The organism is Streptomyces platensis (genome assembly GCF_008704855.1).
Lineage (GTDB): Bacteria > Actinomycetota > Actinomycetes > Streptomycetales > Streptomycetaceae > Streptomyces > Streptomyces platensis.
Genome location: NZ_CP023691.1, coordinates 575,937 through 632,496, shown reverse-complemented (window position 1 = coordinate 632,496; position 56,560 = coordinate 575,937). Strand labels below are relative to the sequence as shown.

General features: G+C 70.3%; 54 protein-coding genes and 4 pseudogenes (2 of these 58 only partly in view). 37 read left to right on the top strand and 21 right to left on the bottom strand.

The window, feature by feature from the left end; genetic code table 11:
* A protein-coding gene (locus tag CP981_RS02750; protein WP_085925848.1) for an FAD-dependent monooxygenase crosses the window boundary here: on the top strand, positions 1-535 show its final stretch. Its footprint begins 989 nt before the window's first position; 535 of the gene's 1,524 nt are visible here — the last part of the coding sequence; its start codon lies off the left edge, out of view; it ends in the stop codon at positions 533-535.
* 92 nt (positions 536-627) lie between these two features.
* Here CP981_RS02750 and CP981_RS02745 read toward each other — a convergent pair whose 3' ends face one another.
* Positions 628-2,718 carry a SpoIIE family protein phosphatase gene (locus CP981_RS02745; protein ID WP_085925847.1) on the bottom strand — a complete coding sequence of 697 codons (2,091 nt, stop codon included), beginning with the start codon at positions 2,716-2,718 and terminating at the stop codon, positions 628-630.
* A 223-nt stretch (positions 2,719-2,941) separates the two neighbouring features.
* On the opposite strand from CP981_RS02745, the gene CP981_RS02740 reads away from it, so the two are divergent.
* The 11 genes from CP981_RS02740 to CP981_RS38425 all read left to right on the top strand — a co-directional run bounded on the left by CP981_RS02740 (position 2,942) and on the right by CP981_RS38425 (position 9,800).
* Positions 2,942-3,442, top strand: a complete 501-nt coding sequence (locus tag CP981_RS02740; RefSeq protein ID WP_085925846.1) for a MarR family winged helix-turn-helix transcriptional regulator — start codon at positions 2,942-2,944, stop codon at positions 3,440-3,442.
* The gene (locus CP981_RS02735) at positions 3,433-4,683 is read left to right on the top strand and encodes an MFS transporter (RefSeq protein ID WP_085925845.1); all 1,251 of its coding nucleotides are present in this window, start codon (positions 3,433-3,435) and stop codon (positions 4,681-4,683) included. Before CP981_RS02740 ends, CP981_RS02735 begins: the two co-directional genes overlap by 10 nt.
* A gap of 346 nt (positions 4,684-5,029) precedes the next feature.
* Positions 5,030-6,130 (top strand): PP2C family protein-serine/threonine phosphatase, encoded by a 1,101-nt coding sequence (locus CP981_RS02730; RefSeq protein ID WP_425282107.1) that lies wholly within the window; start codon positions 5,030-5,032, stop codon positions 6,128-6,130.
* Between the two features lie 54 nt (positions 6,131-6,184).
* A complete protein-coding gene (locus tag CP981_RS02725; protein ID WP_085925844.1) occupies positions 6,185-6,505 on the top strand; it encodes a gas vesicle protein GvpO in 321 nt (106 codons plus the stop codon).
* Between the two features lie 39 nt (positions 6,506-6,544).
* On the top strand, positions 6,545-7,009 hold the full coding sequence (gene gvpJ / locus CP981_RS02720) for a gas vesicle protein GvpJ (RefSeq protein WP_425282202.1): 465 nt from the start codon (positions 6,545-6,547) through the stop codon (positions 7,007-7,009).
* A 3-nt stretch (positions 7,010-7,012) separates the two neighbouring features.
* Entirely contained in the window at positions 7,013-7,759 is a 747-nt protein-coding gene (locus tag CP981_RS02715) for a GvpL/GvpF family gas vesicle protein (protein WP_085925842.1), read from the top strand.
* A 1-nt stretch (position 7,760) separates the two neighbouring features.
* On the top strand, positions 7,761-7,985 hold the full coding sequence (locus CP981_RS02710) for a gas vesicle protein GvpG (RefSeq protein ID WP_085925841.1): 225 nt from the start codon (positions 7,761-7,763) through the stop codon (positions 7,983-7,985).
* A gap of 57 nt (positions 7,986-8,042) precedes the next feature.
* On the top strand, positions 8,043-8,411 hold the full coding sequence (locus CP981_RS02705) for a gas vesicle protein (protein ID WP_085925840.1): 369 nt from the start codon (positions 8,043-8,045) through the stop codon (positions 8,409-8,411).
* Complete coding sequence (locus CP981_RS02700) at positions 8,408-9,253, top strand: GvpL/GvpF family gas vesicle protein (protein WP_085925839.1); 846 nt, start codon at positions 8,408-8,410, stop codon at positions 9,251-9,253. Before CP981_RS02705 ends, CP981_RS02700 begins: the two co-directional genes overlap by 4 nt.
* Positions 9,254-9,256: 3 nt before the next feature.
* Positions 9,257-9,487 (top strand): gas vesicle protein, encoded by a 231-nt coding sequence (locus CP981_RS02695; protein ID WP_085925838.1) that lies wholly within the window; start codon positions 9,257-9,259, stop codon positions 9,485-9,487.
* A 13-nt stretch (positions 9,488-9,500) separates the two neighbouring features.
* Entirely contained in the window at positions 9,501-9,800 is a 300-nt protein-coding gene (locus tag CP981_RS38425) for a gas vesicle protein K (RefSeq protein ID WP_280116688.1), read from the top strand.
* A 33-nt stretch (positions 9,801-9,833) separates the two neighbouring features.
* Here the strand turns inward: CP981_RS38425 and CP981_RS02685 are convergent, their stop codons facing one another.
* The gene (locus tag CP981_RS02685; protein ID WP_208852884.1) at positions 9,834-11,156 is read right to left on the bottom strand and encodes a DUF1254 domain-containing protein; all 1,323 of its coding nucleotides are present in this window, start codon (positions 11,154-11,156) and stop codon (positions 9,834-9,836) included.
* 275 nt (positions 11,157-11,431) lie between these two features.
* Between CP981_RS02685 and CP981_RS39460 the strand changes: the two are divergent.
* Positions 11,432-11,776: pseudogene (locus tag CP981_RS39460) on the top strand (AraC family transcriptional regulator ligand-binding domain-containing protein); the annotation flags it as partial.
* A gap of 7 nt (positions 11,777-11,783) precedes the next feature.
* The gene (locus tag CP981_RS02675; protein WP_085925835.1) at positions 11,784-12,383 is read left to right on the top strand and encodes a helix-turn-helix transcriptional regulator; all 600 of its coding nucleotides are present in this window, start codon (positions 11,784-11,786) and stop codon (positions 12,381-12,383) included.
* 51 nt (positions 12,384-12,434) lie between these two features.
* Here the strand turns inward: CP981_RS02675 and CP981_RS02670 are convergent, their stop codons facing one another.
* The gene (locus CP981_RS02670) at positions 12,435-12,980 is read right to left on the bottom strand and encodes a DUF4232 domain-containing protein (RefSeq protein ID WP_085925834.1); all 546 of its coding nucleotides are present in this window, start codon (positions 12,978-12,980) and stop codon (positions 12,435-12,437) included.
* Between the two features lie 195 nt (positions 12,981-13,175).
* Between CP981_RS02670 and CP981_RS02665 the strand changes: the two genes are divergently transcribed.
* Entirely contained in the window at positions 13,176-14,696 is a 1,521-nt protein-coding gene (locus CP981_RS02665) for a helix-turn-helix domain-containing protein (RefSeq protein ID WP_085925833.1), read from the top strand.
* A 139-nt stretch (positions 14,697-14,835) separates the two neighbouring features.
* On the opposite strand, the gene CP981_RS02660 is transcribed toward CP981_RS02665, so the two are convergent.
* Positions 14,836-15,186 (bottom strand): beta/gamma crystallin domain-containing protein, encoded by a 351-nt coding sequence (locus CP981_RS02660; RefSeq protein WP_190141193.1) that lies wholly within the window; start codon positions 15,184-15,186, stop codon positions 14,836-14,838.
* Between the two features lie 387 nt (positions 15,187-15,573).
* On the opposite strand from CP981_RS02660, the gene CP981_RS02655 reads away from it, so the two are divergent.
* On the top strand, positions 15,574-16,308 hold the full coding sequence (locus CP981_RS02655; RefSeq protein ID WP_085925831.1) for a S1 family peptidase: 735 nt from the start codon (positions 15,574-15,576) through the stop codon (positions 16,306-16,308).
* Positions 16,309-16,325: 17 nt separating this feature from the next.
* Here CP981_RS02655 and CP981_RS02650 read toward each other — a convergent pair whose 3' ends face one another.
* The 7 genes from CP981_RS02650 to CP981_RS02620 all read right to left on the bottom strand — a co-directional run bounded on the left by CP981_RS02650 (position 16,326) and on the right by CP981_RS02620 (position 26,638).
* Entirely contained in the window at positions 16,326-17,477 is a 1,152-nt protein-coding gene (locus tag CP981_RS02650) for a substrate-binding domain-containing protein (RefSeq protein WP_244329517.1), read from the bottom strand.
* A 38-nt stretch (positions 17,478-17,515) separates the two neighbouring features.
* Positions 17,516-18,556, bottom strand: coding sequence for an ABC transporter permease (locus CP981_RS02645; RefSeq protein ID WP_085925829.1), 1,041 nt, complete (start codon positions 18,554-18,556; stop codon positions 17,516-17,518).
* A 4-nt stretch (positions 18,557-18,560) separates the two neighbouring features.
* A complete protein-coding gene (locus CP981_RS02640) occupies positions 18,561-20,093 on the bottom strand; it encodes a sugar ABC transporter ATP-binding protein (protein ID WP_085925828.1) in 1,533 nt (510 codons plus the stop codon).
* Positions 20,094-20,265: 172 nt separating this feature from the next.
* Positions 20,266-23,148: a SpoIIE family protein phosphatase gene (locus tag CP981_RS02635; protein WP_244329515.1), complete on the bottom strand. Its 2,883-nt coding sequence runs from the start codon at positions 23,146-23,148 to the stop codon at positions 20,266-20,268.
* A 166-nt stretch (positions 23,149-23,314) separates the two neighbouring features.
* Positions 23,315-24,280, bottom strand: a complete 966-nt coding sequence (locus CP981_RS02630) for a cyclase family protein (RefSeq protein WP_085925826.1) — start codon at positions 24,278-24,280, stop codon at positions 23,315-23,317.
* Entirely contained in the window at positions 24,277-25,707 is a 1,431-nt protein-coding gene (locus tag CP981_RS02625; RefSeq protein ID WP_244329514.1) for an FAD-binding oxidoreductase, read from the bottom strand. Before CP981_RS02625 ends, CP981_RS02630 begins: the two co-directional genes overlap by 4 nt.
* Positions 25,708-25,882: 175 nt before the next feature.
* On the bottom strand, positions 25,883-26,638 hold the full coding sequence (locus CP981_RS02620; RefSeq protein WP_085925824.1) for a dienelactone hydrolase family protein: 756 nt from the start codon (positions 26,636-26,638) through the stop codon (positions 25,883-25,885).
* A gap of 322 nt (positions 26,639-26,960) precedes the next feature.
* On the opposite strand from CP981_RS02620, the gene CP981_RS02615 reads away from it, so the two are divergent.
* Positions 26,961-27,341, top strand: coding sequence for a hypothetical protein (locus tag CP981_RS02615; protein ID WP_244329512.1), 381 nt, complete (start codon positions 26,961-26,963; stop codon positions 27,339-27,341).
* A 151-nt stretch (positions 27,342-27,492) separates the two neighbouring features.
* On the opposite strand, the gene CP981_RS37540 is transcribed toward CP981_RS02615, so the two are convergent.
* Complete coding sequence (locus CP981_RS37540) at positions 27,493-27,663, bottom strand: hypothetical protein (protein WP_167536044.1); 171 nt, start codon at positions 27,661-27,663, stop codon at positions 27,493-27,495.
* 362 nt (positions 27,664-28,025) lie between these two features.
* Between CP981_RS37540 and CP981_RS02610 the strand changes: the two genes are divergently transcribed.
* From CP981_RS02610 to CP981_RS02575, 7 genes and pseudogenes are all read left to right on the top strand, one after another.
* Positions 28,026-29,951 (top strand): M20/M25/M40 family metallo-hydrolase, encoded by a 1,926-nt coding sequence (locus CP981_RS02610; RefSeq protein ID WP_085925822.1) that lies wholly within the window; start codon positions 28,026-28,028, stop codon positions 29,949-29,951.
* Positions 29,952-29,971: 20 nt separating this feature from the next.
* A complete protein-coding gene (locus CP981_RS02605) occupies positions 29,972-32,011 on the top strand; it encodes a M36 family metallopeptidase (protein WP_085925821.1) in 2,040 nt (679 codons plus the stop codon).
* Between the two features lie 208 nt (positions 32,012-32,219).
* Positions 32,220-33,049, top strand: a pseudogene (locus tag CP981_RS02600) (IS5 family transposase).
* A gap of 296 nt (positions 33,050-33,345) precedes the next feature.
* Complete coding sequence (locus CP981_RS02595; RefSeq protein ID WP_085928531.1) at positions 33,346-34,203, top strand: calcium-binding protein; 858 nt, start codon at positions 33,346-33,348, stop codon at positions 34,201-34,203.
* 183 nt (positions 34,204-34,386) lie between these two features.
* Positions 34,387-34,716: a DUF6479 family protein gene (locus CP981_RS02590; RefSeq protein ID WP_244329511.1), complete on the top strand. Its 330-nt coding sequence runs from the start codon at positions 34,387-34,389 to the stop codon at positions 34,714-34,716.
* Positions 34,704-34,964 (top strand): annotated as a pseudogene (locus CP981_RS38415) (FAD-dependent oxidoreductase); the annotation flags it as partial. The gene CP981_RS02590 and the pseudogene CP981_RS38415, both read left to right, overlap by 13 nt.
* Positions 34,965-35,425: 461 nt before the next feature.
* A pseudogene (locus tag CP981_RS02575) lies at positions 35,426-36,145 on the top strand (UdgX family uracil-DNA binding protein); the annotation flags it as partial.
* 123 nt (positions 36,146-36,268) lie between these two features.
* On the opposite strand, the gene CP981_RS02570 reads toward CP981_RS02575, so the two are convergent.
* Positions 36,269-37,402 carry a glutathione-independent formaldehyde dehydrogenase gene (locus CP981_RS02570; RefSeq protein ID WP_085928533.1) on the bottom strand — a complete coding sequence of 378 codons (1,134 nt, stop codon included), beginning with the start codon at positions 37,400-37,402 and terminating at the stop codon, positions 36,269-36,271.
* Between the two features lie 173 nt (positions 37,403-37,575).
* Here CP981_RS02570 and CP981_RS02565 point away from each other — a divergent pair, with 173 nt between their 5' ends.
* A complete protein-coding gene (locus tag CP981_RS02565) occupies positions 37,576-37,767 on the top strand; it encodes a hypothetical protein (RefSeq protein WP_030931808.1) in 192 nt (63 codons plus the stop codon).
* Positions 37,768-37,841: 74 nt separating this feature from the next.
* On the opposite strand, the gene CP981_RS02560 is transcribed toward CP981_RS02565, so the two are convergent.
* Positions 37,842-39,080 (bottom strand): PP2C family protein-serine/threonine phosphatase, encoded by a 1,239-nt coding sequence (locus CP981_RS02560; RefSeq protein WP_085928534.1) that lies wholly within the window; start codon positions 39,078-39,080, stop codon positions 37,842-37,844.
* 342 nt (positions 39,081-39,422) lie between these two features.
* Here CP981_RS02560 and CP981_RS02555 point away from each other — a divergent pair, with 342 nt between their 5' ends.
* On the top strand, positions 39,423-39,749 hold the full coding sequence (locus CP981_RS02555) for a plasmid stabilization protein (protein ID WP_085928535.1): 327 nt from the start codon (positions 39,423-39,425) through the stop codon (positions 39,747-39,749).
* 284 nt (positions 39,750-40,033) lie between these two features.
* Positions 40,034-40,339 (top strand): hypothetical protein, encoded by a 306-nt coding sequence (locus tag CP981_RS02550; protein ID WP_085928536.1) that lies wholly within the window; start codon positions 40,034-40,036, stop codon positions 40,337-40,339.
* 29 nt (positions 40,340-40,368) lie between these two features.
* Here the strand turns inward: CP981_RS02550 and CP981_RS02545 are convergent, their stop codons facing one another.
* Together CP981_RS02545 and CP981_RS02540 are read right to left on the bottom strand one after the other, a co-directional pair.
* The gene (locus CP981_RS02545) at positions 40,369-40,704 is read right to left on the bottom strand and encodes a hypothetical protein (protein ID WP_085928537.1); all 336 of its coding nucleotides are present in this window, start codon (positions 40,702-40,704) and stop codon (positions 40,369-40,371) included.
* A 313-nt stretch (positions 40,705-41,017) separates the two neighbouring features.
* Positions 41,018-41,437: a hypothetical protein gene (locus CP981_RS02540; protein ID WP_143659091.1), complete on the bottom strand. Its 420-nt coding sequence runs from the start codon at positions 41,435-41,437 to the stop codon at positions 41,018-41,020.
* A gap of 199 nt (positions 41,438-41,636) precedes the next feature.
* Between CP981_RS02540 and CP981_RS02535 the strand changes: the two genes are divergently transcribed.
* Together CP981_RS02535 and CP981_RS02530 are read left to right on the top strand one after the other, a co-directional pair.
* Positions 41,637-42,056: a MarR family winged helix-turn-helix transcriptional regulator gene (locus tag CP981_RS02535; RefSeq protein ID WP_244329510.1), complete on the top strand. Its 420-nt coding sequence runs from the start codon at positions 41,637-41,639 to the stop codon at positions 42,054-42,056.
* Positions 42,053-43,456, top strand: a complete 1,404-nt coding sequence (locus CP981_RS02530) for an MFS transporter (protein ID WP_208852883.1) — start codon at positions 42,053-42,055, stop codon at positions 43,454-43,456. The genes CP981_RS02535 and CP981_RS02530 overlap by 4 nt, the downstream gene beginning before the upstream one ends.
* A gap of 109 nt (positions 43,457-43,565) precedes the next feature.
* Here the strand turns inward: CP981_RS02530 and CP981_RS02525 are convergent, their stop codons facing one another.
* On the bottom strand, positions 43,566-44,609 hold the full coding sequence (locus CP981_RS02525; protein WP_085928540.1) for a bifunctional class I SAM-dependent methyltransferase/NUDIX hydrolase: 1,044 nt from the start codon (positions 44,607-44,609) through the stop codon (positions 43,566-43,568).
* A gap of 159 nt (positions 44,610-44,768) precedes the next feature.
* On the opposite strand from CP981_RS02525, the gene CP981_RS02520 reads away from it, so the two are divergent.
* The 6 genes from CP981_RS02520 (at position 44,769) to CP981_RS02495 (ending at position 49,861) form a co-directional block, all read left to right on the top strand.
* Positions 44,769-46,289, top strand: a complete 1,521-nt coding sequence (locus tag CP981_RS02520; protein WP_085928541.1) for a hypothetical protein — start codon at positions 44,769-44,771, stop codon at positions 46,287-46,289.
* 108 nt (positions 46,290-46,397) lie between these two features.
* Positions 46,398-47,123 (top strand): nucleotidyltransferase domain-containing protein, encoded by a 726-nt coding sequence (locus CP981_RS02515; RefSeq protein WP_085928542.1) that lies wholly within the window; start codon positions 46,398-46,400, stop codon positions 47,121-47,123.
* Between the two features lie 319 nt (positions 47,124-47,442).
* Positions 47,443-47,892 carry a hypothetical protein gene (locus CP981_RS02510; RefSeq protein ID WP_085928543.1) on the top strand — a complete coding sequence of 150 codons (450 nt, stop codon included), beginning with the start codon at positions 47,443-47,445 and terminating at the stop codon, positions 47,890-47,892.
* Between the two features lie 82 nt (positions 47,893-47,974).
* A complete protein-coding gene (locus CP981_RS02505) occupies positions 47,975-48,853 on the top strand; it encodes a hypothetical protein (RefSeq protein ID WP_085928544.1) in 879 nt (292 codons plus the stop codon).
* A gap of 129 nt (positions 48,854-48,982) precedes the next feature.
* Complete coding sequence (locus tag CP981_RS02500; protein WP_085928545.1) at positions 48,983-49,381, top strand: hypothetical protein; 399 nt, start codon at positions 48,983-48,985, stop codon at positions 49,379-49,381.
* A gap of 243 nt (positions 49,382-49,624) precedes the next feature.
* On the top strand, positions 49,625-49,861 hold the full coding sequence (locus CP981_RS02495; RefSeq protein WP_085928546.1) for a hypothetical protein: 237 nt from the start codon (positions 49,625-49,627) through the stop codon (positions 49,859-49,861).
* Positions 49,862-49,888: 27 nt separating this feature from the next.
* Here the strand turns inward: CP981_RS02495 and CP981_RS02490 are convergent, their stop codons facing one another.
* From CP981_RS02490 to CP981_RS02480, 3 genes are all read right to left on the bottom strand, one after another.
* Entirely contained in the window at positions 49,889-50,776 is an 888-nt protein-coding gene (locus CP981_RS02490; RefSeq protein ID WP_244329508.1) for a serine hydrolase, read from the bottom strand.
* 209 nt (positions 50,777-50,985) lie between these two features.
* Positions 50,986-52,191 carry a polysaccharide deacetylase family protein gene (locus CP981_RS02485; RefSeq protein ID WP_208852882.1) on the bottom strand — a complete coding sequence of 402 codons (1,206 nt, stop codon included), beginning with the start codon at positions 52,189-52,191 and terminating at the stop codon, positions 50,986-50,988.
* Between the two features lie 288 nt (positions 52,192-52,479).
* Positions 52,480-53,820 carry a diacylglycerol/lipid kinase family protein gene (locus CP981_RS02480; RefSeq protein WP_085923034.1) on the bottom strand — a complete coding sequence of 447 codons (1,341 nt, stop codon included), beginning with the start codon at positions 53,818-53,820 and terminating at the stop codon, positions 52,480-52,482.
* A 201-nt stretch (positions 53,821-54,021) separates the two neighbouring features.
* Here CP981_RS02480 and CP981_RS02475 point away from each other — a divergent pair, with 201 nt between their 5' ends.
* Entirely contained in the window at positions 54,022-54,651 is a 630-nt protein-coding gene (locus CP981_RS02475) for a hypothetical protein (protein ID WP_244329507.1), read from the top strand.
* 159 nt (positions 54,652-54,810) lie between these two features.
* Here CP981_RS02475 and CP981_RS02470 read toward each other — a convergent pair whose 3' ends face one another.
* Positions 54,811-56,163, bottom strand: a complete 1,353-nt coding sequence (locus CP981_RS02470; RefSeq protein WP_085923194.1) for an erythromycin esterase family protein — start codon at positions 56,161-56,163, stop codon at positions 54,811-54,813.
* A gap of 83 nt (positions 56,164-56,246) precedes the next feature.
* Here CP981_RS02470 and CP981_RS02465 point away from each other — a divergent pair, with 83 nt between their 5' ends.
* Positions 56,247-56,560, top strand: partial view of a hypothetical protein gene (locus tag CP981_RS02465; RefSeq protein WP_085923036.1) — the 5' portion only. Its footprint extends 13 nt past the window's final position; the window shows 314 of its 327 coding nt (coding positions 1-314); the start codon lies at positions 56,247-56,249; the stop codon falls past the right edge of the window.

Below are 56,560 nucleotides of genomic sequence, written 5' to 3'. Positions count from 1 at the left end.
CGTGCGCGGCTGGGCACCCGAGGGCCTGCTCGACACCTACACCACCGAGCGGCACCCCGTCGGCGCCGCCGTGCTCGACTGGTCCCGCGCCCAGGTCGCGACCATGAAGCCGGGCCCCAACACCCCCGCGCTGCGTCAGCTCGTCCACGACCTGATGCGCACCGCCGACGGATCCACGCACGTGTACCAAAAGACGTCGGGGCTGTTCAACCGCTACGACCTGGGCAGCGAAAAACCCTTCATCGGCTGCAGCGCCCCGGACTTCCGCTTCGAGGACGGCACCCGCCTCGGCGAGCTGCTGCGCCATGGGCGGGGAGTCGTGCTCGACTTCAGCACCGACCGTGCGCTGCAGGTCGCGGCCAAGGGGTGGGAAAGCCGGATCCACTACGCGGCCGGCCCGGCGCGCAACGACCTCGGGCTGGGCGCCGCGCTGATTCGGCCCGACGGCGTCGTTGCCTGGACGAGCGAGCCCGCCCCGGATCGCGACGCGTTCGAGCAGGCGGCCGCCCAGTGGTTCGGCGCGCCGCAGAACTAGAACGAACGGCTGCTACCCGGCCCGGTCCGGACGTGGTGCAGCCCTCACCCGCGCAGTTCTGCTGATGTGGGCGTGACATGTGACGACGGAGCCTAGGGCGTCTCCGGGAAGAACCGCTCGGTCCCCGCGATCAGCAGGGCGACATCGTCCGGGTCGTCGGGGCGCCGTAGTTCGCGGAGGAGGCGGTCGCAGGTTTCTTCCAGGGAGCGGTCGGGGGCGTCCAGCAGGCGGAGCAGGGTGTCGAGGCGTTCGTCGAGGGAGTGGTGGCGGGTTTCCACCAAGCCGTCGGTGTAGAGGACCAGTTGGTCGCCGGGGTCGAGGGCGAAGGTGATCGTCTCGAAGGGCACACCGCCGACCCCTAGGGGTACGCCGATGGGCAGGTCGAGGAGCTCGGGGTGCTGGCCGCGGCGTACGAGGGCGGGCGGCAGATGGCCGGCGGTGGCGATGTGGAACACCGAGCGGTGGGGGTCGTAAGTGGCATAGACGCAGGTGGCGATGTAGTGCTCCAGCCCCGAGGTGATCTTGTCGAGGTGCTGGAGGACCTGGGCGGGGTCGAGGTCGAGATCGGCGAACGCGCAGGTCGCGGTGCGCAGACGGCCCATGGTGGCGGCGGCGTCGATACCGCTGCCCATGACGTCGCCCACGACGAGGCCGGTCTTGTCGCCGTCGAGCGGGAGGACGTCGTACCAGTCGCCGCCGATCTCGTAGGTGGCCTGCGCGGGCCGGTACCGGGAGGCGAGCTGTAGACCGGGACGGTGCGGCGGGTGGTCGGGGAGCAGGCTGCGCTGAAGGGTCTCGGCGGCGTTGCGCACGCTCTGGTGCGAGCGGGCGTTGTCGATGCATACGGCGGCACGGGAGGCCAGTTCGGAGGCGAGGGCGAGGTCGTCCCCGTCGAAGGGGGGCGAGTTGCGTGCGCGAATGAGGCCCAGGACGCCGAGGATCTGGCCGCGGGCGGTGAGCGGGGCCAGCAGGTAGGAGTGCACCCCGGCGCGGGCCAGCAAGGTGGCGGCGTGGTCGTCGCGGGCGATGCGTGCCAGGTCGTCGGCATCGGCGTGCGGGACGAGGATCGGGCGGCCGGTGCGCACGCACTGGGTGGCCAGGCGGTCGGTGTCGTATGCGGCGATATGGCCGGGCGGATCGGCGGCTTGGACGGCTTCGGTGGGGTAGGCGGCCTTCACCGCGAGGGCGCGGAAGAGCGCCGTGCCGTCGTCGGGGGTGGGGCGGTGCTCGTCCAGCACGGAGTCGAGGACATCGACCGTCACCACGTCGGCGAGCTCGGGCACGGTGACCTCGGCCAGCTCCCGGGCGGTCTGGCCCACCTCCAGCGTCGTGCCGATCCGGGCGGTGCCGTCGGCGATCAGGGCCAGCCGACGCCGGGTCTCGGCGGCCTCCCTGGCCGCCTGGTGCCGGTCGGTGACATCCACGACCAGGTCGGCCACCCCCAGTATCCGCCCGTGCGGGTCCTCCAGCCGGTACAGCGAGATCGACCAGGCGTGCTCGTGGCCCGGGTCGGAGGGGGTACGGCCGACGACGGTGGTCTGGTCGACCATGGGCGTCCCGGTCTTCAGGACCTGCCGCATCGCGGCCTCGGGCACCTCGAACTTCGTGGCGGTCATGATCTCGCGGTAGTGCCGCCCGAGGTGATCTTTCGCGGGTATGCCGTGCATCCGCTCCAGGGCGGGGTTGACGGCCACATACCGCAGTTCGGTGTCGAGCATCGCCAGCCCGATGGGGGACTGGGAGATCAGCCGGGTGGACAGGGCGACATCCCGCTCCACCTCGCGGAGCGTCGAGGAGTCGGTGGCCAGCCCGAGGGCGTAGAAATCGCCGTGGTCGTCCGTCAGCCGCATATTGCGCAGTTCCACCAGCCGTACGGTGCCGTCCTTGTGCCGTACGGGGAAGGTGCCGCTCCAGCTGTGGCCGGTCTCCATCACCCCGGTGAACCTGCCGATCACCAGGTCCCAGTGCTCCTGGTGGATGAGCAGGGGTGCCGCGTACCGCCCGAGCGCCTCCTCGGCGGTGTAGCCGTACAGGTTCTCGGCCTGCGGGCTCCACAGGACGATCCGCCCATCGGCGTCCAGCAGGACCGCGGCCACGCCGAGGAGGTCCATCAGCCCGCTCGGCTGTGGCAGTACTCCCTCCGGCTGCCCGGCTCCGGCCGGACGCCTGTCGGCTGCGCTCACCCGGGCACTCCTTCCACCCGACGGACCGCGTGGCCGGCCCCTCGCTCCGGCCCGTGGCCTGTCCACCTCGCTGGTTGTGGGCCCTCCCCTTCGCTGGCGAGTGCTGTGGCTTCCATGGTCCACCAGGACCGGCCGGCCGCACACTCCGTCCCGCAGGGGCCCGGGCGCCACTTGGCCAGAAGCAATCTGACAGCACTTACATAAGCACTGTTACGATCCGTGGATGGCCGACAACCCCACCTTCGATCCCACCGAGCAGACCCTGTGGCGGCCGCTGCGACTGCTACAGGCAGCGATGGACGCGGACATCGCCCGGCTCTACACCGAGGAACGGATCACCGGGCTCAAGCCGAGCTTCGTCCTGGAGCTGCTCCGGCTCCACGCCCGCGGACCGATGACCATCACCGCACTGGCCGAGTCGGTCGGCCGGACGCACTCCGCACTCAGCCAGAAGGTGGCCGCGATGCGCGCGGCCGGCTGGGTGGAGACCGTGCCGGGCGACGATGCGCGCAGCAAGAAGGTGGCGCTCACGGACCGGGCCCGCGGCATCGTCGGACGGCTGGCCGCGGAGTGGCGCGCCACCGAGGCGGCCGTCGCCGAGATCGAGGCCGAGCTCCCCTATCCGCTGACCCGGGTCGTCGCCGACATCGAGCAGCTGCTCGCGCACAAGAGCTTCCACGACCGGATCGCCGAGAAGCTGACCGCGGACCCCGCATGGGAGTGAAGCACGCCCTGCTCGATGTGACGCCGCTGCGGCGGTCGGCACCGTTCCGGCGGCTGTGGTTCGGCCAGGCGCTCTCCCGGCTCGGCGGGCAGATGACCCTGGTCGCCGTGATGTACCAGGTCTGGCAGACGACCCACAGCACCGTCTGGACCGGGGCCGTCGGCCTGGCCCAGGCCGTCCCCCTCATCGTGCTCGGCCTCTTCATCGGGTCGCTCGTCGACCGCGTGGACCGGCGGAAGTTCTACCTGATCATGACCGCCGGCCAGGCCGGGTGTGTGTCCCTGCTCGCCCTGCAAGGGCTCGTCGGGCAGTTTCCGACCGCGGCGGTGCTGTTACTGGTCGCGGTGCAGTCCTGCTTCACGGCCGGCAGCGCTCCGGCTTCCCGTACCTTCATTCCGCGTCTGCTGCCGGAGGAACAGCGCGCAGCCGGGGTGGCGTTGAACCGGATCTCCTTTCAGGGCGCCATGCTGGCGGGCCCGGCACTGGGCGGGCTGATCCTGGGCCTGCTGGGCGTCGGCGGCTGCTATCTGATCGACGCCCTCACCTTCGCCGCCGCGTTCTATGGGGCGTTCGGCCTGCCCCGGATGAGCCCCGGCGACGAGCCCGCCCGGCCCGGTCTGCGCGGCGTGGCGGACGGCCTCGCCTTCCTGGTCCGCGCTCCCGTCATCCGCGGCGCGCTCCTCACGGACCTGGCCACCACCGTGCTGTCGATGCCGGTCAGCCTGTTCCCCCAGGTCAACGCGGAACGCTTCGGCGACGACCCCCGCACCCTCGGACTCTTCCTGACCGCCGTGGCCGTCGGCGGGGTCGCCGCATCCCTCTTCGCCGGGAGCTTCACCCGCCTCTCCCGCCCCGGTCTCGTCATGCTCGCCGGCTCGGCCACCTGGGGCGCGGCCCTCGCCCTGTTCGGCCTGTCGGCCGACCCCTGGGCCGGCCTCGCCTTCCTGGCTCTGGCGGGTGCCGCCGACACCGTTTCCGTCGTCTCCCGCAGCACCCTCGTGCAACTGCACACCCCCGACGAACTGCTCGGCCGGGTCAGCGCCGCAGAACAGATCGTCGGGCAGGCCGGACCGGACCTCGGCAACCTGCGCGGCGGCCTCGTCGCGGACGCCACGTCAGGCACGACGGCCCTGGTCAGCGGCGGTCTGCTGTGCATCGGAGCGGTCGCCCTGGTCGGTACGACCACACCGGGCCTGCGCTGGTTCTCCGCGCCCTCGCCGCGCGGGGCGGCGGCCGGCTAGAGGCACCAGGCATCACGAGCCGGACGGGGCGAGCCGTCCCGGTCAGCGGTTCTCCTCCGCCGGCCCTGGCCCTGGCCCTGGCCCCGGGCCTGGCTCCGGCGCCTTGCCCGGCCAGGTGGTGGTCACCACGGGCAAGAGCGTTCGGGCCCCCGCGACCCGCCGTCCGGATCCAGCCAGTCCGAAGCCCCCGGCCCCGCCCCGGCCCCCGGCCAGGAGCCGCTCGTAACGAGCACATCCGGCTCACAAGGCGTATATGTGAAGCCATCGGAATGACTCACCTGGCGGTGTGGCACACCGTCCGCCGGTTTCCGCGTCGCGGGCGCGGTCCGGCAGCAGGAGATGCGCTGTGAATGGCCTGCAACCCACGCTGGCGAAGGTGCCCTGGATACTCGCGGCGCTGGCCCTCCTGGCCGGCGTGCTGCTGAACCTTTTCGCGCCCGAGCCGTATATGGGGCTCCCGCTGCTGGCCGCGGCACCGCTCGTCGCCGGGGCCACGCTCACCTTCCGTTCCGCGCTCGCCGTCGTGTGTGTCACCTGTGTGGTCTCGGTGGCTCTGGACATCGAGCGGGGGCGTCCGGCGACGCCGCTGTTGGTGGATCTGGCGGTGGTCGGCCTGATCGGGGTGCTGGCGCTCGGGGTGAACCGGCTCATCGTGCGGCAGGGCCGGGATCTGGCGTTGGCCAGGGATGTCGCGGAGGCGGTCCAGCGGGCGGTGCTTCCGGACCCGCCGAAGGAGGCCGGGCCGCTGGCCGTGGCAGCCGGGTACACCGCGGCGCAGGCCGAGGCGCGGATCGGCGGTGATTTCTACGCGGTGCAGGAGACGCCGTTCGGGGTACGGATGATCATCGGCGATGTGCGGGGCAAAGGCATCAAGGCCGTCGCCGCGGTGTCGGTGGCGCTCGGTGCGTTCCGTCAGGAGGCCCAATACGCCGCCACCCTGAACTCGCTGGGGCAGCGGTTGGACGAGGCGCTGGCCAGGGCCGCGGCCCGGAGCGGGCCGGTGATCTCCAGTGAGGGCTTCACCACCGCCGTGCTGGCCGAGGTCTCCGCCGACGGCGAGATGCTGAGCCTGGTGAACCGTGGGCATCCGCCCCCGTATCTGGTGCACGGCGGACAGCTCGTACGGCTGGACCCGACCATCCCTCAGCTGCCCCTCGGGGTGGGACTGGGCGACCTCGCGCCGGCGGCCTCCGTACCGGTCGACGGGGTGCGACTGCCCCCGGGAGCCTCGCTGCTGCTGATCACGGACGGGGTCACCGAGGCGCGGGACAAGCGGGGCGCCTTCTACGACCCGGTGTGCTCGGGGCGCCTGGGCCGGCGGTTCACGGACCCCGAGGCGCTGGTGGAGGCCGTGACCAAGGATGTCGGCCGCTGGACCGAGGGCGACCACGAGGACGACATGGCCATCCTGGCCGTCACCCGGCGCCACCCTCACCACGGTGCCTGATCAGATTGGGCCCGCTCAGGATGCGCGGGGCAGGCAGACGATGAGACTTGGGGTATGGCAGAGCAATCCCGCACGCGGGTGCGGTCGTCCACGGCTGCCCGTAAACGGAAATCGACGCCGGAGAACACTCCGGCGGAGGTGGCGCAGCGCGCCGCCGAATTGCTGCAGAGCGTGATCAGCCACCGGACCGAAGGGGTTTCGGCGGTCCGGCGGACCGATGACGGCTGGTGTGTCGTGGTGGATGTGCTGGAGCTGGCGCGGATCCCGGACACCACGAGCCTTCTCGCGACGTACGAGGTAAGGCTCGACAACGAGGGCGAACTGCGCGAGTACTACCGGACCCACCGCTATCGACGAGGTGCGGCCGACCAGTGAGCGCCGCCCCGACCAGCTGAAAGGGCACCCCAGATGAGCATGTCGACCTATACCGGCCTGTCCGGAGAGGTAATTCCCTGCCCGCCCAGGGCCGGCACGTTGTACGACGTGATGGAGCTCATCCTGGACCGCGGGATGGTCATCGATGTGTTCATACGGGTGTCCCTGGTCGGGATCGAGATTCTGAAGATTGATGCCCGCATCGTGGTCGCCAGCGTGGATACCTACCTGCGTTTCGCGGAGGCGTGCAATCGGCTGGATCTGGAGCGGGATTCGGGAAGTGTCACCGTTCCCGAACTCTTCAGCGGCCAGGCCGCCAAAAGCATCGGAAAGCGCAAGGTGAAAGACGCCGCCAAATCCGTGGGCGAAACCGTCCGTTCGGCGGTGGGCAAGGGCGATGACGGGGATGACGATGCGGACGAGGAAGCGCAGCCGCAGCGGCGGCGGCGCAGTTCCGCCCGGTCCGGAGCCGCTTCCCGGCGGCGGCGCGCAGAGGAGGAATGACCCGTGACGGACGACGGTATCTACGTTTACGGCATCATCCGGACCGATCGCCCGCTGCCCTCGCATGTGGGCGGAGTCGGGGATCCGCCCGGCGTCGTGGAGAAGATCGAGGAGGGGCGGGTCGCCGCGGTCGTGAGCCAGGCGCCGCCGAAGCTGCGGGCCCGCCGTCGCGACCTGCTGGCGCATCAGGAGCTGCTGCTGGCCCTGTCCGAACGCGGGCCGGTCCTGCCGATGCGATTCGGCATGGTGGCGCCCGACGAGACGGTGATCCGCCGTCAGCTGGCCGACGACGAGGAACGCCATCTGGCGGCGCTGGAGAGCCTCGCGGGCCGGGTCGAGATCAACGTCAAGGCGATGCCGGCCGACGACTCGCTCGCCGCGCTCGTCAAAGGCGACGCCACCATCCGCGGGCTGCGCGAAGAGGTGCACCGGCGGCCGAGCTACGAGGCCAATATGCGGCTGGGAGAAGCGGTGGCGACCGCGCTGTCCCGCCGGGCCGCCGAAGCGGGCCAGGAAATCGTGCGCGAGCTGAAGCCCTGGGCTCATGCGGTCCGCCCCGGGCCGGAGGTATCCGGGTGCCAGCTCAATATGTCGTTCCTGGTGGACCGGAGTGACAGTGCCGAATTCGCCGCGGAGGCGGAGCGGCTCGCCGAGGACCGGCGCGAGCGCGTCGCCCTGCGGGTGGCGGGGCCGCTGCCCTGCTACAGCTTCCTGGAGCCGCAGGTGCTCGCGGGAAGAGCGGGCGGCTGACATGGGGCTGATCAGCGGAGTGCTCACCCTGCCGCTCGCCCCGGTGCGGGGAGTGGTCTGGGTGGCCGACCAACTCGCCCAGGCCGCCGACCGCGAGCTGCACGACCCGGCCGTCATCCGCGCCCGGCTCGCCGCGCTGAACCAGGAGTACGAAGCCGGGCACCTCGGCAATGCGGCGTTCGAGCGAGAAGAGGACCAACTGCTCGACCTGCTGTACGAGAGCTGACCGGCGCTCCGGAGCCACCGCCCGCCCGGTACGCGACGAAGAGGAAGGAGTGCCCACGTGACCGATGTCGACTACCGACCGGCCGCTCCTCCCGCCAACGGTCCCAGCACCGCGAACCTCGCCGACATCCTTGAACGTGTCCTCGACAAGGGCATCGTCATCGCCGGGGACATCAAAATCGATCTGCTGGACATCGAGCTGCTCACCATCAGGCTGCGGCTGTTCGTCGCGTCGGTGGACACCGCCAGGAAGGCCGGGATCGACTGGTGGGAGACCGACCCCGCGCTCAGTTCCAAGGCGGCGCGGAGTGAACTGCGCGAGGAGAACGACCGGTTGCGCGAGCGGCTGGAAGCGCTGGAGTCGGCCGACGACGGCGACGCGTCGTCGTCGTCCTCCTCCCGGACGAAGGACAAGGCGGGGTCATGACGAGGGAGCAGCCCGGCGCCCCGGAGAGCGCGACCGAGACCGAGACCGAGACCGCGACCGAGACCGCGACCTATGTCTATGCGGTGTGCCGCCGGCTGGACCCGGCCGCCCTCAGCGGGCTCGCGGGACTCGCCGCCGGCTTCCCCGTACGCACGCTGCCGCTCGGCCCCCTCACCGCGGTCGTCCAGCACGTACCGGCCGACGGGTTCACCGAGGACGCCTGGCAGCAGCGGCTGTCGGACCGTGCGGAACTGGAGCGCTGCGCCCGCGCGCACCACGAGGTGGTGACCGCGGCCGCCGCCTGCGGGCCGACGGTGCCGCTGGCGCTCGCCACCCTCTACCGCGGGGACGAGCGGGCACAACAGGCCCTCGGCGCGGACCGGGACCGCTTTGCCGCAGCGCTGGCCCGTATCGAAGGCCACGCCGAATGGGGAGTGAAGGTCAGTCTCCCGGCGACCGTGTCCGAGGCTCCGCAGAGCGCGTCACCAACAACTGCCCGGAACGGCGGCGGACCGTCCGGCGGGGCGGGCCGGGCCTACCTGGAACGGAAACGCGGGCTGCACCAGGCACGCGAGCAGCACCACGACCGGGCCCTGCGGACCGCCGAAGACATCGATGCCGCGCTGAGCCGCCTGGCCACCGCCACCCGCCGGCTCCGCCCGCACAGCCCGGAGATGACGGGGGAGCGGCACCGGCTGCAAGTGCTCAACGCCGCCTACCTGGTGAGGACGGTACGCGAGAAGGAACTGCTCGACGCGGTGGAGCTCTTGCGGCGCCGTACTGGCGCGGAGGTCGAGGTCTCCGGCCCCTGGGCGCCGTACTCCTTCGCCGGGGAGGTGTGAGCGGTGTCCGCTCATGAGCCCGTCCCCTGGGACACCCCGGGCCCGCTCGCCGGGCCCATCGGGGTACCGCTGGTCGACCTCCTGGACCGTGTCCTGTCCACCGGGGTCGTGGTCAGCGGCGACCTGGTCATCGCCATCGCCGATGTGCCGCTGGTCCGGCTCTCCCTGCACGCACTGCTGTCCTCGGTCAACGAACGCGTCCCCGCGCCGTGGTCGGACGGAGGCCCGCTGTGACCGGAGGCCCGTTGTGACCGGAGGAAGGCCGGGTACGCCCGAGAGCAGAGTCGACCTCGATCGTGAGCAAATGGGCCGTGATCTGGTCTCCCTGGTGCTCACCGTGGTGGAGCTGCTCCGGCAGTTGATGGAGCGTCAGGCAATCCGCCGAGTGGAGCAGGGCGATCTGAGCGATGAGCAGGTGGAACACATCGGGGAGACCCTGATGCATCTCGAAGCACGGATGACAGAACTGTGCGAGCAGCACGACCTGAGCCTTGCGGACCTCAACCTGGATCTGGGACCGCTGGGCTCCCTCCTGCCGCGCGACTGAGGACGCCGACCGTCTTCGTCAACACCCGCCTGTTCACCCGGTGCGGCAGAGGGCCGGCGTGTGCCAGGTGCGCTCCAGGACTTCGGGCCGGGGCCAGAACATGCGCAGCATGACGTTGAAGGAGCCCTCCGGTGCCGGAAGCCAGTTGGACTCCAGGCGCGCGCCCGGTGAGGCGTGCTGGATCAGCAGCGTCAGTGACCCGTCGGAGCCGAACTCCAGCGCGTCACGGTCGCCGATGGCGTAGCGGTTGATCGCGTTGTCGACGAAGAACTGCCGGTCGTTGTACATGGTCAGCGACCAGAAGGCGTTCACCGGCGGCAGGTTGCCGGCCTCGAAACGCAGCTGGTAGCGGTTGCTGCCGTGCAGGGGCTGTTGGCCGGCGTCGGCCCGGCACAGCGAGTAGACGGCGTCCTGCGGGAGGTTCGCGCCCAGACCCACCGCGGTGATCGCGGCCCGCTGAAGGTAGTCCGTGCCATAGCTGCCGATGTCATACGGGGTCATCCAGCCGTCAACCACCTCTGCACGCGGTGTGCGGCCCGCGGACCGCACCCGGGCCAGGCCCTCGGCGGCGCCTTCGGCGATGGCCCGCTGCGCCTCGGGGCTCAGTGCGTCCCAGTCGTATGGCCGACCAGGGACAACGCCGAGCAGCGCGATCCGCTCGACGACCGGGGCGTCCTCCGGCTTGGCCGGGTTGTCCGCCATGAGGTGGGCGGTCATGGCGAAGAACGTGGCGGCATCGAGCGCGGCGGCCTGGTCGACCGGAGCGGTCACCAGATCCACCGGGCCCGGGCCTGCGGCCGTGGAGACGGGGGCGTCCGTCAGTGGCGTCAGCCGGTAACCGGCCTGGACGGCGTGCACGGCAGGATGGTCCCGCACACCGTTGACCTGGGTACGGCCGACGATCGCCGTCAGGGAGGTCGGGGCGTCGATCCGCTCCATCCCCTCGGGCAGTTCGCCCTGCCAGCCGGGGCCGACCAGCGCGAACTCGCGGGCGCCGCTGCCCGTGGTCCGGGTGCCCGGGCAGGCGAAGACGTTGGTCCAGGCGTCGTAGAGCGGCAGCAGGAAGTACCGCCCCGGCGTCGCGGCCACGGACAGCCGCACCGGCCCGGCCGAGAGATCCAGCCAGGCCATCGAGTACAGGGTGTCCACGTTCGGGCTGACCACACCCTCGAACGAGGCGTCCGGGGTGAACGGCATGTGCGCGAAGCTGTTCAGCGGTGCGCTGCCGAGGACGGACGAGCCCGGAGTGGTCATCTGACGCCTGGTCAGCTCCATGGTGACCAGAGGGTAGGCGAAGACGTACGCCTCGGCAGCCAGTGCGGTCAACTCGGTGGCCTGGGTCTCGGTCGTGGTCACGCGATGCCTCCTCGATGCGCGGATACGGAACGCCCGGTCGCACCACCGGGGAACGAGAAAGGGCTCCTGCCCCGGCGGGCACCGGACGCTCGGACGAGGACGCTATCTCCCCGCCGGGGAACGCGCTTTTCGGATCACGACAGCTGGCTTAGCCTTTGACGACAATTCGGCCGGCGTTCGGGAGGTCGCTTGCTGTGCACCCGCTCGCCCGCACCACGATTCTGGCCAACTACGCCGATCTGGTGCGTTCCTTGGGAGGGGATCCGGCGGCCCTGATGCGAGCTGTCGGGCTCGACCCGGCCGCGGTGGCGGACCCTGACCAGTGGCTCCCGGTGGCCGCAGGCGTCGAGCTTCTGGAACACACCGCTGCCGCCACCGGCTGCGCCGACCTCGGCCTCCGGCTCGCGGAGCTCAGCCGGTTCTCCAACCTCGGCCCGATCGGCCTCGTCGCCCGCGAGGAACTGACCGTACGGAGCGTCCTCGACCTGCTGATTCAACAGGTCTGCCGCTACAACGAGGCGCTTCGGGCACAGATCGTCGTCAGCAACGGGCTGGCCGGCCTCTGGGTGGACCTGGCACTGGACTCGCCGGCCGACCGTCGCCGCCAGGGAACGGACATGCTGGTCGGTGTCTGCCACCGACTCGTCGGCAGACTCCTCGGGCCCGGGCCGGCAGCCGGTCGGCGTCACCCTCACCCGGAGCGCCCCGGACGATCCCGCTCCCTACCACCGCGTGCTGGGCCCCGCTGTCACCTTCCGTCAGCCGCGTTCCGGTGTGCTCCTCCACGACGCGGACCTCGCGGCACCCAATACCCTCGCCGACCCACGGCTGCGGCCCTATACCCGGCAGTTCCTCAAGAACATCGACGCGGCGCCCGGTGGCGTCCTCATTGACCGCGCACGCCGGCTCGTCGAGGAGCTGCTGCCCACCGGGCGCTGCTCACTCGAACGGCTGGCACGCGCCGTCGACCTCGACGCCAGGACGCTCCAACGTCGCCTCGCCGAACGCGGAGAGGGCTACTCCTCGCTGCTCGACTCGGTCCGTACCCACCTGCCGCGCCGGTACGTCGCGGACTCCGAGCGCCCGCTCACGGAGATCGCCGGTCTGCTCGGATTCTCCTGCCCGGGAACCTTCTCGCGCTGGTTCCGCGACCACCTCGGCACCAGTCCGAGCGCCTGGCGCACACAGCATGTGCAACCCGGGTCCGGTGCCCGGTCAGGGCACTGACAGCCGCCTCCTTGAGGGAGCGGGCAGGAGAACGCCGTAGCGGCGGAGGTGTCACCACTGGATGGCGTCGTCCAGCGACTGCTGCCAGTAGGTGACCTTGAGGGAGTCGTCGATGTACACGCCCTTGGCGGGCAGCGCGGGGTGGGCAGCCGTGCCGACGCTCTCGTTGCCGGAGGGGCCGAGGAAGTAGACGGCCAGGGACTTCTCCGTGCGGCCGTGGGATCCGCTGCCGTCGGTCGCGGACAGATTCACCGAGGCGTAGCCGGACTCGCCCGGCTTGAGGGTGACGACGGCCTGCGGGCGGGACTCCTCGATGGCCGGCGGCACCGACTGGGCCTCGCCGAAGCGGACGGCCGGGTAGGTGTAGAGGGAGCAGGTGCGGCTGCCGGTGTTGGTGACCGTGAGCAGCATGTGGTTCACGGGGCGGTTCAGGGGGGCCGCGACCGTCTTGGTGTTGGAGCCCTGGCAGGTGACGGCCTTGCTGCCCTCGCTGTGGGCGTCCGGGCCGTTGGTGAACGCCGTCAGGGAAAGGACGGCGAGCGCGCTGGTCGCCGCTGCGGTCAGCAGGCGGGTGCGGGATTTCCGGGCGGTGGACATCGGGTGAGCCCCTTCGGTGCTGTGGTGGGTGTGGTGCTTGGATGAACGGAGATTGCGGGGTGATTCGTCCCAGCCGCCATGAATATTGGGCAGTTGGGGATGCCGGAACACAGAACGGACTTCGACCGGGGGACATCTAAGGGCCTGGAACGCGGGAATGGGACGCGCCGGGTCAGGCGGGGAAGGGGAACAACGATGTCTGGGGCGATGGGGGAGGCCGGGGACGCGGACGCGTTCGCGGAGCTGTTACGCGGGTTGAAGGAACGCTCGGGCCTGAGCTACGGGACGCTCGCCAAGCGGCTGCACATGAGCACCTCGACGCTGCACCGCTACTGCCGCGGCAGCGCGGTGCCGACCGAATACGCGCCGGCCGAGCGGCTCGCGCGGGTGTGCCGGGCAACCCCCGAGGAACTGATCGAGCTGCACCGGCGGTGGATTCTGGCCGATGCGGCACGGGGGCGCAAGCGGCCGGGGCCGGGTGGGGCGGTGGTGCGCGGTGCGGGGGCCGACGAGCCCGAGGGGGCACCGAATCCGGATGCGTCGGCGCCCGCTGCCGCGAACCGCCTTCGAGATGTGGCCGGTTCGGGTGGTGGGATGCCGGCGGTGCGGGTGGGGACGGAGCCGGTGTCCCTGGGCCCGGAACGCGGCGAGGCAAGCGAGGCCGGTGAGACCCGTGAAGCCCGGAACTCCGGTGAGGCCGGCGAGGCCCGGAACTCCGGTGAGGCCCGCGAGGCCCGGAACTCCGGTGAGGCCGGCGATCCCGGTGAGTCCGGCGGAAGTGCGGGACCGGCTGTCGGCGGCCCCGTCCGGTTCGATCCCGTGCGGCCCCATCGGCGCCGCTTCACGCTCATCGCCTCCGCCGCCGCGGCAGCCGCGCTGGGAGCCGTCGTGCTGGCCGTGAATCTGCCGCCCTCCGGAGGCGGCGGCAGCGGGCGGAAGCCCGCCGATACCGTCAGAACCGGTACCGGCACTCCCAGCAGCGCCGGTACCGCCCGTGCGCCCGACAAGGGACGGTCCCCGTCGGCCACTCCTTCTCCGTCTCGGAGCGCGAAGACCGGCAGACCCTCCGCCTCGCCGTCAGAGTCCTCCGCCCGCAACGACGGGGACGACGGCGAACGCACCGACGGCGTACGGCTCAACGTCGCCACCCGCCCGTACGTCTACGAAAACCCGTGCAGTCAGCACTTCCTGGTCGACAGGGAGCCCGAACGGGTCGGCCCGCCCGCTTCCGAGCGGGACGCGCCCCGCTGGGCCGCCGCGAACGGAGCGGCCTCCTCGGGGGAGCAGCGAGTCGCGCTCACCGTGCAGGGAACCGGAAAGGAAACCGTCGTCCTGGAAGCCCTGCACGTGCGCGTCGTCGCGAAGGGCGCCCCGCTCGCCTGGAACGACTACTCGATGGGTGTCGGATGCGGCGGCAACGTCGAGACCAAGTCCTTCGACATCGACCTCGACAACGGCAGCCCCGCCGTCGCCGTGAAGAACGGCCAGCGCGACTTCCCGTACAAGATCAGCGAGTCCGACCCGGAGGTCTTCTATGTCACCGCCCACACCAAGGCGCACGACGTCCGCTGGGACCTCGCCCTGGAGTGGTCCAGCGGGAACCGCCACGGCACCGTGCACATCGACAACCGCGGCACCCCGTTCCGTACCAGTGCCGACACCGGCCGGCCCGGCTACGACTACCCGTTGGGCGGCAGCGAGTGGGTCGAGCGGTAGGTGAAGTCGGCCGGCCACGGGCCGCCCTGTGGGCCGCCGCTCATGCCGATGCCGGCCACGCCCTAATGGACGTGGCCGGCATCAGTGAGCTGGGTGCGGGCAGATTCACGCTGCGCCGCGTTGACTCATCGTCAACTCGTCACAGGATTTCGATGTCGTTGACCTTCGGCGGGCGGTTCGGGAAGGTGATCTCGTGCCACCGCTCGATCTTCACCGAGTCGCCGTTGGCGTCGTAATAGATTAAGTCGTTGTTCCCGGTGGAGATCTTGTCGACCCACCACCCGCCGAAGGACATCCGCCCCGCGTTCGCGTAGCAGTCCACGCTCTGCTGCCCGCCGCTGTGCGACCAGATCTTCAGGAAGTTCTCCCCGCCGCGGCAGGGGACCTTGTCCATGGCGAATGCGTTGCCGGTCGGGACGGTCACGGTGAAAGCGGCGGCTGCGGCGAAGGCCACGGCCGCGGACCGCACTACCTTCTTCGTTCTTGACATCACTATTTCTCCTTGCTTCGGATGCGGAACCGGGAGCTCAATTCGCACCACCGGCGGTGGCGTCGATGTGGTGCTCCGGTGATCCGAGCGTGTGGGGTGATCCGTCCCAGCGGCAACGAAAGCCGGGCAGTTCGGGATAGTCGAACGCAGAAGTGGGCCACGACCAGGGGATACGCAAGCCGCCTGGGACGCGGGAACGGGACGCACCAGGCCGGGGAGGAGAGGACCGGCGGCGACGGAGACCGGCGCGGACGCGGGTGCCGGTGGTGCGTTGCTGAAAAAGGGAATAACCGGGCCGATTTCGTCCAGATCATTCGGAACCTTCTGGCGCGGTGGGGTGTCTCACCACGTGGTACGGCCCTGCCCCAAGGAGAGGAACCGGTCCGGATGTTGCATCGAGTTCGTGTGTTGCTGCTGACTGCCTTACTGCTGGTGACGGGCTCGGTGATGTCGGCCGCGCCGGCCTCCGCCGTCATCGGCGGATCGAAGAGCACCTATGGCCCGTGGGCGGTGCGCATGCTCGTCGACGGTGAACCGGTGTGCACCGGGACGGCGGTGACACAGCAGTGGATCATCAGCGCCTCACACTGTTTCTACGAGCAGGCGCTGCCGGTCGCCGACAAGCGGATATCGTTCCGGGTCGGCAACCTCGACATGCGGAAGGGCACCACGGTCCGCCCGCTCCCCGGCAAGCGCGTGGGAAGCGCGCACGCCGACATGATGCTCATCAAGGTCGCGCCGATGAAGATCCGCACGGCGCCGTTGGCCACGGCCGGAGTCCACCCCGGCCAGGTCGTGCGGCAGTACGGATGGGGCGCCACCTGCACCGAGGACGAAAATACCTGCCAGTCTCCCGTGCTCAAGCAGTCGGACCTGCGGGTCGTCCGGCCGGACGACGCCCGTTGCAAGGGCTACACCGCCCCGGGCGGCCCGGACTTCTGCATGGAAAAGGTGTCCGGAATACCAGCCGGCGGCGACTCCGGAGGCCCGGTGATGAGCATTGCGCCACGCGGCACCGAAACCCTCCTCGGTGTCTTCAACGGCTCTGACCGGGAGCAGGTCGCCCAGGCCGGGGAGATCTCCCAGCAACTCGCCTGGATCCGCTCAGTCACCCGGAAATAAAACAGACCGAGCCGGGCTCACCTGTCCCAGATACTCAGGTACGCCGCACGGTAGCCGGGCGGGTCCCAAGTCGTGGCCCCGCCGCTGTTGGCGGCCGTGGAGATATGGACCGGGGCGACATATCCACTGGGGGGCTCGCCCGAGAATGCGCGGTTGAATTCGTCGAGGATCTGCCAGCCCTGCTGGGAGAGCGGCTCGGGAACGGTGGCTGCCTGGAATTCCCGGCTGTTGATGCGCTGGAAGGCAGAGGGATCGCCGTCGCCCGCGCCGATGTTGAAAGGGGCACCGGCGCCCTTCTTGCCCGCTGCCCGCAGAGCCGGTGCGGCGTCGGCGAAGTACACATCGTTGATGGCCACGGAGTACGTCCACCGGTCCCGGAAGCGGGAGAGCAGCGAGGAGACCTGCTGGGGCGTCCGGCTGCTGGTGTCCGGGATCGGGATGTTCTCCTCCGCCAGCAGCCGCACACCGTCGCAGGTCGCCAGCCCTTTCTTGATCAGCTCGGATTTGTTTCTGGCGAACGGGATCGAGGCGTCCGTGAACACGACGGCTCTGGCGTGTCCGTGGGAGTGCGCGATGACCCAGTCCGCGCTGATCTCCGCCACCTCCTGGACCCTGGTGGTGATGTTGCTGAACAGCTCGGGGTCCTTGCTCGGGCCGGGGGAGTCGACCGCATGCCAGCCGACGAGCGGAATACGCCGGGCGTTGGCCTTGGCCACCTGCTGCGAGGTCAGCTCGGGGTCGAAGCCGCCGATCACGATGCCCGAGGGCCGCAGGGCCAGGGCCTGGCTGAAGGCCGCCTGGATCCCGGCGGGGGTGCCCTGACCGTCGATCACCCGGACGTTCCAGCCGAGGGCCTTCGCCGCCTCCCGCACCCCGTTGGCGGCACCCGCGACACCGGGGTTGGTCATGGTCTGGGCGACATAGACGATGCTTTTGCCGGGCACCGCCCGGGGACCACGGGTGGGACCGTGCCATGCGGGGTTCGTCTTCATGGCCCGTTGCACGGCCGCCTGGGCACCGGCCAGTACGGCGGGGCAGCCGGCCCTCGTCGGACCTGGGGCGGAGGGCCCGCCACCGGTCGAGGTGCCGCGCTCACAGCCGACGAGGGCGGCGGCCGCCACCGCCACGGCGACGGTGATGCCCAGGGCGGTCCGGCGGTTCGGGTGCACGGGCGCTCCTCGCGGAGGGACGACACAATGATGGCCTGTCATGAGGTGACTTTGCGCAGGTCCTTGTGGGCTTGTGGCGGTTCCGCCCGCCGGTGGCGCAGCTGTCGGCGCGCGGCGTAGCCGGCCATGCCGACGGCGAGGAGCAGGGTGGCGCCGTTGAACAGCGGGGTGACCCAGAACTGGGCGCCGAACTGGCCGATGCCGGCCAGGCCGATGGCGAGGATGACGACCGCGACCAGCGTGCCCAGCGCGTTCGGGCGGCCGGGTTTGATCGCGGTGGAGCCGAGCAGCGCACCGACGAACGCGGGCAGCAGATAGTCCAGGCCGACACTGGGGTTGCCGATGCGCTGCTGCGCGGCGAGCAGGACCCCGGCGATGCCGACGACCAGGCCCGATCCGGCGAACGCGTAGATGACGTAGCGCCGGGAGGGGATGCCCAGCAGATCGGCGGCGCGGGGGTTGGAGCCGATGACGTACAGGTACCGGCCGAGGGGCAGGCGTTCCAGGAGCAGCCACAGCACGGCGGTGAGGGCGAGGACGTAGAAGGCGGAGACCGGCAGGCCGAGGAACCTGGAGTCGTAGAGGTCGGTGAAGGCGGGCGGCAGTCCTTGTGGGCCGGGGATGATGCGGGCCCCGTTGGTGATCCAGCCGGTGAGGGCGTACAGGATGCTGCCGGTGCCGAGGGTGGCGATAAAAGAGTTGATCTTCGCGAATTCGACCACGATGCCGTTGAACGTGCCGACGACCGCCCCGCCGGCGACCACCACGAGACAGGTGAGCGGCCAGGGCCACGCCGCATGCGCGAGGAGCTGCATCGTCATCACATGCGCGAGGCCGAGGCCGTAGCCGATGGACAGGTCGAAATTGCCGGTGACGATGGGGATCATCGCGCCGAGCGCGAGGAGCGCGGGGATCGACTGGTTGGACAGGATCTCGGAGATGTTGTCCAGGGTGGGAAAGGTGTCCGGCAGGGCGAGGGAGAAGGCCAGGAACAGCAGGGCGGTGAGGGCCAGGAGGCCGTAGGCGCCGACGAGGTGCCCCAGTCGGCGGCCCAGCGGGGAATGCGCGGAGGGCGTCATGGAGTCACCTCGTTTCCCCCGTGAGCGCGGGCATGGCCGACGCGGCGCGGGCGAGCTCGGCCACCGTGAGGGCCGTGCCGCTCAGCTCCTCCGTCACCGCCCCGCGGACGAATACCAGGGCGCGATGGCACACGTCGGCGACCTCCTCGAAGTCGGTGGAGAGGAGCAGCACGGCGAGCCCGTCGGCCAGCGCGTCCTGGAGCAGCCGGTAGACCGCCGTTTTCGCGCCGATGTCCACCCCGGCGGTCGGCTCTTCGAGGATCAGCAGACTGCGCGGCGTCCGGAGCCACCGTCCGACCATGACCTTCTGCTGGTTGCCCCCGGACAGGGTGGCGATCGGCACCTCGCTGTCCCGGGGGTGCACCGAGAAGCGCTCGGCAAGGGCGGTGGCCTCGGCCCGCTCGCGCCGGGGACTGATCCAGTGCAAGGCCGTCAGCCCGCCGGCCCGGGGGTTGGCCAGGAAGTTCTCCCGTACGGTCAGTTCCGCCGCACAGCCCTCTTCCTGACGGTTGCTGGTCACGAAGCCGACTCCGGCGGCGACGGCGTCGGTGACCGAGCCCGGCGCGTACGGCCGGCCGTTGAGCCGGGCCCGTCCGTCGACGACCGGCCGGGCGCCGGCCAGGGCGCGGCCCAGTTCCATGTGGCCGGCGCCGGTGAGGCCCACCATGCCGAGGATCTCCCCGCCGCGCAGTTCCAGGCTGACCGGTGCGGTGTTCTCGGTCCGTACGCCGTCGAGGCTCAGGACGGCCGGCCCCGTGGCGGGGGCGATGTCGTAGCCGACCGGTTCCTCGCCCACGATGTCGTGCACCAGCCGGGCGGGGCTGTGGCCGGCGAGCGGGCCCTGGCTGATGAGGCGGCCGTCGCGGAGGACGGCGAACACATCGGCGGCCTGGTACACCTCGTCGAGCCGGTGGGTGACGAAAACGAGGGCGCGGCCCTGGTCGCGCAGGGTGTGCAGCACCTCGAAGAGCCGGGCACAGTCCGCTGCCGGGAGGCTGGCGGTCGGCTCGTCGAGGACGATCAGCTCCGCCCGGGTGGCCAGTGCGCGGGCGATGGCCACCAAGGAGCGTTCGGCGCGCGGGAGGTCGGCGAGCACGGTGCCGGGGTCGAGGTGCGCGGCGACGATGTTCAGGGCCTCGGCGCACCGTGCGCGGGTCTGCCGCCAGGACAGCAGCCCGGCGCGGCGTGGGTAGCCGGTGCCCAGGGCGATGTTCTCGGCGACCGTCATCCACTCGACCAGCCCCAGGTCCTGGTGGATGAAGGACATGGTGCGGGAGGCGGCTTCGGTGCCCAGCGGGTGCCCGGCCACGGTCACCTCGCCCTCGTCCGCGTGGTGGACGCCCGCGAGCACCTTGATGAGGGTGGACTTCCCGGCACCGTTGGGGCCGAGCAGGGCGAGGATGCTGCCGGAACGGATGTCGAGGTCGACGGCGTCCAGCGCGAGGGTGCCGCCGAACCGCTTGCACAGGCCGCGTATGCGGACGAGAGGCTCCGGGCCGTGGCGCGGGGGCGGGGTGCGGTCAGGAGCGTCGTGCACGGACTTCTCCGGGGTCGGCCTCGTGGTTCTTCCCGGCGGAAAGGACCCTGCTGCGGGGCGCTTCGCGGTGGTGCGGGTGCCTGGGCGCGCGGACCTGACGGTGCATTACCGGCCTGGTCACCACATTTCCGTCATGCTACGGCCCGCTTCGGCCCCGACGCCGGATGGGCCGTCAGATGGCGGGAATGTCGTCGAAGTACGCCTCGACGGTGCCGGGCTTGCCGCCGGGAGTCTCCAGGGCGCACTCGGCCCAGATGATTTTGCCGGCGGCCGTGTAGCGGGTGCCCCAGGCCTGGGTGAGCTGCGCGACGAGGAACAGACCGCGGCCGCCCTCGTCGGTGGTGGTCGCACGGCGCAGATGCGGGGCGGTGCTGCTGGCGTCGGAGACCTCGCAGATCAGCGTGCGGTCGTGGATCAGGCGCACCTGAATAGGCTCGGTGCCGTAGCGGATGGCGTTGGTGACCAGCTCGCTGAGCAGGAGTTCGGTGGCGAAGACGACCTCGTCCAGCCCCCATTCGGCCAGCCGGCGGGTCACGGCCGTGCGGATGCCGGAGACGCGCGCGGGGTCGGCGGGCACGTCCCAGGTGGCGATCCGCCGCGGGTCCAGGGCGTGGGTGCGGGCGACGAGCAGGGCGATGTCGTCGGTGGGGTGAGCAGGCACCACGGTCCGGAGTACGGCCTCGCAGGTGTCCTCGGGCGAGCGGTCCGGGTGCGCCACGGCTTGGTGCAGCCGGTCGAGCGCCGCATCGAAGTCACGGTGGCGGTCCTGGAGGAGCCCGTCGGTGTAGAGGACGAGCTGGCTGCCCTCGGGGAGGTGGAAGGTGGCGGTCTCGAACGGGAGCCCGCCCAGGCCCAGTGGCGGGCCCGCGGGGAGATCGGGGAAGGTCACCGTGCCGTCGGGGTGGACGATCGCGGGCGGGGGATGGCCGGACCGGGCCATCACACACTGCTGGGAGGTGGGGTCGTAGATGACGTACAGGCAGGTGGCGCCGATGATGCCGGGGCCGGCGGCGGAGGCCTCCGCGGTGTCCTCGTCCCGGTCGAGGCGGCCCACGAGATTGTCGAGGTGGGTGAGGACCTCGTCCGGGCTCAGGTCCAGTTCGGCGAAGTTGCGCGCGGCGATCCGCAGCCGGCCCATGGTGGCGGCGGCATGCATCCCATGACCGACGACATCCCCGACGATCAGGGCGATACGGGTGCCGGAGAGCGGAATGACATCGAACCAGTCGCCGCCGACCCCGGACGCCGCAGGCATATAGCGGTGGGCGACCTCGACGGCGTTCTGCTCGGGGAAGCTGTGCGGCAGCAGGCTGCGCTGCAACGCCAGGACCATGGTGTGTTCGCGGGTGTAACGGCGGGCGTTGTCAATGCAGATGGCCGCGCGGGTGGCGAGCTCCTGGGCCAGCGAACGGTCGTCGTCGCCGAACGGGGCCGGATCGGTCGAACGGTAGAAGCTCGCCACGCCCAGGGCGATGCCACGAGCGAGGAGGGGGACCGCGATGAGCGAGTGGACCCGGTGGTCCAGGAGCCGCTGGGCGTGCCCGGGATCCTGCCCGATCCACCCCGAGGCGGCCCGCAGATCGGGCTCCAGGACCGGCTCACCTGCCGCCAGACAGCGGAGCTGGGGCGTGCTCGGGCGAAGCGCGACCGGCTCGCCGGCGGGGTAGAAGGGGCAGTCGTCGCGAATGCCGTGGACGACCGTGCGGTGGAGGCCGGAGCGCGGGTCGGTCGGCTCCTCGCCGCGCAGCACCGCCTCGGGCAGGTCGATGGTGACGAAGTCGGCCAGCCGCGGTACGGCCATCTCCGCGAGCTCCCGGGCGGTCCGGGTCACGTCCAGGGTGGTGCCGATGCGGGTGCTGGCCTCCGACAGCAGCTCCAGCCGGCGCCGGGCCGCCACGGCGTACTTGCCCACCTCCGGCTCGCCCAGCAGCACCAGCCCACTGGCCGCGGTGTCGGATGCGGGGTGACCGGCGGCCTCGGGGGTGCGGTGCGTGCCGGGCCTGCGAGAGATCGCCACCGCCGGGGCGGATCCGACGTCGGGAAGCTGCTCGGGATGCGGGGTGGCGGGTGTGAGGATCTGCTCCGCCGGGGTGGCGGGGGGTGTTCCGGCGCCGGCGGGTACGGCAAGGCGCTGATGGGTCGAGGGGAGGACCGCTTCGATGGCGAGCCCCTCCACCCCGGAGGCGCTCGTCACGGGGCGGCTCAGCAAGGTGACCCGACGGCCGCCGGGCAGCGACACCTCGACGGCGGCCCGCTGGGCCGAGGTGATCAGTTCGGTGGCCTTCTCCTTGAGGATCATCTGGTCCCGCCAGTCCAGACCGCTCTCGGCGAGCTCGCCCGGCTGCCCGTTGCCGCTCGTATCGCCGCTCGGGGCACGGCGCCTGGCTTCGAGGTACGCCTCCAGCAAGTCCCGCTCCCGCGTCGAACTCTGCTCCAGCAGCCGCCGTTCGATGGCGCCGGCGGCCTTGCGGAGCACGGTGTTCAGCGCGGCGTCCGCGTCGGTGACCGGGTAGCCGAGGCAGAGCACGCCTTCAATACGCCCACTGAGCAGATCCCGGACGGGAATTGCCGCGCAGGCGTTGGACTGGGAGCGTTCGGCGAAGTGCTCGGCCCCGGAGACATTGACCAGCTGCCGTTCCGCGAGCGCCAGCCCGATCCCGTTCGTCCCGCCGAACCGCTCGGCGAACACGAAGCCCGGGACGCTCTGGATCGCGGCCAGATGCCGCACCAGGGACGGTTCGCCGAAGCGGCGTTGCAACACCGCGCCGCGCCCGTCGGCGAGCGACACATTCATGTTCCGGCCCGCGAACCGACTCTCCAGCCGGTCCAGCACGGGCACCGCGGCACGGATGAGCCGGCCGTCCAGATCGAGATCCTGGCTGAAGGGAAGTTCGCAGCCGTCCGGGGCGAGCCCCAGTGACCGGGAGCGCTGCCATGAATCCAGGATCGGACTCCGAACCGCTCCCTCGACCGGCCCACCACGGAGGAACTGCTCACGGGCGCGTGCGGGACCGTGGTCCTCTCCCGCCAGCCCCATCCCAATCACTTCCCACATGGGTGCATGCCACGATGGCCACCCGTACGCCGGAGCGGCTGTCCCATTTGATCTCATTGTAGAGCTTTGCGTATCTGCCGGTACCGATCCCGGGCAGCGCGGTGATCATGGCTGTGACCTGCACTCCAGCCGCTCGCCCGGGACGCCGCCCGGCACCCGCCGGTCGTCACAGGACCGCGACCGGGCTGACGGGCGAGCCGGTACCGCCGGGGATGTTCAGGGGAGCTACCAGGAGTAGGAACTCGTAACGGCCCGTCTCGGCGCACGCGACGGAGAGCGCCTCCAGGTCGAGGTTGTCCAGGAGCGGCACCCCCATCGCGGCGACCGCGAGCGCATGCACCGGGGAATGCAGACCGTCGACCGGCGAGGGCCGTACATCACTGTCGCCGTCCCCGCCGAGCAGCGCGATGCCGCGCTCGGCCAGCAGGGGCATCGCGTCCACATGCAGGCCCGCGCTCGCCGCGCCGGTGTTCCAGGCACCCCGTTCCTGACGGCGGCGGAGCGCGCCGGACCTGAGCAGCACCGCGTCGCCCTCGCCGATCGTCACCTCCAGTGCCTGCTCCGCGGCGACGATGTCCGCCGCGTGCACCGCCCGTCCGGGCTCCAGCCAGGGGACCCCGAGCACGGTGGGCAGATCGAGGAGCACGCCCCTGGTCATCAGCGGCCCCAGCGCCGACACGGCACCGAACCGCGCCCCTCCGGCGTCGATGCACTCCTGCGCCGCACGGCCCTCGTAGAGCTGCCCGCGATAGGCGACATGGGACAGTGCGTCCAGATGGCTGACGGCCTTGCCGTGGTAGTCGACGGCGATGAAGTCCTTGTGTGTGGCGGGTTCGGGAGGCTCGACATCCCCTAGGTCGGACATGTAATGCAGGGCGGGCTTGCTGTTGTCGGGGCCGGGTGCCGTGTCCCAGGGGCGCGCCATCGGGACGAGCGTGCCGGACCGGACCAGCGCGGCGGCCCGCCGTACATGCTCGGGCGTCACCCGGTTCCAGGCCCCGCGGTCGGCGGCGGCCCAGCGGCCCCACGTACGGACCGCCGCGAACAGCGCATCGAACTCCTGGCGGGACACCGCACCCTCGCCGGCGTTGGCGGGCGGGGGAGTCGGTGCGTCGCCGGGGCCGCTGCTCACGCCCGGGTGACCGCTTGCGGGAAGTCGAAGACCTTGTCCGGGTCGTAGTCGTACGCGACCGAGCGCAGCCGGGCCAGGTTCGGGCCGTAGTAGGCCGTGCCCCAGTCGGGGAGGGCCGGGTCGATGTAGTTCACGTAACCGTCCTTGATGCCCAGGTCAGCGAGACCCGCCACGACCTGGCCGACGCTGCGCGTCACCGCGGCTTCGGAGGCCGCCGTCGCGCTCGCGTAGATCTGCGCCGTGGCGAAGGCCTTGCGATGCGGGAAGGCGGTCTCCTGCACGCCGACATCGGCCACCGCACCACCGAGTGCGTCGAGGATCAGTGCCACCCCCGGGCGGTTCTTGAGCAGGGCGGCGACGCCGCCCGGGTTGGCGGTGTGCGTGGCGAGGATCCGTGACGAGGCGACGAACGACTGCCGGTCGGGACTGCCGGAGAAGAAGCGCATGGCCTTGAAGTAGTCGTGGCCCTCGACCCTTCGCTGGGCGGGCCGCACCGTGGCGCGCGCGATCAGGTCGTCCAGCAGGCGATTGCAGGCGCTGCTGGGCCCGACGAAGCAGCCGGCCACCTTGCAGCCCGGATCTGTGCCGCCCGACACCTTGAGGTTGGCCCACATCTCGCGCGGCGCGGCCGTGATCCACGGCTGCCATCCGGCCAGCACCTTCTTCACGCTCCCCGCCCCGAAGTCCAGCACGAACACCGTCAGTGCCGGAGCGGGGTCGGTCGCGAAGGTGAACTGCGTGACGACCCCGAAGTTGCCTCCGCCGCCCCCGCGCAGGGCCCAGAACAGATTCGGCTCCTGGGTGGCCGAGGCGGTCAGCGTCCTGCCGTCCGCGGTGACGACCTCGGCGGACACCAGATGGTCACAGGTGAGCCCGAACTTGCGTTGCAGCACACCGATTCCGCCACCCAGGGCCACCCCGGCGATGCCGACGGTGAAACAGGAGCCGCCGGGCATACAGCGGTTGGCCTGCCCGAGCGTGGTGTAAATGTCCCCCAGGGTGGCCCCGGCGCCGATGGTGGCGGTGCCGTCCGACCTGACCTGTATGGTCGACAGACGCCGGAGGTCAAGAGTGAGACCGCCGGGCGGCGCCGAGTAACCGACGTACGAATGGCCCCCGCTGCGGGCCGCCAGCGGTACCCGGTGCGCGGCCGCCAGCACCCCCTCGCGGACATCGGCCACCGATGCGCACTGCGCCACCGCCGCGGGCACCCGGTCGTCATTGAGCGGGTTGAAAAGCTTCCTGGCCTTCTCGAACCCGGCATCGCCCGGCCGCAGCAGCACTCCCTCCATCCGCCGGTGAAGGCCGTCCCAGTCCACGTTGTTGCTGACGGTGGCCGTCCGTCCGCCGGCCCGTGGGGAACTCCCCGCGCCTCCACAGGCGCCGGTGCCGGTCCCGGAAGCAGGGAACAGAGGATCCCGCGCCATGGTCACCATCTCCCTCTGGAGAGGCCAGGAAAGCGGGCAAGTGTCCGTTTGGTACGGATACCTTCACGCTAACACGGTGCAATGGCCCCCTCCAGTTGGCGGCCGGACGCCTCGGAGGAGCCGTCGGCCAGGGCCGGTTGAAGCGTTGACCATCTCGGCGAACGGGAGGATCGCGTCAGAGACGGCGGCCGAAGAGCTCCAGCAGATTGCGCCAATGGCGTTGATCCGCCTCGGAGTTGTACGCGGCGGTGTCGGTCTGGGTATAGCCGTGGCGGGCGCCCTCGTACAGCTCGCTGCGGTAGGTCACGCCGTCGGCGTCCAGGGCCTGTTCCAGGCGCGCGATCTGGTCGGCCGGCATCGAGTGATCGTGGTCGGCGTGGCCGAAGTACAGCTCAGCCGTGCTGCGGCCGACGAGCCGGTGCGGGCTGTCCTCGGCATCCGTGACCAGGCGGCCGGCGTGGAACGAGGCCGCGGCGCCGATGCGGTCGGGGTAGGCCGCGGCGGTGCGGATCCCGAGCACACCGCCCATGCAGTAGCCGGTGGTGCCCACCGGGCCGTCGGCGACCAGTGGCGAGGCGGCCAGCCAGTCGAGATAGGCCCCGGCGTCCCGCATCGCCCGGTCGGGGGTGAGCGCCCGCATGACCGGGGCGAGCCGCTCGAAGATTTCCGACCGCTCGGCGGGGCCGATGAAGTCCGGCAGGGCGACCACGGGTGCCCGTCCGGCGCGGTACATGACGTTGGGCACCAGCACCGTGTAGCCGTGCCCGGCCAGCCGCCTGGCCATCGCCTTCAGCGCGAGGCGCAGTCCGTACGCGTCCATGTACAGCAGCACACCGGGATGCGGTGTGCCGTCGTCGGGGTGAGCGAGATAGGCGTCGGCGACGCCGTCCGGGGTGGCGATGTCCAGCAGGGCATCGTGCACGCTCGTCATGTCCGCACCTTTCCTCGGGCTCCGGGCGGCGGTGACGCGCCAGGGCGGCCACCCGTCCGCCGGTGACACATCGGCGGAATTCCCCACCGTAGTCACACGGGGCCCGGTCGCACCGGAACCCGGGGCGCCGATCAGAGAGGCGGCCCCGCCCCCGCCCCGGCCGATCTGTCGAGAGCCCACCACGGACACCCCGCAAGACTGTGCATGCACGCACAAGTCCCTTGCGTTTGCCCTGTGTTGGAATCCAGACATGGCCACTCCCTCTGCCGGACCACCTGCGCCACCCAACGGGAACGAGCCCTCCGGTCGGCTGCGCGCCGAGGTGGAGCGGTTATGTGCCGAAGCACTGCGACAGAAGGATCTCGCGCACCGCAGAGCCGATTTCTGGGCCAAGGTCGATATCGCGCTGGGGTTCCCGGCGGCGCTCCTCGCCGGCGTATCCGGAGCGGCGGGTCTGGCCTCGGTGGACGCCCGCATTCCCGCGGCGTTGGTGGCGCTGACCGCCGCGGGGTGTGCGGCGGGGGCGGGCTTCCTCCGGGGTGACAACCGGCGGGTGGCCAACAAACGCGCCCGGCAGGCATGGGCCTCCGTCGAGGCCGAGGCCCGGATGAAGCTGGCGAAGGAACAGCTGGAGCCCGAGGACCTCGGCGAGGTGCTGGAGCGGCGCCAGATCGCGCTGGCGGCGTACGAGGGGGACGATTAACCGCCCGCTGGGCCACCGGCGGTGCCGGGCCGATAGCCGCACGTGGGCAACGGTCCTACGCGCCGCCGCCCTGTTCGGCCGGCTTCTTGAAGGTCAGCAGCTGCTTGCGCATGGGACCGCTCGCTCCCCGGCTGCGGCCGGTCGCCGAACGTCAGTTGTGGCCGAATTTCCGCTGCGCCTTATGGGCCACATGCTTCGACATCGACTGCTCCGGCTCCTGCGGGGCCGTTGACTTCGCCTTGTCCTTCGCCTCGGCGACGGTGCTGCGTTCATGGCCGCCGGTGCGGGCGCCGCGATTCTGCCGGCTCTGTTTCTTGCCCACGATCGTGCCTCCTGGCGGATCTCGAACGATGAGCCGGTACCAGACTTGCATGCGGGCACGGGGAGTGCATGTCGGCAGATCGTGAAGGTCGGCCCGGCCGTCGAGAGGGCTCCGGGAGCTGCGCCTGACCAGGTGTCATGGGACAGACGAGAGCGCCGTCATGGACGCCGGGGCCGCCGGCTTCCGGCTCGGGATGCGCGGAGGCAGCACCCCGCAGACAATCGAAGAGGTGGGGATTTCGCAGCGGCGCGCACGCAGCCGCAGCCGCCACCCGCCTTGCACGCCCCCACGCATACGGGGCCTTGCTTCGGGGCACCGCGGAGCCCCGTTACGGGGGCGCGCTCTCTTCCGGAGGCGCCGAGATGCCCGTGCTGTTCTTCGATATCGGTGAAACGCTCGCGGATGCGAGCATCGGGGCCGACGGCTCCCTGACTCTCCACCCGAGGCCCCGCGTTTTCGAAGTCCTCGATGCCGTGGCGGGCCTCCGCAAAGGCATTATTTCGAATCCGGGGCCCGGGGAGGCCGCACGTGCCCGCGCGGCAGCGGCCTTGCAGGCGGCCTTCGCGGGACGCTTTACGGACGAGAGTCTGCTGCACTGGGGCGCGAAGACCGCTCGCGGGATCTTCGACGACGCGGTGGCGAGCGCGGGCGTCCCGGCCGCCGACTGCGTCTTCGTGGGCGAAGCTCCCGAGGAGCGCACAATCGCCCGCGAAGCCGGGATGCGGGCCGCCGCCCACCCGGTTTTCGCACTCGCCGTCGTCGAGGGCCGCCCGGTGTTCTGGGCGAGAATCGAGGTACCGGCCGGCCGGAGTCTGACCGACCTGGAGGCGCTCGCGAATGCCGCCGAAGTCGTGCCGGTCCATGTGGCGTCACCCCACCTCGTCCTCGTCATGGCGAGCGCGCGCGGGGTGCACGCGCTGGAGCAGGGCGGCTTCCCGGCCGATCTCCGGGGTCAGGTGGCGGAGACCACGGCCTTTCTGATGCGTGACGACCGCCCGGTCTCCCTCCCGGAGGCGTTCACGGACGTCTCGGCCACCGCCAAGGAAACGGCGGAAGCCACCGTGCGCGCCGCTGCGGCGTTCGGCTTCCTCGCGAGCGCCCTCGACGAGCCGGAACCGTCCATCGTCCCGCTCGGCCCCGCCCCGGGGGGCGTCTATATCGCCGCCGCGGCCGGCACGCCCGTCGAAGACCTGCACCCCGCGGAGGCGAAACCCGGCCACACCGAGCGGCTGCTTCCCGACCCGGCCCTTCTCTCCCGGCCGAGGGAGGCGCAAGTCCGGGGATTCGCCGAGGAGTTCGCGAACGGGGTGCCCTCTCCGGAGACCGTTGCCGCGGTCCGCGCGGCCATCACCCCCGCGGCCCTGCGCGGTCACGTCGCCCGTATCTCCGGCGTCGACCCGCTCGTCGAGGGCGAACCGCTGACGGTACGCAGCCGCGACGCGTCGAGTCCGGACAACCCCCTCGTCGTCAGCGCACTCGCCCGCCGGCTCCATGACCTCGGCCTCACGGTCCGACGGCATGAGTTCTCCTGGCACGGGCGCCGGCTCTCCAACGTCGAGGCGGAGTTCCCCGTCGCGGGAGCGGACTCCGCCGTACTCGTCACCGCACATCTCGATTCGACCGCGTCCAGGGGCGAGTTCTTCGACAGCAGCGGCCGGCCGCGCCCCTACGACTCCGTCCACGACCCGGCTCCCGGCGCCGACGACGACGGGAGCGGTACGGCCGCGGTCCTGGCCGCGGCCGAGTGCCTGACCGCGATGATCGCCGACGGCAGAGCCCCGGCGCGGACGCTGCGCTTCGTCCTCTTCAACGCCGAGGAGCAGGGCATGGTCGGCAGCAAGGCCTATGCGCGGGCCGCGGCCGCGGCCGGGGACCGGATCGTCGGCGTGTTCCAGATGGACATGATCGCGGGCTTCCGGGGCGGTACCCGCACGATGGAGATCCACACCGGCTCGTCGGTCCCCGGCCCGGTTGTGGGCGCCTCCGACGCGCTCGGCGGACTCGTCGCCCAGGCCGCCCCGGCGCTCGCAGCCGACTTCTCGCTCCAGTCCCTCGCGGGGGCCGGCGACCCCGCCGTCGGACGGAGCGATCACGCGAGCTTCCATGAACGCGGTTGGGCAGCCGCCGCCGTCTGCGAGAACTTCTTCGACGACACGGCGCCCGCGACCGGCACCCGGCAGTACCACATGCCGGGCGACACCCTCCTCGACGAGGACCACGACACGGACTACGCCGCCGGGATCGCCCGCACGGTCGCGGCGGCGGCACTCACGCTCGCGGGCCTCTGAACCCGTACAAGGAGCACGCCATGAGCGTAATGATCGACAAGCGGAACAAGACCTACGACCGCTTGGCCAATGTCGCCGAAGCCGACGCCTTCCTCGACCACACCGAACGCGTGGCCGCAGAGGTCGACCACACCCTCGCGGCGGACCGCAGCAAGGTGAACCGCTTCACCGGCCATCTGACGGAGCTACGGGTGGCCGGTGCTCCCGCCATCACCGGCCTGGAGGAGTCGGTGCCGATACCCGACACCGGCTATATCGCCCAGGCCAAGCAGTACGTCGCCTCGGTCGCCGAGGCGATCGGCTTCGCGGCCGGTGAGCCGGCGGAGTTCGAGGCCGACCCCAATGTGGTGACGACCAGCGAAGGCCTGCGCGTCGTGAGCCTCCAGCAGGTGCTCAACGGCATCGAGGTGTGGGCCATGGCACCGAAGGTGTGGCTGCACGAGGACGGCACGGTCGACCGGGTCATCGGCGACACGGTGAGCGCACCGGCGAACCTGCCGTCCAAGCCGACCGTCCCGGCCGAAGTGGCACTCCGGGTGGCGGCCGCGAAGGCCGCCGAGCCGACCACGCTCCGCGGAGTCTTCGGCGACGACGAACTCCCGCGGCTCGACATATCGGCCGGCTTCGAGCGGCTGTCGCACCAGGCGCGGAACGACCAGCCGATGACGTTCGGCAAGGGACCGTTCGAGGAAGCCATCCCGGCCCGGCTCGTCTACCTGTACATGGGCGACGATGCCCGCCTCACCTGGATGTTCACCTTCTCACGGGAGAAACTGGCCGCTCAGTACCACGCCTTTGTCGAGGCCGACGACCGGACGCAGAACCCGGACGAGCCCGAGATCCTCTACTTCTACGACACGGTCCGGCACGCGGTCGCCGGACGGGTCTTCCGGCGCAACCCGGCCGAAAGCACCTTTGACACCGTCCCCTTCCCGCTGCCGACGGACGACTACCCGACCGCGGTCCCCAGCGGACTGCCCGCCGGCTTCCCACTGCCCTGGGCGGAGACGCACCACGGGAAGGTCTCGACCGAGGGCAACAACGTCCGCGCGCTCAACGGGACGACCCGCCGCCCCGTCGAGATCATCGTCGATGAGGCGGGCAACGGCCTCTTCGACCCCGAAGAAGACAGTCCCGAGCAATTCGTGACCAACATCTTCTACTTCTGCAATCACGCCCACGACCTCTTCATGATGCTCGGCTTCACGGAGGACCAGGGCAACTTCCAGACCACGAACATCACGGGCCTGGGACAGGGAGCGGACCCGGTCCGGGCCCTCGCGCACCCCGGGGCGGTGCAGGGGACGGCCAACATGGCCACCCGGGCCGACGGCCTGGAAGCCGTGATGAACATGGGCCTGGTCACCGGCACCGGCCGCCACACGGCCGACGACTACGATGTCGTTCTCCACGAGTTCTGCCACGGGGTGTCGAACCGCCTTGTCGGGGGCCTGTTCGACGCGAACGGACTGGAGGAGGAGCAGTCGGTCGCGATGGGCGAGGGCTGGGGCGACTACTTCGCCCTGACCACCAGGAACTTCTCCAACCCCCAGGAGCGCTCCGTAGTGGGCAACTGGGTCGTCAACCAGTCGAAGGGCATCCGGCAACGGCCCTACGACTCGGACTACCCCGGCGCCTTCGGAGACATCGGCAAGGGGCCGGGCGAAGTCGCGGGCGCCGGCAACGGTGATCTGACCTACCAGGAAGTCCATGACGTCGGTGAGATCTGGTGCGCGGCACTCATGGAACTGACCCGCAAGGTCACCACCGCGCTCAACAACAAGGAGCGGGGCTACCAGGTGACGTGGCAGGCGGTCGTCGACGGTATGAAGCTCACACCGAAGAACCCCTCCTTCCTCGTCGCACGCGACGCCATCCTGCGAGCCTTCAAGGCAATGAAGGGCAGCCTGCTGACCAGCGCCGAATACACCTCGGTCCGGAAGGCGGCCTGGCAAGCCTTCGCCCGGTTCGAGATGGGCTTCGACGCCTTCTGCCCGAACGCCACCTTCACCGGCTGCCGGGGCGGCACGGCGATGCCGCCTGCGGGGCATGAGGACTAGGGCGTGTCTTTCGGATCACCCCGGGGCCGCGACGTCTGGCACGGCACCTCGCGGCGTTGTCGCCTCACCCGAGTACGCCCAGTACGCGGCAGAGGCTCCGCCTTGCGATGCACCGCACCAGACGCCGCGGCCTGATCCGGGCTGATCCAAAAGACACGCCCTAGGGGGTGTCTTCAAATGATCTCGGGTGGTAGATCATGGTGGGGTGATACGTCGCCATGAACTGTCGGATGCCGAGTGGGAGTTCGTCCGGCCTCTGCTGCCTGAATCGTTGCGGGGGCGGAAGCGGTTGGATGACCGCACTGTGCTCAACGGGATCGTGTGGAAGTTCCGGACCGGCACGGCCTGGCGGGATGTGCCTGAGCGGTACGGCCCGTGGGCCACGCTGCACACCCGCTTCCGTCGCTGGGCCCTGGACGGCACCTTCGAGCGGATGCTGCAGGCCGCCCAGGCGAGGGCGGACGAGGCGGGGGACATCGACTGGCTCGTGTCGGTCGACTCCACCGTCGTCCGTGCCCACCAGCACGCCGCCGGGGCCCGAAAAGGGGGCTCCAAAGCCCCGGACTCGGACGCTCCCGGGGCGGTCTGACCAGCAAGATTCACCTCGCCTGCGATGCCACCGGCCGTCCGCTCGCCTTCCTCGTCACGGGCGGGAACACCAACGACTGCACCCAATTCACCGCCGTGATGGACGCGATTCGGGTGCCCCGAACCGGCCCCGGACGGCCACGGGTCCGGCCCGCCCACGTGCTGGGCGACAAGGGCTACAGCTCCAAGGCCATCCGGACCTGGCTGCGGCGACGAGGCATCGGCCACACCATCCCCGAACGAGCCGACCAGATCCGCAACCGCCTCCGGCGCGGCAGCCACGGCGGACGCCCGCCAACCTTCGACAAGCAGCTCTACAAACAGCGCAACGTGGTCGAACGCTGCTTCAACCGCCTCAAGCAGTGGCGCGGCATCGCCACCCGCTACGACAAGACCACCGAGTCCTACCAAGCCGCCGTCACCCTCGCCTCGCTCCTGATGTGGGCGTGATATTTGAAGACACCCCCTAGCGCCATCTCGGTGCGCATCTCGTGTGCGGTGCCTTCGGCGGGGAGTGAGCGGAGACGCGGTGCGCGAGTTCCGGCCAGGGGGCAGCGGACTCCGCCGCTGCCCCCGCACGCCTGGCCGCCCGCCCCCCCCGAGAGGTGTTCACGAAAACTCCACGCAGATGTACAACCATTCACATCTGTCCGAGGTCTGGTCTGCGGAGTCACCGGACTCCAGACCGATTTGGGTCCCGCCGACAGCGTCCTACGCCGAGGGGCCCCTTCCCTTTCGAGGAATTCATGCGCACTCGAGCCACTGTTGCCGCACTGTCCGGCGCCCTGGCCCTCTCCGCCCTCACCGTCCCGGCCGCCCAGGCCTTGGACGCCCCGGGCGCCCGCGCCGCCAAGGCGCAGCTCTCACCGTTCACCGCGACGTCTCCCGCCAAGGCCATGGCGGACGACGCACAGGGCGACACCAAGATCACGAACGTCACCGTCAACGGCGGCAAGGACATCGTCGTCGGCACCAGCCTGAAGAAGACGTACACCGTCTCGGTGACCGCCACCGACCCGGCCGGCATCTACGACGGCTACGCGTTCCTGTGGCACGGCACCGACCTGAAGGACGGTGTCGACGGCGCCATGACCCCGGCCGTCGACCACGGCACCTGCAAGACGGTCAATGCCACGACCGCCACTTGCTCGGTCACCCTCGTCGCCGACCCGAAGTCCACCGTCTACGGCAACATACTCGCCGGCCGGTGGCATGTGTTCGCGTCCGCGGTGGGCAAGGACGGCGACTACGTCACCAAGGACACCTACAAGTCCTCCTGGGTCAAGCGCGCCTCCCGGCTGACCACCAACGCCTCGCCCGAGCCCGTGGCAAAGGGCAAGACCGTCACGGTCACCGGCGCCCTGACCCGCGCCAACTGGGACACCGACACCTACGCGGGCTACACCCAGCAGTCCGTACAGCTCCAGTTCCGCAAGACGGGCGCCAGCAGCTACAGCACGGTCAAGACCGTCACGTCGGACGGCCACGGCAACCTGAAGACCACCGTGAAGGCGACCGCCGACGGCACCTGGCGCTACGCCTTCGCCGGTACCTCGACGACCTCGTCGGTGACCTCCACGGGTGACTTCCTCGACGTGAAGTAAGGCGCGCGAGGGGGGAGTTACACCTCTCGACACGGCACGCACCGACCGCCCGGAACGGATGAGCAAACGGTCCGTTCCGGGCGGTCGGCATCGCGGTCGGCATCGCAGGCGGACCCGGGGCACCGAGGTCCGCTCCGCCTGCCCCCGGTGCGTGTCTCGCCCCATGCCGGGTACCCGCCCCGCATGGAGAACCTGCTGACGGAAGCCACGCATCCGTACGTACATCTGGCCGCTCCACACGTGACGAGCGGCGTCCTGTTCACGCTCGTGGGCGTCCTCGTCGTCGCCCTGCTGATCGCGGCCTTCGCATGGGGACGGCGCATGAGGTCCCGCGAACCGGGTCCACCGCACCCTGAGTCACAGCCCCGGTTGCCGGACGGCGCACCGGTCGGCGATTCCGTGGAGCGCCGCGAGCCCGAGGAACTTCCCCGGACGGACCACCGACGCAAGCCCCACGAGCTGAAGGGCAACGGCATCGACTCGCGGCGCCGCGACCAGGGGTGCCGGTGGTGACCCTGCTCGGCGACGCCGCCCACCTCGCGGCCCCGAACGGCGAAGGCGCCAACCTGGCCATGCTCGACGGCGCCGAACTCGGCAAGGCCCTCGCCGCGCACCCCGACGACATCGAGACCGCGATCACCGAGTACGAGCGGGCCATGTTCGCCCGCAGCGCCGAGCCCGCCACTGTTGACGGTGCCGAGGCCCATGGCATCGACTCCGAAAACAACCCAGCCCAGGCCATGCGCAAGATGATGACCGACCAGCCAATAGGCCACTTACGCCTCGACCGGGCGGACAGCTGCTCGGACGATGACTCGACGCCCTCACCGCGCGGCAAAACCCGTCTCTGCTCACGTGGAAAGTCGCTGTTCAAGTGAAAAACCGTGGCGCCTTCGGCATGGCGTGGTACGCCGCTGCCGACTCCTGAGTATCCAGGTGCCATGACCCTTCGTCACCCCGCGGAGAGGGGCGGAAGCCAACGGGGGCGGTTCGTCGAACTGGCCGCGAAATCCTCGCATTTCACCAGCTCTCCCGCTTTCTTCGCGGTCTGCCTCGCGCTGATCGCGCTGTTCCTGGCCGTCCATTTTGCGCATCGCTCTGGAGTCCCGGGAAGGTCAGGGGCGAGGCGGCGGAGGATCTCAGGAAGGTGATTCGCAGGGAGGACGAGACGTAGCACCGTGTCAGGGAGACGGATGGGGTTCTACATCGGCGGGCCGCCTGCGCGGCCGGTGAGAGAAGCAGGGCGATGACAGCGAAGACGGAACGCGACGCCGAAAAGGCCGGCCAGGATTACGACGCCACCCCTTATCTGCCCCGCCGGGGTGGTCTCCCCGCGCATCGGCGTGCCGCGGCGGACTGCCAGGGGTGCCCGCTGTTCCTGGAGGCTTCCGGCACCGTCTTCGGCTCGGGCAGTGCCTCAGCGCGCATCGTGCTCGTCGGCGAGCAACCCGGCGATCAGGAGGACCGGGCGGGGGAGCCGTTCGTCGGGCCGGCCGGGCATCTCCTGCGAAAGGCCATGGGAGAAGCCGGTCTCGACGAACGGCAGGCGTATTTCACCAATGCGGTGAAGCATTTCAAATTCACCCTGGCCGAGCGGGGCAAGCGCCGGATCCATAAGCCGCCGTCGCTCCGGGAACTCACCGCCTGCCGTCCCTGGCTGACCGCCGAACTGCACCTCGTCGACCCCGATGTCGTGGTCGCGCTCGGGGCGACGGCGGGAAAGGCGCTGCTCGGGCGGTCGTTTCGGGTGACGAAGGACCGCGGCACCCTCATCCCGCTGCCGGCGGGGGACCGGCCCAGGTCCCCCGGCTCGGCCGACGGCGGCAAGGGGCTGGTCGTGGCCACGCTGCATCCCGCGGCGATCCTGCGGTCCACGGAACGCGAGACCGCGTACGCCGGGCTCGTCTCGGACCTGGGGGTGGCGGCCGAAGCGTTGCGCTGACGCCTGCCGGCCGTCGGCGAGGGCGCACTCCGCTACCGGGTCCAGGTAGGCCCGCTTCCCTCGCCACGGTGGCCGTCTCGGTCCGGTACCGGCGGCGCGGCGACCGCCGTTCTCTCGCGAGGTCTATGGATGCAGGACGACCTTGGTGTACCCCTCGATGCGCTTGTCGAACTTGTCGTACGCCGAGGGGGCCTGGTCCAGGGGCAGGTCGTGGGAGACGACGAAGCTCGGCTTCGCCCGGCCCTCGATGATCATGTCGCGCAGGAACCGGTTGTAGCGCTTCACATTGCACTGCCCCGTACCCACCCGCAGGCCCTTCTCGAAGAGCTTGCCGATCGAGACCAGCAGCATGCCCCGCTTCGCCTGCTCATCCGGGCCGCCCGGATCCGCCGGCACGTACAGACCGGGTACGCCCAGGGCACCGGTGGCGCGGACCGTGTCGACGAGCGAGTTCAGTACGGTCGCCGGCTCCTCACGTGCCGCGCCGTGCGCCATCGCCTGGTAGCCGACGGCGTCCACGCCCTTGTCCGTGCCGACGCCCTCGGTCTGATCCTTGATCTGCTGCACCGGGTCGCCCTCGGCGAAGTTGATCGGCACCGCGCCGATCTCCTGGGCCTTTGCCAGCCGCTCGGGTACCCGGTCCACGACGAAGACCTTGCTCGCGCCGCGCAGCAGCGCCGAGTAGGCGGCCATCAGCCCGACCGGTCCGCCGCCGTACACCGCGACCTTCTCCCCGGGGCGTACCTGGGCGAGTTCACAGCCGTGGTAGCCGGTGGGGAAGATGTCGGCGAGCAGGATGAAATCGGTCTCGTGCTCGTTTCCCGGGGGCAGCTTCAGGCAGTTGAAGTCGGCGTAGGGCACGCGCAGATATTCGGCCTGGCCGCCCGCCCAGGGGCCCATGGCGACATAGCCGTAAGCGCCGCCCGCAAATCCGGGATTGACGGTCTGGCAGAATCCGGTGAATCCCTCGACGCAATTGTCGCAGAATCCGCAGGCGACATTGAAGGGCATGACCACCCGGTCGCCCTCCTTGAGGGAGGTGACGCCCTGGCCGAGTTCCTCGATGATTCCCATGTTCTCGTGCCCGAAGACGATGCCCGGCTCGGCTGCCGTACGCCCCTCGTACATATGCAGGTCCGAGCCGCAGATCGCGGTGGAGGTGACCCGTACGATCGCCTCGTTGGGATGCTGGATGCCGGGCTTGTCGACATTCTCGACCGCCACTGAAAACGGTCCTTTGTAGACGACGGCTTTCATTGCTGCCACCTCCCGCTCAGCGAAGAGTGCGCATGGATTCCCCACCCCTTTGGCGTGAGCTATCACTCATGATTCTCCGGTCTGCTGGGCGGGGCAAGCCGCTAATGTGAGAGGGAATATCCACTTTCTGGCATCGCAATGTCGCACCGAGCAGCGAATGAGGAGGGCGACACGTGGCAGCACAGCGACTCGGGACCTTGCTCGTCCCGGTGCCCGGACTGTCCGGCACCACCTATCCGCCCGGTACCACGGTTACGGTCCGTGGTCGTGGTGCGACTGTCGATGCCTTTGTGAACGGCGACTGGCTCCCCCTGTCGTGGTGGGAGTTCTCCGACGGCCTCCGTGAGGACATCGCCGACCGCTGACCCGCCGCCCCACCTGCGACTCCGCCGTGCAAGGCCGCGTGCAGCGCCGCCGTGCCGCCTGCGGCGGGCGGCCGTCACAACCGGGTGATGATCAAGGCGATGTCGTCGCGGGCGCCGCCCGTGAGGCCGAGGTGGGCGAGCAGCGCGTCGGCCAGGCGTTCCGGGCAAAGGGCTCGGAAGCTGCTGAGGGCCTCGGTCAGCCGGGAGAGCCCGGCGTCGATGTCCTCATCGCGGCGTTCGATCAGCCCATCGGTGTACAGCACGAGGGTGTCCCCGGGGTGATAGGCCAGACCGGCCTGGGGGCGGGGCACGTGCTGCGGCCGGGCGCCCAAGGGTGGGTCGGTGGCCTGGTCCAGCAGGTCATAGCTGCCGTCTGCGTGTACCAGGACCGGGGGCGGATGACCCGCGTTGCTGTAGATGATCAGGCGGCTGCGGGGATCCACCAGCGCTTTGACGGCGGTGGTGTTCAGCGCCCCCTCGACCGATCGGGCGTACAGCCCCAGCACCTCCAGCGCCTGGGCCGGCCGCTCCAGGGCGCGGATCGCGGCGCTCAGGGCGCTGCGCAGCATGCCCATCGCCGCGGCGGCCTCCAGACCGTGCCCGACGACGTCGCCGACGGCCACCGCGAAGCGGCCGTCGGGCAGGTCGACCATGTCGTACCAGTCGCCGCACACATTCAGCGAGCCGGCGGCGGGCAGATAACGCACCGCGACTTCCCGGTGCCGGGCCAGATCCGGTGACTGGAGCATGGCCTCCTGGAGGGTGACGGCCACCTGGCGCTCACGGGTGTGGGCCAGGCGCAGCTCCTCGTTCAGCCGCTGGAGCTCGCGCGCCCTGGCGTACAGCTCGGCCTCCAGAGCCTCACGCTCGGTGAGCTGCCCGGTCGGTGGCCGGTCGCCGCCGGCCCGGGCCTGGACGAACGCGGTCACATCCTCGACCCGGTGAATGATCCACGCCACCGACCCGTCCGGCCCGGGGATCGGCGTATTCACCGGCGACCACCAGCGCTCCTCGAACACTCCGGGCCTGCCCATGAGCGGGATGTCGTACTTCTGGAGGGCCATCGTGTCGGGCTCACGCGAGGTCAGGACCCGGTGCAGCGAGGCGTTCAGGTTCCGTACGCCGTCGGCCTCGGGGTCGGCGGGGTTGTCCGGGAAGGCGTCGAAGATATGCCGCCCGATCAGGTCGTCCCTGGTGCGCCGGGTCGCGTCCAGGTAGGCCTGGTTGACTTCCACGATCACCAGGTCGGGCCCCAGCACCAGGTAGGGGCTCGGCGTGGCGGCGAACAGCGCCGCGTAATTGATCCCTGACATCGCCGCCGTCTCCCTGCCCTTCTCCGCGCCGCCGGCTCCGCCCCCTCACGCTACGGTCCGACCGCCTCACCCGCCCGCCCAGCGGCCGCCGACGCCCCGCGCACGCTCGGGCGGAAGGCGCTGGTGGCCCGACCGGAGCCTGGCAAGGCCGCGAGCCCTCCCTGCCGCACCGCCTCCACCATCTGGCTGCGCGGACGCTGCCTGGTCGGCTCTCCCATGTCGCGCACCGCGCCCGTTGGCAGTGGAGTGGTAGATGCACGGCCACCGCCGGTGGACGCGCCCGGCTGTGGGCAGGCGACCTTCGGCACAGGCAAGACGCCCCATTCGACAAGGAGCGGCAGCATGCCGGCAGGTTCGGACAAGAAGCGTGAGCGGCAGTACGAGCACATCAAGGCGAACGCGCTGGAGCACGGGGTCTCGGAAAGGCGCGCCAAGGAGATCGCGGCACGCACCGTGAACAAGGAACGCGCCCGCTCCGGTGAGGCGCAGTCCGCCGGCAAGGTCTCCACCCGCGACCCCAAATCCGCCTCCCGGCGTGGCGGCGAACGCTCCCGCAGCGGGCCGCAGGGCCCGACGAAGGACCAGCTGTACGAGGAGGCCAAGAAGAAGCACATCGACGGCCGCTCCCACATGAACAAGGAAGAGCTCCGCAAGGCTCTCGGTCGCTAGGGCTGGTAGTGCGCTTACGCCGGCGTCCGCGTTGCGGCCCGCGTCGAAGCCCGAAAAAGAGATGTCGTTCCCGCGGAGCGTGCCCTAAAGTGCCGTCCGCACCGAACCCTTGAAAGCGTGGTGGCTCCGGATGCATTCAGCGGGACACCACCACCCGATGGGGCGCCGGATTCCGCCCGGCAGGTGCTGTGGACAAAGGAAGGAGGGGGTCGCCGTGGCATTCCGAACCCAGCCGCCCGCCCGGAAAGTCCGGGAGCACGGGCGGCGGTTCCGGAAGGAACGAGATGTCCCGTACGGACAAGACGAAGCCGCTGTGGGTGCGTCACGCGGAACACCGCCCCCGGCCGGTCCACGACCACCGCTACGGTGCCTGTGATCTGCCGCCGCGCCCGACGCAGGAGGACCCCGACACCCGCTGCCGGTGGGAACACCCCGGCGTGCTGCTGTTCGGCCACACCTGCTGTGCGGGGTGCAATGTCCGCGCCTGCATCAAGGAGCGGCAGCAGATGGTGAAGGCCGACAACCGCAAGGAGCGCTACGCGGGCCGGCGTACGGCACGCCGTTTCGCTGCCGGAGTGGACAGCGACTGACCGACTCCGGTCGGCAGGCCACGAACAAATCAGGACCCCAGGAGCGGCAGGATTCTGCTGATGATGTCCAAGGCGGGCTGGGCGATTCCGGCCGCTCCGGTGAGGGCGGTGCGGAGCGACGCGAGCCGGTTCCTGGCGGCGTCGGGGTCGGGGACGGCGAGGTCGTCGGCCACCTGAACGACGGCTTGTGCCGCCTGTTCCCGGTCCGCCTCGTTCAGTGGGGCGGCAAGCACCGCACGCAGGAGGGCGGCGAGGTCCTCCTCGTGCGGGACGCTTGCGTGGGTGTTCTGGAAGTCGCGGAGGACCGTGTCGACCGGACGGTTGATGAAGGTGGTCTGCCCGTGGAAGGTGAAGTTCTCGGTCATGGAGCCTCCTGAGTGAGAGATGAGCACGACGTTGTGCCCGCGCAGCTCGTACTGCCCGGCGTGGTCGGCTCCGGGCCGTAAGGCGGCGAGGATGCGCTGCTCGGCTGCGCGGGCCTTCTCGAACGCTGCTTGATCGTGGGGTGTTGCCCCCTTGTTCAGGGCGTGCAGCGTTGCGACGGCCTCTCGGGCGGCCGCGTCCGGGTCCGCGGTGTGCTGTGGCCGGTACCGGGGGCGCGTACCAGTCGCCAGTAACGACGGGCGCTGGACCAACTGGCGGGGCGCTCCAGCACCAGGATGCCCAACTGCGGCCCGGTCAGGCCGTTGAGCTCAGCGTGCCGTGGTCTCCCGGCAGGGTGTAGGAGCCTCCCCGAGACCCACAGAGCTGCGCCAGCAACTCCGCTCGTTCCGGGGGCATTTCGGCCCGCCATTTCGCAAGTTGCCGCCGCGCATCGGCCTGCATCTTTTCCCGTACCTGCCGTCCCACCGCCGGCGGGAGCCAGGACCGGCCGGCCGCATGGGTGGCCCGCAACACCTCATCGAAGAACTCCGCGGTCGGGGTGCCGGGTTCGGTACGGACTTCCACCAGGCGGCCGAACACCCGGTCGTCCGCCTGAAACCAGCGCCGGACACGGTCAACCGGCTCCCCGGGCGCCCCGAACGGAAGCGGTTGCTCCAGGGCTCGGTGGACGTAATGGCGCACGGAATGGCGTGAGTTGGGATCGTCGAACTCCATGACACGCAGCCGCATGGAGTCCCCCGTTCGGCGCGGCAGCCCCCTTCATATCGGCTGAGGCGCGGGCACGGCTACCGCTCGTCCCGAGAGCCCCGGACCGCCGGCGCGCGGACGGCTGGGCCCACTCGTCAGCCCGTCCGGGACCGTCGAGTGTAGGGTCGAAACTATGAAAGGTAGCTTTCCTATTGTCGATCCGGATGTGAGCGCGGTGAGTTCGGCGCTCCAGGCGAGCCTGGGACTGCTCGTACGGCGGCTTCGCCAACCCGTCGAGGGCGAGCTCACCTTGCCCGAGGTGTCGGCCCTGTCGCGCCTGGAGCGGGCCGAGTCGGCCACGACGAGCGAGCTGGCCAGGGCCGAGCAGATCACCCCACAGGCGATGGGGATGACGCTCGCCGGGCTCGGGCAGCGCGGGTTGGTGGAGCGCCATCCTGATCCCGCTGACCGCCGGCGGGTGGTCATCTCGGTGACCGAGGCGGGGCAGCAAGCGCTGCGGGAGCGGCGCGGCGTCCGGGCCGAACAGCTGGCGGAGGGACTCGCCACCGGCGGGTTCACCCGTGCCGAGCTGGAGACCCTGCGGGCGGCGGCGCCGCTGATCGAGCGGCTGGGCGAGCACCTGTGACGGCGGCGCCGGTGCCGCCCGCCACCTCACACACCGCGCCCGCGTTCTCGTGGCGGTTCGTGACGCCGCTGTTCACCGGATCGGCGATCAACGCGATCAATACCTCGCTCATCGCGACCGCGCTGGTACCGATCGCGGCTGCCGTCCATGTCCCGGTGGGGCGGACCGCGGTGCTGGTGTCGGCGCTCTACCTGGCCTGCGCGATCGCCCAGCCGGTGGGCGGCAAGCTGGCGGAGGAGTTCGGGCCGCGCCGGGTGTTCCTGGCCGGCGTCCTGATCGTCCTGGCGGGCGGGGTCGTGGGCGGACTGGGGGAGGACCTGACCGCCTTGGTCGTGGCCCGGGTGCTGATCGGGGTGGGCAGCTCCGCCGTCTATCCCTCGGCGATGCTGCTCATCCGCCGCCGGGCGGAGGCGGCCGGGCTGGACGCCCCGCCCGGCGGCGTCCTCGGCGGCCTGATGATCGCCGGTGCGGCCACCTCCGCCCTCGGCCTGCCGATCGGCGGTGTGCTGGTCGACGCCTGGGGGTGGCGGACCACGTTCCTCATCAACCTCCCCTTCGCGCTCCTGGCCCTCGCCATGGCCTTCTGCTGGATTCCCGCCGACCCGCCGGTCGCGGGGCCGAGAACACTTCGGCAGCTCGCCGCACGCCTCGACGTGGCGGGCATCATCGGCTTCGGCGGGGCCATCGCAGCGCTACTGGTGTTCTTGACGGGACTCCCGCAGGCCGACTGGTCCGTTCTCGGTCTGGCCGTGGTCATCGGCGTGGGGCTCGTGTGGTGGGAACTACGGGCGCGCCGGCCGTTCTTCGATGTGCGTCTGCTGGCCAGGAATCCGGCGCTCACCCGCACCTACCTGCGCTTCGCGTTGGCGGGGCTGTGCGTCTACACCGTCCTCTACGGCCTCACCCAGTGGCTCCAGGCCGGCCGGAGCATGTCCTCCGAGGAGGCCGGCCTGCTCCTGCTGCCCATGAGTGCGCTCTCCGCTCTCATTGCCCGGCCGATCTCGCAGCGGAACCTGGTCCGTACGCCGCTCATCGTCGCGGCGGTGTCCTGTCTGGCCGCCTCGGCCGGGGTGCTCGCGCTCACCGCGAGCACCCCGACCGTCTGGATCGTGGCCATCACCCTGGTCTTCGGGGTCACCCTGGGCACCACCATCAGCGCCCATCAGACCGCCCTGTACACCCAGGTCGGAGCCGGTGAGATCGGCACCGCCGCGGGGCTGTTCCGGACGTTCGGCTTCCTCGGCTCGATCGCCTCGTCCGCGCTGATCTCCGTCGTGTTCCACAGTGAGGTCAACGACCACCGTCTGCACCTGATCGCCCTGACCATGGTCGCGGTCAGCGTCCTGGGGCTGCTCGTCGTGGTCACCGACCGTACGGTCATGGCCCGCGCCCGGGCGTGACGCGTCGCCCGCGATCCATCGACCCGCATCGACAGGTCGGCCGGGCGCAGTTGCCGGGCTGCCCTGCCGGGACTCGGGCTTGGCGGGCCCCGGCCTCCGGCCGCGTGCGCTATGCCAGGGGGTACCGGTGGACGGGCGGCAGATCGGGCAGCAGCCCGGGCCAGACGACATTCAGGACATGGGCGCTGGGTGTGAACAGGTCGGCGGCGAGAGTGGGGAGGTCGGCGGTGTCGTGCCACTCCCAGCGGTGGATGAGCTCCGGCTCCCGCACCGCCGGTTCGCCGCAGAAGCCGACGACGCGCACGGCGGCGGTCACCCGCGGCATGCCGTCCACGGCGTCCATCAGGATCGCCAACACCCGCGCATCGGCTGCCCTCGCCGTCAGCCCGGTCTCCTCTTCCAGCTCGCGCACGGCGGCCTCGACGAACGATTCGCCGCCGTCGTTCTTGCCGCCGGGCAGCTCCCACGTCCCCTTCCGGGACCTGCCCAGCAGCACATGGCCCGCTTCATCGGTCACCACGACACCCGCCCCGGTCAGCGCGTGCGGCGACGGGCGCCCCTTGCCCCGGTAGGCCACCGGGCCCGAGACGGGGTCGCGCAGTACGAGGAACGCCAGCCCTGCGGCGTCATGCCGTTCGGCCGTGTGCCATCCAGCGGACAGCAGGGCGATCTCCTCCTCGTCGAGCGCGATGCCGCCGCGGTCGGCAGGCACCGCCTCCGCGACCGGGGTGATGACCACGACCGCGCCGCCGGAGCTCAGCCGTTCGCGCAGCCGGCGCAGGACACGGGTGCGGTCGCCGATGAAGGCGTAGCTCAGCCGGAAGGCGATCAGCTCGTACGAGGAGCGCAGTGCGTCGAGGGAGTCCCGCTCGATGTCGCACCGTACGAAGCGCACCGTGCCGGATTCCGGTGGCGTCTGTTCGGCGATGCCGAGGGCGGTGGAGGCGTGGTCGAGGGCATCGACGGTGTAGCCGGTGGTCGCGAGATGCCGGGCGAGTTCGCCCAGGCCACAGCCCACGTCCAGGGCATGGCCGCCGCCGGGCGGGGCGGGGACCAGGTCACGGAGCAGGGTGACTTCGGCGTCGTCGAGCGGCCGGAAGGAACGGCCTTCTCCGTAATGGGCGTCCCATGAGTCCTGCGTGACGTGTCCCATCGCGAAACTGCCTTTCAGCGGATGTGGTGGAGCCGGACATGCGGCCGGTTCAGCGGATGCTTCCACCTCACACCTTGAGGCACCGCCGGACCCCGGGTCTTGAGCCGGTCCGATGTCTCAACCGGTCCGATGTCAGTGCTCGCCCCTACAGTGTTCCGCATGACCGCTGAGACACAGCCGGAGAACTCCCCGCCACATCTCCTCCAGAAGTGGTCCGACGAACTGCCGTATCAGATACTGCTTTTGGAGCGACTGCTCCTTCCCGAGGACTTCCCCTTCGACTACGGCCCGCTGTCGCTGGACGCCCTGGAGGCCCACCTGCTGGAGCAGGAAAACTCCGGCGAGGAGAACGAGAAGTGGGCCGAGCTCGTCGAGAGTGCGACGGCCTACCTCGGTGAAGTCCTGCTCGGCGTCGCCGGCGGCGCGTGGGGCTGGAACACCCGGCCGGTCGACGGTCGCCCCGGGCAGCCGGTCATCTGCCCGGACCCGGAACTGGAACTCTCGCCCGTCGCCCCGATGTTGCTGATCTCGTACGCCCTCCGCGTCCGTACGGGGAACGCTTTCGCCGAGGAGATGGCGCGGCTGCGGCAGACCGTGACGGCGCGACAGCAGGCGATTCCGGGATGGCAGCCGGTCAAGGAGTACACGCCGCTGGTGGACCCCAGGGTGGCGCGCCCGGAGGAACCGGCGCTGTCGGCGTGGCTGGCCGAGCGGAGTGCAGGGCTCTCGGCCTGGGTCAAGGACGCCTTCGACGGAGCGTGGCGGTGGAATTACCACCCCGGCACGCTGGACTGGCTGGAAGCGGTCGTGAAGCAGCGGTTCGCCACGGCGACGGAGTTCGACGCGGCGCGGGACGAGCCGTTCGTGCAGGGCGCCTGCTGGTATCTGGGCGAGGTGATCCGCCGTAACAAGGGCGCGGTGTGGCAGTACATACCCTTCGATCCTGACGCCGAGCCCGGGGCCCCCGGCTCGCGGGAGAACGTCTGGACCGAGGTGCCGTTCGTGGACCAGCCGGACAAGCGGATCGGAGGCGCGGCGATTCCGCTGGAGTGCCTGCGTGAGCTGCTCCCAGAGGAGGATGGGGACGGGGCACCGAACGAGCGGCGGCGCGGGCTGAAGGGCGAGCTGTTCTGGTTCAAGGCGTCGTCGTACGCACACGTGGGGGCGCTCCTGACGCGGCTGGGCATGGTGTCCCGGGAGAAGGCCGACCACGTGCTCACGGAGTACGCCCGCTTCGCCCATGAGGAGCTGCCACCCCACGAAGTGCCCGATGCGCTCGAAGCGTTCGGTGTGGCGGTCTCGGCCCACGCGGACGATGTCGACGACCTGGAGGAGAGCTATACGAGCCTGCTGAAGGAGGCCGAGGCACTCACCGACGGCGCGGTCACCATCACCGACGTCAAGCTGCACGGCGGCGAGTACGGCGAAATCCTGGAGTTCACCCGCAACGGCGTCCTGGTGACCCAGGACACCGAGCACCATTCGTTCGACTACCTCGACCATCTGGCGATCTCCGAGTTCATCGGCCACGTCGATCCCGACCCCGGCGACGACACCCGCCGGTTCTACCTGGCCGACTTCGTGCACCTCAGGGAAGCCACTTACGAGAGCTACTACGTCTTCGCCACACCGGAACAGGCCACCGTGCTGGAGAAGGAACTCGGCCTGGATCTGCGCTGAGCGATCCGGAGTGGGCCGAGTGGGCCGAGTGGGCCGAACAGTACGGGTGGACCGAACAGCACCGTTTGGAGGGAGAGACGGCCGCCCGGGCCGGCACCATGAACGCCCATGGATGATCAAGCAGCACCGACAGTCCAAGCTCTTCGTCTGATCGCGAGCCGTTACCCGCAGGCTTTGGGCGCCATACTCGGCGGCTCAGCAGCTCAAGGCCGCGCCACTCCGACCAGCGACCTGGACGTGGCGATCCTGCTTCCGGACTCGGACACCGGCCGTCGCGAAGTGATCCGCCACGACGGCCGCCTGGCCGAACTGTTCCTGCACACCCTTGCGGAGCTTCCCGGATTCTTCGAATGGGACAGAGCGCGCCGCCGGGGCACCGTTCTCTTCATCTATGACCAGGGACTGCCGCTGATGGATCCGCACGGCCATGTGGCCCGTGCACGTGCCCAGGCCCGCGCCGTTCTCGCGTCCGGCCCTCCGCCCCTCACCCCCACCGAATGGGAACGAGGCCGCTACGTCCTCACCTGCTTCATGGACGACCTGAGCGACACTCAGCCGTCCGACCGGTACGAACAGCTCACCCTCGCCGACTTCACCCTGCGCGAGGCCGCACATCTGCTCACCGCCCACCACCGGGCCTGGACAGGCATCGGCAAATGGCTGCCCCGAAGGCTCCTCATCGCCGACCCGGTACGGGGCAGGGCCCTGCTGGACGGCCATAAAGCAGTGGCCGAACACGGCGACCCCGCCCCCTTGGCAGCCGCGGCCGGGGAGCTGCTCCACCTGCTCGGCGGCCCGCTGCGAGAGGGGTACACACAACGCTGGGGTGAATGACACGCGGCGACGCCTTCCGGGAGCCCAACTCGACCACGCCGCACCCGCGTTCCGTCGAATCTGCACATGGCTCGTAACCGCCCTCTGCGCCGGTAGGGGCACAGACTCGCAGGCCAGGGCATCCACCTATCCGCTGCCCGCACGCGTCCCCCGCCCCGTGCTTTCGAATCTGATCGAATTCGGTGTACCTGCTGTGCGACAAGTGCTTGAATCGATCCGGCTCCGACACCGGGCAGCGCCCGGGGGAGGGGGCGTTCCATGACCGGGAAGGCCCCACCCCACGTCGGTAACACCGTTGATTCAAGGGGGAAAAGAGCACATGAAGCGCAACATCATGCGGACGGTGGGCGCGGCGGCGCTGAGCACGGTGGGACTGATCGGGATCGGCGCGGCCACCGCGGACGCCACCACCGCCACTCCGGCCGTGCCGCACGCAGCGGCAGGTGACTCCGCGGCCCCGGCCGAGGTGGGCATCGCGGCCGCCAAGTTCTATTTCTTCAAGGACGACGACCGGCACGGCGGCTACGCCTATGTCACGGGTTCCGACCGCGACCTGCGGAACAACCGCTGGCTGAGCGGACCGCACAAGGGCCGCACGATCGACAACGGCACCAGCTCGGTCAACAACACCACGTCCCACTTCGTGGTGCTGAGTGACCACCCCGGCAGCTGCGTCGGGCCGCACTACTACTCCAACGCACACAGCTCCGACAACGACCTGTCCAACAACGGGTTCGACAACAAGGCCAGCTGCGTGACGTTCCGGTAGGAGAGCAGAGGAGAGCAGAGCAGTGCGGTGGGGCGACCGGCAGCGGCCGTCCCACCGCGCCGCAGTGCGTAGTGAGGCCACCATGCAATTCCGTCATACCGCCGCCGTTCTGGCCCTGTTGGTTCTGGCCACCGGGTGTTCTTCCGGGGTGGTGCCCTCCCCGCCGCGCCACAGCGCGCCGCCCCCGGCCGTGCCGCCCGCTTCGAAGGAAGTACGCCGCCTGGTCCTGCCCTTCGACGCCTACGCGCTCTCCGGCCCCGATGTCCACACCATCGAATCGGCCGAAGACGTCCTGATCCGCGGATGTATGCGCGCCAAGGGGAAGGGATGGACCGCGCTTCCCCAACCGAGCGCCGTCGACCCGGACCCGCCGCAACGACGCCGTTACGGGGTCATCGAGCCGGATGTCGCCCTCCGGTTCGGCTACCACCAGCCGCCGGCCCCGCCCGAAACCGCCCGACGGGACAAGATCTGGCGCGCCCGGGAGAAGATGCCACGCGCCGCGCAGCTCGCTGCGTACGGAAAGGACGGCGTCAGCGGGTGCTGGAAGAAGGCCCACGCCCGCCTGCTCCGCGACGTCCCGAAGAGCAGCACGGCGCTGTTCAACCGCCGGATCCGTGAGGAGTTCACCGCCTCTCAAAAAGATCGCGCGGTGAGCTCCGTGGTCCGCTCCTGGAGCGCTTGCATGAAGCGGGACGGCTATCGCTATCCGGATCCGCTCGCCGCCGCCGGCGACGACCGCTGGGCCAAAACACCCCGGCCTTCCCGTCACGAGATCGCGGTGGCACAGACGGATGTGCGGTGCAAACGAGAGACCCGCCTCGTGTCGGTCTGGAGCACGGCGGAAACCCGGTTGCAGCACGGTGCGGTGCGCAGCCACACCACGGAATTCGAGAAGCTCGCTGCCCAGAAGGCCGGCTGGCTCCAGGCCGCCCGCAAGGTCATCCACAGCGGCCCCTGAGGTGCGCCGCCGCGAGCGGGCAGGCCGCCCGTCACCCGACTGCCGGACGGTGCGGTAGCCGATTTCCGGGAGCGGGCAGGGGTCAGTCCCAGGACAGAGCTGACCAGCGACCCGAGCAGGAGTGTGGCCGTGGCACGGCTGACGGTGGACGGCGACGAGCTGGTGATGGGGCTCGCGTGGTGGGAGAAGCTCATCGTCCGGCACGGGGACGTACGGGTGCCGCTGGCCGCCGTGGAGCGGGTGAGCGTCCAGCCGGACTGGTGGCGAGCGCTGCGGGGCATTCGCGTCCGCACCCGTGCACTGGTGGTTCCGGGCGCACTGTGCCTGGGAGTGTGGCGGCACGGTGCGGGCCAGGACTTCCTCGCCTTGCGCCGCCCACGCCGGTCGCCGACGGTCGTGGTGGACCTCCGTCCCGCGGCCCCGTACGCGCGGGTCGCGGTGTCCTGCCCACCGGGGTCACCGACGGTGTCCGCCCTCACCACAGCCCTGCACCGTCAGCGACGTGCGGAGGCTTGTGAGGATGTCTGAGGGGATTCCGATGGCCCCTCACACCGCTCGGTCCGTGGCGGCCCGCTCGCGCGGCGGGCATCCTTTCCCCCGGCTGTCGGCACTCGAACTCGGCACGATGCCGGTTCACCCGACCAGCCCTCCCGCGATGGCCCAGGCGGGTGCCCTCGTGTTCCATGAACAACGGATGGAACCGGACCCACGGCACTGGCGGCGGCTGGTTCCCTGCCGTCCAGTCCCCCCACCAGCACCAGGGAGAGGCCCATGTACGAGATGCGCGCCGGCCCCTCGACGACCGGCAGCTCAGGACAGGTGTGGCACGTCATGGCCAAGCACGACGCCCGTGCCACCTTGTGCGGCCGCAAGCTGGCTTCCCATGGCCCCAGGCCATCGGACCAGGAAGACGACCCCACCGCACGCTATTGCTCGCCGTGCATGACCGCTTTCCGCGAGATTCTGGACATCAATTCCGCCCCGGCGCCCGAACACCGGCCGGCCTGATCGTCCTGACCGAGCCCGGGGGAGTGCTCAGTGAGCCACCCCGGGCTCGGCTGCGGATGGGTTGGTCGGAGAAGTCGGCCTGCTCGGGTGGTAGCCCTCGGCGTCCGGATAAACGTCCCGGTATATGGCGCGGGAGACGGTCTCTATCGTTTCGATCCCGTAGTCCCACCCTTCGTTTGTGGGGTGCCCTTCGGGGACTCTGTTGTTCTCGGTGAGGACGACCAGCCCGGAGCCGTACCCGTTCTCCGTGAGGGCCGCCATGCTGTTCACCTTCCAGTCACCCCGGTCGAAAGAATCGACGTCAGGGTTCTGGCTGCGCTGTAGCCAGCCGTTCTTCACATGGACGACGGAGTCGAGCGGAGCGCCGGCGGTGGCACCCCAGCGCTGGAGGCTCTGCACCTGATTCATGAGCTCAAGTGCGTAAGAGCGGCTCCTGCTCCCGAGGACCGAGTCGTCGGCGCCCGTGAAGAGGCGCAGAAGCCTGGCCTGGTCGTTCGCGGTGACCTGAGTGAGGCCCCAGGAGCCTTCCTTGTCGAGGACGGTGCTGCCCATCCCGGCCTTGTCGAGGAATTCCTGAATCTTGACAGGGTCCGGCTTCTTGGGATCCTTCAGATCGGACAATTGCTTCCACAGCGTGGTCGCGGCGGTGTTGTCCGAATCAATGATCATCTTGCGTGCGAGAGCGTCTTCCGCCTCGGTGAGGGTGCCGCCCTTCTGGTACAGCAAGGCACCGAGAATGACCGTCTTCGTCACGCTGGCCCCGTCGTACTTCTTGGCAGCGTCGGAGGTACAACTGGTCCCGGTGGGCCGGTCGAAGAAGGACAGCGACGCCATGCTCTCCCGGCTCGCCAGCGCCTCGGTTATATCCGCCGCCAGCTTCTTGGCCAGCTTGTGATCGCTGGATGTGCATTCCACCTTCGAAGTAACTGCCTTGGCCCGCTGGGGTGCTGCGACGGATGGCGTAGCCGCGGCGACGGGTCCGGCGACCGCACCGGCTCCGATAGCGGCCGCGCTGAGGGCGGAAGCCCACCTCATATCTGCTCACTGTCCAATCTGGGGAAATAGCTTGAACCATTGGCTGGTGGAATGCGGGAATTGCCGTACCGCACCCCCACCGGAACTCGTCAGCCGCGTCCGGTGAACTGTTGCCCGACGCCGAGTTGGCGCAGGTCGGTGAGGACGTTGGGGTCCTGGGCGTCGAGCCAGTCGCACAGCTGGCGGAAGGAGACCAGTCGGACGTCCTGGTGCTTCTCGTCGGCGATGTGCTTGATCGCGTCTTCGACGGCGTCCATGTAGATGCCGCCGTTCCACTGCTCGAAGTGGTTGCCGACGAAGAGGGGGGCGCGGTTCGTCTCGTAGGCCCGTTGGAAGCCGGCGATGTAGGCGTCGGCGGCCTGCTTGCGCCAGCGCGGGTAGTTGGCCGGCGGGCCCTTGGTGGAGTTGTGGGACTGGTTGTAGAGCATGTTGTAGTCCATGGACAGGACTCCGGCGGGGAGGTTGCCGAAGGGTATGGACTGGAGCGGGAAGTCCCAGATGCCTTGCTTCTTGGTGGGCCAGACCTGGAGGCCGCCGGGCGAGCTGGCGTCGTAGCGCCAGCCGCGCTTCTTCGCCGTGGGCAGCAGGTTCTGCTGGCCGAGCAGGCAGGGCGTGCGGGCGCCGACGAGTTCCTTGCTGTAGTCGAAGGGCAGCGGGTCGAGGTCGGTGAAGCCGGTGTTGGTCCGCCACTTGGTGACGAAGTCCATGGCCTGCTCGATCTCGGAGTCCCACTGGGCGGGGGTCCAGTGGGCGACCGAGCCGCTGCCGGTGCCGCAGAAGTGGCCGTTGAAGTGGGTGCCTATCTCGTGGCCCTCCAGCCAGGCCGCGCGCAGGTTCTTCAGCGTCAGCTTGATGTGGTCATCGGTGAGGTAGTCGATGTCGGAGGCGCCGACGGGGTTGTTCGGCGGGCGGTACAGGCGCTTCTTCGATTCCGGCAGCAGATACAGCCCGGAGAGGAAGAAGGTCATCGAGGCATTGTGGTCGCGGGCCAGCTTGCGGAACCGGGGGAAGAGTCCGTTGCCCACTTCGGCCGCGCCGTCCCAGGAGAAGACCACGAACTGGGGCGGCTTCTGGCCGGGCTTCAGCCGCTCCGGCTGGGGCGGCTGGTGGGGCTGCTTTCCGGTGTGCGCGGTCGAGCCGTCGCCGATCGGCTTCGACCGGGGCTTCTGCTGCCCGGGCTTGGCCGCCACCTTGCCGGAGTCCGACGAACCGGAGGGGGAACAGCCCGCTACGGACAGAGCCGCCGCCGCTCCCACCCCGAGTCCGAGCATGCCTCGCCGACTGTAATCACGCATAACGGTCCTCATCGCATTTATTCGCCCTGAAGTGCCCCAGTGGGCGCCCAGAGAGAGGGGCTGGTGGATGCCGGGGTTCCGTTACGGCGGCGAAACTCAAAAAGTGGACCAAGATGCCACGGAGGGTCGTTATCCGGTCACCGATGGGCGGGATCCGGCACGATGTCGCGCCTCCACTGGGCTGCGGAGAGGCCGGCGCCGATCAGCCGGATTCCCGTGCCGGGCTGCGGAGCGGCCGGTGCTGATCGGTCGGATTCCGGTGCCGGGCCACGGACCGGCCGGTGCTGATCAGCCGGTGTCCCGCCCTGCCGCGGTCCGTCCCACCGTCAGGGCCAGCCTGCGCACCCTGCGCCAATCCATCGGCGGCTTGCCGCGCGGCGTGCCGGGCCGGTGGCGGGGCAGCCGTACGCGCAGAGCGCCGGGTTCGAGCCAGCAGCGTACGGGGGTGGGCACGGTGAGGGCCTCGCCGTCGACACCGGCCGGGACGGCGGGTGCATCGGCATCGATGACCACCTCCGGGACGGCGATCGAGGTCAGACCGGGCCCACGTCGGCCGCGCAGCATCGAGGCCGCCTGCACCGCGTTGTCGACCGTGACACCGAGCACTCCGAGAACGCCGGAGTCCAGCCGATCCCGCCGCCCCAACCCCGCGGGATCGCCCATCCGGTAGGGGTTGTTGCTCACCAGGACGGCCTGCGGCCCGTCGATGGACACGGCGTCCGTACGCACCTTCAGGCACGGGCCGCTGTGATGGGTCAGCAGGTCCGGCAACATCTGAAGGATGGTCCGGGCCTTGTCGTCGCGATAGGCCGGGCTCTGCACCACGCTCGCGTACGCGCCGAAGGAGGCGTTGTTGACGAAGACGCGCCCCTGGCCCTCTGCCGTGGGCTGCCCGACATCGATGAAGCCCAGGTCGATGCGCAGCTCGACACCGTCGGTGAGCGCCTGAAGGCAGGCCGAGGGATCCTCACGGTCGAGACCGAGGTCCATGGCGAAATGGTTGCGGGTCCCGGCGCAGATGACGACGAACGGCACGTCGCGTGCCGCCGCCACACCCGCGACCAGCGCCTGTGTCCCGTCGCCGCCCGCGACACCGAGCAGATCGGCGCCCTCGTCGACGGCCCGCCTCGCCAGCTCGGCCACATCCTGCGGCTGCGCGGGATCCAGCTCGACGACCTCGGCGCCGAGAGCCCTGGCCTGCTCCGCCAGGTGAAATCTGCCGGCCTTACCGCCGCCCGAGCGCGGATTCATGATGAGGAACGGGCGTCTCGGCGGGGCGACCGGGCGTTCCGGTGCGCGGGCCGGCTCGGTGTGCGGTGCCAGTGCCGATCTGCCCGTGAAGACGGCGAGCGTCCACAAGGCGAGCGAGACCAGCACCACCCACAGCAGCCCGGCGGTCGCGTAGAGCACCAGGACGACGACCGGTGTGGCGGTCGCCAGCATCAGCGCGAGCACCCTGAGCACCCCGGTGTGTGCGAGCACCCACCACAGTCCGGCCGCCGTGGCAGCCAGCCCGGCCACTCCCACGCCCACCAGCGCGATGCTCCGAATCCCGGCAAACACCAGCAGGACCAGCAGCGCCGCCGTCCCTGCCGCCAGCGCCAGACGTGCGGCCCAACGCCTGTCCACCCGTATACGCCTCCCGCCGACTCCGCAGCCTCCCCCTCTCCATTGCACGGTCGCAGGCGGCGAAGCGCATCATCTGGGGCGGGCAGTCCCTCCCAGGACGTGCGTGGCGCTCAACGGCCCGGACGTACGGGGTGCGACTGCTCATGGACGCAGGATGGGGAGAAGGACTTCACCATGGCGGCGAAAGGATGTGTGGCGCGGATGCGGCAGATACGACAGGTGCGGTGGCGGCGAACGAACGGCGGCGGTATGGGCGCGGCAGGGTTACCCGTCACCGCGCTGTTGGCGCTCTCCCTGGGTGCCGGCGGTGTGGCCGTGGCCCAGGCTCAGCCCGCGGTCGCGAGCGAGGTTCACCCGGGACCGGTGGCGCCTTCGGCCCGTACGACGGAGCCCGTCACACCCGCGTCCGCGCACCTCAGGATCACCGAGGGCCAGGTCGGCGAGGTCGGGCCCGGCGGGACGATCCGCTATCCGAGCGTGACCAGTTGTCTGACGGTGACCGTCCGCCTCCGGGACGGTGGAAAAGTCGGCGCGCACGCCGGCCTGTTCCAGGTGCCGGGGGAGTACCGGTCGGATCAGATCCTCGCCGCCGTCAAGCAGCGCATCGGGGCGCGGGGAGTTCGCGCAGTGGAGGTCAGGGGCGCCGTCGGTGCTTGGGTTCCGAGCTACTTCACCAGGGCTATCGAGAGTTACGCAGAGGGCGAGCAGGTGCCCGTACCCACCGGTCCCGACCCGAAGGGCCTGGCCAGGGCGGTGGCGGACGGGCTCGGGGAGCCGCGGGGAAAGGTGACGGTCGAGGATCTGCCTGACGGCGACCAAACGGTGGACTGAGCGGGGTCGTCCGTCGCGCGCGGACCCGGCCGGACACCGGGGTGACCCGGTCACCGCCCCGGTCACCCGCCGGGCCTGCCCTGGTCACCGCTCTTGTCACCGCCCTGGTCACCGGCCTCGTGACCAGGGCGACCGGCCGCCGCGGAGGACGCCGACGGCTCACTTCCCGGCGGGCGCCGGGGCAGTCAGCAGCCGGGCAGCCCGGACGCGGTGCAGATGGACGACGATGTCGTGTGACCGCGCGAGCGCGATGCGGTACTCCGTCCCGGGCCCGGGATATGCCGTGCCAATGGTCTTGGTCATACGGGCCGTGGCCAGCCAAGTGCGCGCTGCGGGCGGGGCGGTGCGCAGGTCCAGGACGTAGTCGCGGTGGCGCACCCGGTCCAGGGTGTACTCATTGCTGCCCGGTTTCGCGGGACCTACGGTGAAGGCCCGGACCCGCCCGTCGGCCCCGGTGGCGTTGAACGAGCCCCGGTCGAAGGTCATGCCGATGCTCACATAGCGGGTGCCCAACGTGTCGCGCAGGAAGCTCCCTTGCACCTTGGGGTAGTGCTTCGGGTCGTGGGTCCGCAGGGCGACATGCCCATCATGAGCCGACAGCAACGTCTTGTCCCCGGTGTGCTTCTGCCACCAGGCCACGTTGTCCGCCATGACCGCGTCGCGATAGCGCATGGCCGCCGCCCCCTGCCGCGGATCGTCGACGTCGAAGGCGTAGCCCCGGGCCGTCTGATCGATGGCGGTGGCGTGCTGTACGGCCCAGGCGTGCGCCTTCCCACCGCCGGAACTCGCGCCGGGCTGCTGCTGCTTGAGCAGATTCAGCGCGCGCCCGGTCCGGTCGGCTATCGCCTTCCGTTCGGCCAGCGGCCGTTTCAGATACCCGTTGATATGGGCGTCGACAGTGGTCGTCGGCCGCAGACCGCGGTAGAGCTCGGCGAAGCGCGGCAGCAGCGCCGGGTGGGTCTTGGCCACATATCCGGTCACCCGGTCATAGAGTTCCGGCCCGGCGTACCCGAAGTCATCGCCCATGAACTGGACCGGATCGCGCGGATGCCGGCTGTTGTAACTGCGCATCCACGTCAGCAAGTTCAGGTAGTCGGTGTTGTTCCACCAGGAGTAGTTGCTCTGGAACTCCTCGCGCATGACCTGCCGTGGATCGCCCTTGCCGTGCAGCACATAGTCGTTGAGCCGTAGTCCGGTGCTCCAGCTTCCCTCCAGGGCGAAGCTGCGGAAGCCCTTTTCCTCGACGAGATAGCGGAAGACCCGGTGCTTCATGGCAAAGAACTCATGCGAACTGTGGGTGGCCTCGCCCAGACCCACCACCTGCGCGTCCTTCACCATGCGGCCGAGCGGGCGCAGATCGTCCAGGTTCCCACGGGGCTCGGTGGTGCGCAGTGCGTGCGCGTTCCGTTCCAGGGCGGGTACGGGCGACTGTGCCGAGGAGGGGGCCGCTGCGGCGGCCACGGCGCCGAGCGAAAGGAGCAATGCGAGGAAGGCGGACGTGTGTTGTCTCATCCCCCAAGACTTGCCGTCGGCCGGGACGGTGACCATGTACCACACCCCCCAATCATGGGTAGGGCTGTCCCCACCGACCGGGCATGCAGGCCAGGGTGTCGGCGGCTGGGCCGGCTGGGCTGGACAGCCTGGGCCAGCTGGTCGACCTGGAGGAGCTCGCCACTGACCCCGACTACGACGAGTTCGACGACGCCTACGTCCTCGACTCCGACCATGTCGTCGTCACCGGCAAGCTGAACCCGCAGGGACGCACCCCAGGAATCTGCCACTGGCTGATCCAGGCGCCAACGCTCCAGCCCCTCGGCCGACTGCACTACCCAGCACCGGTCAGCGAGGACGTAACCCCCCTCGGCGACGGCACCTGGCTCACCCGCCACGACGGGCAGCTCCGTCACTG

Excerpts from the sequence above, each read along its gene's own strand:
- CP981_RS02740 (WP_085925846.1), top strand. The coding sequence starts at position 2,942 with ATGGCCGACAACCCCACCTTCGATCCCACCGAGCAGACCCTGTGGCGG.
- CP981_RS02735 (WP_085925845.1), top strand. The coding sequence starts at position 3,433 with ATGGGAGTGAAGCACGCCCTGCTCGATGTGACGCCGCTGCGGCGGTCG.
- CP981_RS02725 (WP_085925844.1), top strand. The coding sequence starts at position 6,185 with ATGGCAGAGCAATCCCGCACGCGGGTGCGGTCGTCCACGGCTGCCCGT.
- gvpJ (WP_425282202.1), top strand. The coding sequence starts at position 6,545 with ATGTCGACCTATACCGGCCTGTCCGGAGAGGTAATTCCCTGCCCGCCC.
- CP981_RS02710 (WP_085925841.1), top strand. The coding sequence starts at position 7,761 with ATGGGGCTGATCAGCGGAGTGCTCACCCTGCCGCTCGCCCCGGTGCGG.
- CP981_RS02700 (WP_085925839.1), top strand. The coding sequence starts at position 8,408 with ATGACGAGGGAGCAGCCCGGCGCCCCGGAGAGCGCGACCGAGACCGAG.
- CP981_RS02670 (WP_085925834.1), bottom strand. The coding sequence starts at position 12,980 with ATGTCCACCGCCCGGAAATCCCGCACCCGCCTGCTGACCGCAGCGGCG.
- CP981_RS02665 (WP_085925833.1), top strand. The coding sequence starts at position 13,176 with ATGTCTGGGGCGATGGGGGAGGCCGGGGACGCGGACGCGTTCGCGGAG.
- CP981_RS02660 (WP_190141193.1), bottom strand. The coding sequence starts at position 15,186 with ATGTCAAGAACGAAGAAGGTAGTGCGGTCCGCGGCCGTGGCCTTCGCC.
- CP981_RS02655 (WP_085925831.1), top strand. The coding sequence starts at position 15,574 with ATGTTGCATCGAGTTCGTGTGTTGCTGCTGACTGCCTTACTGCTGGTG.
- CP981_RS02645 (WP_085925829.1), bottom strand. The coding sequence starts at position 18,556 with ATGACGCCCTCCGCGCATTCCCCGCTGGGCCGCCGACTGGGGCACCTC.
- CP981_RS02635 (WP_244329515.1), bottom strand. The coding sequence starts at position 23,148 with ATGTGGGAAGTGATTGGGATGGGGCTGGCGGGAGAGGACCACGGTCCC.
- CP981_RS02625 (WP_244329514.1), bottom strand. The coding sequence starts at position 25,707 with ATGGCGCGGGATCCTCTGTTCCCTGCTTCCGGGACCGGCACCGGCGCC.
- CP981_RS02620 (WP_085925824.1), bottom strand. The coding sequence starts at position 26,638 with ATGACGAGCGTGCACGATGCCCTGCTGGACATCGCCACCCCGGACGGC.
- CP981_RS02610 (WP_085925822.1), top strand. The coding sequence starts at position 28,026 with ATGCCCGTGCTGTTCTTCGATATCGGTGAAACGCTCGCGGATGCGAGC.
- CP981_RS02605 (WP_085925821.1), top strand. The coding sequence starts at position 29,972 with ATGAGCGTAATGATCGACAAGCGGAACAAGACCTACGACCGCTTGGCC.
- CP981_RS02595 (WP_085928531.1), top strand. The coding sequence starts at position 33,346 with ATGCGCACTCGAGCCACTGTTGCCGCACTGTCCGGCGCCCTGGCCCTC.
- CP981_RS02590 (WP_244329511.1), top strand. The coding sequence starts at position 34,387 with ATGGAGAACCTGCTGACGGAAGCCACGCATCCGTACGTACATCTGGCC.
- CP981_RS02570 (WP_085928533.1), bottom strand. The coding sequence starts at position 37,402 with ATGAAAGCCGTCGTCTACAAAGGACCGTTTTCAGTGGCGGTCGAGAAT.
- CP981_RS02560 (WP_085928534.1), bottom strand. The coding sequence starts at position 39,080 with ATGTCAGGGATCAATTACGCGGCGCTGTTCGCCGCCACGCCGAGCCCC.
- CP981_RS02555 (WP_085928535.1), top strand. The coding sequence starts at position 39,423 with ATGCCGGCAGGTTCGGACAAGAAGCGTGAGCGGCAGTACGAGCACATC.
- CP981_RS02550 (WP_085928536.1), top strand. The coding sequence starts at position 40,034 with ATGTCCCGTACGGACAAGACGAAGCCGCTGTGGGTGCGTCACGCGGAA.
- CP981_RS02545 (WP_085928537.1), bottom strand. The coding sequence starts at position 40,704 with ATGACCGAGAACTTCACCTTCCACGGGCAGACCACCTTCATCAACCGT.
- CP981_RS02540 (WP_143659091.1), bottom strand. The coding sequence starts at position 41,437 with ATGGAGTTCGACGATCCCAACTCACGCCATTCCGTGCGCCATTACGTC.
- CP981_RS02525 (WP_085928540.1), bottom strand. The coding sequence starts at position 44,609 with ATGGGACACGTCACGCAGGACTCATGGGACGCCCATTACGGAGAAGGC.
- CP981_RS02520 (WP_085928541.1), top strand. The coding sequence starts at position 44,769 with ATGACCGCTGAGACACAGCCGGAGAACTCCCCGCCACATCTCCTCCAG.
- CP981_RS02515 (WP_085928542.1), top strand. The coding sequence starts at position 46,398 with ATGGATGATCAAGCAGCACCGACAGTCCAAGCTCTTCGTCTGATCGCG.
- CP981_RS02510 (WP_085928543.1), top strand. The coding sequence starts at position 47,443 with ATGAAGCGCAACATCATGCGGACGGTGGGCGCGGCGGCGCTGAGCACG.
- CP981_RS02505 (WP_085928544.1), top strand. The coding sequence starts at position 47,975 with ATGCAATTCCGTCATACCGCCGCCGTTCTGGCCCTGTTGGTTCTGGCC.
- CP981_RS02495 (WP_085928546.1), top strand. The coding sequence starts at position 49,625 with ATGTACGAGATGCGCGCCGGCCCCTCGACGACCGGCAGCTCAGGACAG.
- CP981_RS02485 (WP_208852882.1), bottom strand. The coding sequence starts at position 52,191 with ATGCGTGATTACAGTCGGCGAGGCATGCTCGGACTCGGGGTGGGAGCG.
- CP981_RS02475 (WP_244329507.1), top strand. The coding sequence starts at position 54,022 with ATGCGGCAGATACGACAGGTGCGGTGGCGGCGAACGAACGGCGGCGGT.
- CP981_RS02470 (WP_085923194.1), bottom strand. The coding sequence starts at position 56,163 with ATGAGACAACACACGTCCGCCTTCCTCGCATTGCTCCTTTCGCTCGGC.